Genomic DNA, 57671 nt, shown 5'->3' on the forward strand with positions numbered 1-57671 from the left:
ACGGGCGGGACGCCCATCCCACTTTCAAGAGTGCAAGTTATTTAATTCTCATTCCTAAGCATCGATTATCTAATTGTTTGCCGTCAGCTTTTGAAGCTTTTGAGGAGTTGCGTCAATCGATTTTAGATTTTAGATTTTAGATTTTAGATTTTAGATTGACTTGCGCGAGATAAATGCTCTTTCTTGAGGATTTTAGATTTGAGATTTTGGATTGATTCCACGGATAAATTACGTGGCGAGTACCACCTTTGAAATTCTTGGTCATCACGACAAACCGGACTAATTCTTTTTTAACAAAACTCGCTCTCATAAACTGCGGAGCATATAAATTGTATGTTGTGGCAATGGGGTGAAGGGGAGAAGATTTGATGCTTTTCCCGCGTTTGTGAAAGATGCTTAAAAAATGCGCCAGAAATCATAACTTGGAAGTTTTGTCTAATTTGCAGCTTTGGTGATAGGGATGTGAAAATTGGCAGCGGCTAAGCCAAAAATCGATCCAAAGCCGCTTTCAACTCTTCGATTTCCGTATCGATATTACCTTCTTTAGCGGCTCGGGCAATGCACTCGGTTAAGTGTTCGTCAAGAATGATTCTCGCTACGCGATCGAGCGCGCCTCGAACTGCAGCAACTTGCACGAGAACTTCGGGACAGGGACGGTTTTCTTGCACCATTGTTTTAATGCCGCGGACGTGTCCCTCAATCCGAGACAAGCGATTTACCAGCCGCCGCATGGATTCTTCATCGTGATGGTGAGGGTGGACTGATTCATCGTCGTGATGGTGGTGGGAATTTGAAGGCAAGGATTTGTCAGTAGAAGTATCAGATATAATCATCGGGGTTACGAGGGCCATTTTAAAAGTTAGAAAAAGTTAGAATTCAGAATATGTTGAGTTGGTGCGGTCTCATGACTCATGTATTGTAACTGTCAAAATATATTTAGGATCTTCATAGTGGCAGATTATTGAGTCCGCACGATCGCACACCCTTACCAGACTAACCCAGACTAACAAAGATTGACGCTATGCGACTATTTAAGTTTTTTCGGCCCGCACCTCGAACCGGTGCTCGTTGGTTCGCCCTAATTTTAGCAATGACGATCGCCCTGAGTGCGTTAACAATCACTCCTGCACCCGCTGCCGCTGATGGCACCACTCCGCCCAACTTACAGTTCCAGAGTTTCCCAGCCACCGCCGCGAATCCGCAACTGTTAGCGCTGCGGAGTCCTGAACTCCCAGGGGATACCGGAAGTTTTGTGACAGCGGCTGTCGATCGAGTCGGGCCAGCAGTTGTCCGCATTGATACCGAGCGCACTGTCAGTCGCAACCTCGACCCCTTAATGGAAGACCCATTCTTCCGCAGATTTTTGGGAGAAGATTTACGCAGCATGACCCCCAGACAAGAACGCTTACGCGGTCAAGGTTCCGGCTTCATCATCGACAAAAGCGGGATTGTTTTAACCAATGCTCACGTAGTTGACAAAGCCGATCGAGTGACTGTCACCTTAAACGACGGCAGGACATTTCCAGGAGAAGTGCAAGGTACTGACGAAGTAACAGATTTGGCTGTTGTCAAAATTAATACCAAGGAAGTTAACTTGCCCGTGGCAACGCTAGGAGATTCCGACGCGGTGAAAGTGGGAGATTGGGCGATCGCCGTGGGGAACCCCCTGGGATTTGACAACACCGTCACCTTGGGCATTATCAGCACCCTCAAACGATCCAGTGCAGCCGTCGGCATTCCCGACAAGCGGCTCGATTTCATTCAAACCGACGCCGCCATCAATCCCGGCAATTCCGGTGGCCCGCTGTTAAACAGCAGAGGAGAAGTGATTGGCATCAACACGGCGATTCGAGCTGATGCAATGGGTATTGGGTTTGCGATTCCGATCGACAAAGCCAAGGCCATCTACGCGCAGTTAGCCAAGGGAGAACAAGTCAGCCATCCGTTTTTGGGGATTCAGATGATTGCTGTGACTCCTGAAATGGCCAGAGAGAATAATTCTGACCCCAATGCTCCTTTAATTGTGCCGGAAGTGAAAGGGGTGTTAGTGATGCGAGTTGTGCCAAATACGCCTGCTGAGGAAGCAGGGATTCGCAAGGGAGATGTCATCGTTCAAATTGACGGCGAGGGAGTGACTGAACCCGAACAGTTGCAAAATTTGGTGGAAAACAGCAAAATCGGTCAAATTCTAAAACTGAAGGTGCGCCGCGGTGTCCTGATTAAAGAACTTGCGGTTCAAACTGCTCAATTGAGGGATTTTTAGGGAATAAGGGGAAGGGGGGAAACTGTTAGAAACCCTTTCCTTCTTCCTTCTTCCGACTTCCCTCGGACTGACATCCGTTACATCCGTTACATCCGTTACATCCGTTACAGAATCCGTTGCCGAACTTCCTTCCTCTATATGACACGAGTTCAACTTGCCTATCCCAAAATTCCCGATAGTAAAAATTGCCCTCATGAACAATGTATAGCTTTCGAGAAGTACGATGGTACTAATTTGCATTGGGTTTGGGAAGTTGAACTTGGTTGGTATGCTTTTGGTACGCGCCGCAGTAGATTTGATTTGGATGAGATGGGAATTGCAGAATTTAACGCTGCACATCCAGGTTTAGAAGCAGCACCTGAAATATTTAAGAGAGACTTTGCTAGTCCGTTAGAGTCTATCTTTCGAGAAAATGAACAGTATCACTGTGCGGAAATTACTGTGTTTACAGAGTTTTTTGGTGCTAGCTCGTTTGCGGGAATGCACCAAAAGGACGATCGCAAACAATTGGTGCTTTTTGATGTGGAAACCGATCGCGGTATGGTTGTTCCCGATCGGTTTATTCAGGATTTTGGTAAATTAAATATTGCGCGAGTGATTTATCGCGGCAAACTGACGGGCAAGTTTATGGATGATATTCGCCACGGAAAATACGGTGTGGATGAAGGTGTTGTGTGCAAGGGAGGCCGCAATGCTAATAATCTGTGGATGGTGAAGATTAAGACTGATGCGTATATGCAGAGATTACAGGAAGTTTTTAAGGATGATTGGGAAAATTACTGGGAGTAATATCAAACTGATAGATCAACTGTCACAAGCCAAAGTGGGAGATATCGGCAATCCCCTTGGATTTGACAATATCGTTGCGTAAGTCATCAGGAATTAAAGTATATTGGTCGTAAGCTGTGGAGCATTTAAAGCACTAACGAGGCTTGTATGGTGCGTCAGGAGTGAACACTTACAGGACTTGGGAAACACTTCTGTACTGACGCACCCTACTATCGTCTTTTAAATGCCGAACAGCTTAATCAATAGACAGCCAATAAAAAAATCAGGGAGGATTTAGTGATGACATCTGTGCAGCTTGAAAAAAAAGCCATGACTGAAGAAGAGGTGGTAAAGTTATGGGAAGCTTTTAAAGTATTTGACGCGGACGGGAGCGGTGCTATTTCATCAGAAGAACTGGGTCAAGTGATGCGATCGCTAGGCCAGAGTCCTAACGAAACCGAGTTGCGCGACATGATCAAGGAAGTGGACGTAGACTTGTCGGGCAGTATCGATTTTGAGGAATTCAAAATGCTGATGGTGTCCCAGCAGGGCGATCGCCAGAGTCGTCTCAAAATGGCATTTAGTGTATTTGATGAAAACGGTAGCGGTCAAATCACCAGAGACGAGCTGCACGGCGTGATGAGCCAGTTTGGGCTGACAGAGCAAGAACTCGATGAGATCATTAAAGAGGTAGATCATGACGGCGATGCCTCAATTGACTTTAAGGAATTCTGCAAACTGGTACCCGATGAGTCAGAGATCACAACAGGATATCAAGACTCGCCGGTTCCGATTGTCAGTACACAGACAACGGAGGTTTCAGATAGTACAGCGGCTGCGATCGCAACTACAGCAACTGCTATCAATGAGGCAGCTTCTGCCACTATTGAACCTAATTTACAAGAAGCACCCACCGATAGCAATCCAGAAATAGCGCGGCTAAAAGAACTACTCGCGCAACACCCACAAGCTGAGAGCAAGCGCGGTACCTCCCGCTTGCAGATGCAGATTGGTTTGTTTCGTCTGATCCAGGGAGCAGCCTACCGCAGTTTCCGCGAGAGTTTTTCCGCAAACCACGAGACTCACCTGCGCGTGAGAAACTTGCCATACAGAATCGTTGATTTTGTGCAATTTGTCAGGACTGCGATCGCGCTTTATAAAGGATTGGGTGTAGTAGAGTCGGCGTGCAACCCTTTACTGGATGCAGTAGTGAAGTCGATCGAAGATGAATATGCCCGACTGCAAGATCGCATCAAAAACTGGAAGACTATAGAAAAAACTCCAGAAATGTTGGCTGAACAAAAAGCCATGTTGGAGGCGCGGGGTAAGTCTGCAACTGCCAAGGAAAAGTTTGCCGCGGGAGTCGAGTTTGCCATCACCATCAAGAAGAAAAGTCTCAACTTGCGTGACATCGCGGAGGGTGTGCTTGCCATCAACGAACTCAACCGATTGAGAAAAATGGAACTGAGTGAGGAAATGGCACCGCCACCAGCCAAATCTGAAGGAGATCCCAAAGAGTACCTGAAGAAGTGGAACCGCGTCATCCTCTCGGATGCCTCAGAGGAAATCGATGGTGCGATGATGCCAGTGGCATATTGGTATGAAGACTTTATGCCGAAGCTTTTGGCTGCCTTCAGCGTCAGCACAGCAGCAGACATCCCCTTGAACACGGTGCCTGACGAAGTGGCTTTAAACCAGTGGTACGAAGCTACCAAGGCGTCAGGGGAATTTGGGCGCTATGGGGCGGATGTTGTAGAAAGCTTTCCCAAATGCGCTCCAAAACAAAAGCTAATGCTCAAACAGGCATGGCGCTTGACGCACAACTACCTGAATGGGGTACAGAAACGGCGCGAACGCTTGGAGTTTGGGCGCGAGTCTGGCGAACTCTCGCAATATGTATCGTTCATTGACGTTTATATCGATCGCAGTGAAATAAAGAATTCACAAATGCGCGTCAGCTTCCCTTACTATATTGGCCCTGCGGTGTGGCGTTTCTTCCACACTACGGCTGAAATCGTCTCTACCAAAACCCCCCAACAGCAAAAAACTCTGGTGGCAATCTTCAAGGACTTCTTCAAGCTGTTTGCCACTATGTATCCCTGCCCCTACTGCCGCCACCACCTCAACGCCTACGTCGTGCAGAATAAAGAGGTGGAAATGTACCCTGTAGAGTACCTTGTGCTTGGGCGCGACCCGCGTCTGAATGACTTTGAGGTATCAATGGAGGCGAAGCTGTCCACGGTAGTAGATGGCGCTTCCCTGCGCTTATTCTTCTGGAAGCTGCACAATACTGTCTCTTCGTCAATTGCGCGATCGGAGGAGTGGTATCACAAGGATGAGAAAGCATTTTATACCACTCGTTATTGGCCCAGCATTGACTCTGAGCTAGCACGAGCCAAGGCCCTCAAACACATTAGCATTGCCACCGATCGGATGTACCGCCTCTACGGTATGCTCAAGCCTGCGGCACGACTGACAGGGGTGAGAGCAACTTTGCAAAAGCTGTTGGATAAGAGGGATGAGGAAGGTATCAAGGAGGCTTGCTTAGTTGCCCAAGATTACATCAAGGAGTTGGAGGAGGCGATCGTCACGGGACAATTCCTACAAGAGACATATTACTTTGACCCTGATCTTGTCGATCAAGCTCCCGTCTTTAGTCCTGAAGAAGAGGAGTTTGCTCGCAGCGGTGTGTTTGTAGAGGTTGCTTAGATATTAGTGAGTAAAAAGTTAAGTTTTTAAGCTTAACTTTTTACCGCTCCTACAAAAAATTAAAATATTAACGATCGCTCAATGCCTAAGCCGAATACCCATGCCAAAAAGACTCAAATCATTGAGGTACTAAAGCAGGATTATTTTCAAATGACCGCGCCGCTTCAGAGGAACTGGACACCAGAGCAACATGAAAAAAATCGATTGAGTCGTTCTTTGGCTGCATTTGCGATCGCCAATCTTGCCGATCTTACCCCTGCTCAAGCGGCTAACTCAATTGTCAATGGGGAAAATGATAATGGGATTGATGCCATTTATTTCGATCGGATGAAAAATTTGCTTTTGTTGGTGCAGGCTAAGGCTGGGAATGCTCCAAATATGGGTGATAATAAAAAATTTTGTGATGGGATTAGAGATTTAGTCCATCAACGTTTTCAGAAATTTAATGATGGCTTAGCGCGGTTGCAGCAAGATGTTGAAGATGCTTTAAATACTAACGGCGTAAAAATAGTTGGCTGTAATATATATCTTGATAAAAGCCTTAGCTCTCATGTGATTACGGATCTCGATCAGTTAAAAACTGAACTGAATCAGTTCGATCCACGTTTTGAATGGCAAGATTTAAATATTAGCATAACACATGGTTGGTTGACAGCAAAACAAGCGATCGCCCCTGTTGATGTAGTCTTGACTTTGGAAAACTGGCATTGTTTAGATCGGCCGCGTAGGGCATTTTATGGATTGGTTAAGGCTTCGGAACTGGCATCTTTATATCAACAGCATAATAAGTCGCTTTTTGAGAAAAATATCCGTTATTACCTAGGTGCAGAGGATGTTAACTTAGCGATGGCGGAAACTGTTAAAGAGCAACCATCTGAACTATTTTATCTCAACAATGGTCTGACGATTACTTGTTCGGCAATTAGTCTGCCATCGGGACATAAACAGGAATAAACTCAATTTACTTTAAAAGATTTTTCCGTCGTAAATGGCGCGCAAACGGTAGGAGCGATCGCTTCTGTTTATAATGCTAATGGTTCAATATCTGCTGATGCAAAGTTATTAGTTACAATTATTGAAGTGGGGACGGAGACTGATAATATTGGCGCAAAAATTACTGGGGCAAGAAATACGCAAAATGCTGTGCGCGATGTTTATTTTGCTGCGTTAGATTCCAATCAAGAACGTTTGCGACAGGAATGTATGGTATCGAATATTGTTTATGAATATCGACCATCGGCGGAGCGGAGTCAGGATGCGATTACGATTGAACAGGCGGCAGTTGCCCTTGCTTGTTTTAGCGGTGATACGGAAATTGTGGTTGCAGCAAAAAGAGAAATTAGTCAGCTTTATAAGCGTTATTATGATATATTGTTTAGTGATGGGATTTCAGGAGTTACGCTTTGTCGTTATGTGCGAATCTTTCAATATCTGGATGAAATTTTTTCGGCTTCAGAAAATGCTGCAACAGGTCAACAAAAGAAGTTTTATAAGCACGGTAGATTTTTTATTCTAGATATTCTTGCAAGACGCTATAAACGTTTGCTGAATAAGCATGAAGTTTATTTGTCTGAAGATGATAAAATGCAACTTTCACGAATTGGGTTAGAGCTTGCTGAGGTTGTTTACACTGTTGCTGAATCGAACTTTGCTAGTGACAACAAGGGATATCTTGCTATTTTTAGGAATATCACAGATGTTATGCCTTTAACGAGTGAAGTGATGCAGGAGTTAGATCGCAGGGATGCTCAGGCTTAAAATCCGAATATACCTACAGTTTAACTTGTGAGATAGATATTAATTATGAATAAGAAGCAGAGACTAGAATTAACCTGGATTGGTAAGGATATTCGCCCCAAGCTGGAGCCGCGAATTTTGTTGGAAGATCCAGAAATATCTTATCATGCTGCTCATCAGGTGAGTGAAAATGATATTTTTGATAATCGCTTAATTTTTGGTGATAATTTGTTGGCTCTCAAGGCTTTGGAGTCAGAGTTTACAGGAAAAGTTAAGTGTGTTTTTATTGATCCGCCATATAATACAGGCTCAGCTTTTGAACATTATGATGATGGAATTGAACATTCTCTCTGGCTTGGTTTAATGCGCGACCGTTTAGAGATTTTGCGTAATTTATTATCTAATGATGGTTCTTTATGGATCACAATTGATGATAATGAAGCGCATTATTTAAAAGTGATGTGTGACGAGATTTTTGGGCGAAGAAATTTTATTGCAGATATTGCGTGGCAAAAAAGAATTTCTCCTGATAGTGATGCCAATTTTTTGTCAGCAACCTACGATCATGTACTTGTTATTGCTAAAGATATAGCGAAATGCACTATCAATCGTCTCCCCCGAACTGACGAACAGGATGCACGATATCAGAATCCCGATGATGATCCACGTGGTTTGTGGACTAGCAGCGATTTAACAAGGCGTGAGTATCGTGAGCATGACTACTATCCAATCAAGCTACCTTCTGGACGAGAGGTTTTACCTGCTCGTGGGAGAAGTTGGTCTATTCCTAAAGAGAACTTTAATCAATTAGTGGAGGACAAACGGATTTACTTTGGAGCAAATGGTGATGCAATGCCACGACGCAAGAGATTCTTATCAGAAATTCGTGGCGGACTTGTACCAACTACATGGTGGGCATCTGATGTAGCAAAAAATGAAGACGGGAAAAAAGAGATTAAGGCACTATTTCCAGCAGAAGACAATGTTTTTGCAACACCTAAACCTGAATTTTTAATTAACCGTATTATTACGCTCGCATCTAATTTTGGAGATATTGTTCTTGATTCCTTTGCAGGATCAGGAACAACAGGCGCAGTCGCGCAGAAAATGGGAAGACGCTGGATCATGATTGAACTCGGCGAACATTGTCATACCCATATCATTCCCCGACTCAAAAAAGTAATTGATGGCGAAGATCAAGGGGGAATTACTAAAGCAGTTAACTGGAAAGGTGGCGGTGGATTCCGTTACTATCGTCTCGCACCATCCCTACTAGAAAAAGACAAATGGGATAATTGGGTGATCAACAAAACCTATAACGCCGCGATGCTTGCCGAAGCACTCTGCAAAATCGAAGGTTTTACCTACGCACCATCAGACACCTTCTATTGGCAACATGGCTATTCCACCGAAAGTGACTTTATCTATGTCACCACCCAAAACCTCAGTCACGAGCAACTATCCAAACTTGCAGACGAAGTAGGACAAGAGCGCACGCTACTTGTTTTATGTACCGCCTTTCGAGGCCAAACCGACATATTCCCAAACCTCACCGTTAAAAAAATTCCTAAACAAATCCTTTCACGGTGTGAATGGGGACATGACGATTACAGCCTAAAAATTGAAAACTTGCCAAAAGCACCCCCAAAGTTCGGACAATTAACACTATTTGACATGGATACCTATGATAAATAAACTGGTTAATAATATTTCTAATCGTCTCAGTCTGCGCCATCCCCAGCGCCAATCATTAGAAATTCTCCATCGCATTTGTAAACTCTTATCCCTCCCAGACATCATAGATAGAGAAACAAGTTTAGTTGCCATCAAAAAAGAATTCCCAACGTTTACTGACTTCGAGCGCGACTTTCCATCCCTATGTTTTGCCCTAGCCACAGGTGTTGGTAAAACTCGACTCATGGGCGCTTTTATTAGTTACTTATACCTAGCATATAACATTAAAAACTTCTTTATCCTTGCCCCAAACCTGACCATTTATAACAAACTAATTACCGATTTCACGCCCAACACCTCAAAGTATGTATTTACGGGTATCTCTGAATTTGCGCTCTCTCCACCAGTCATCATCACAGGTGACAACTATGAAATGAATGCGCGAACGATCTTAGATCAACAAATTTCATGCAAAATTAATATTTTCAATATCTCAAAAATTAACTCGGAAGTACGCGGCGGTAAAAGCCCCAAAATCAAACGACTATCCGAATATATTGGCGAAAGCTATTTTGATTACTTGTCTCAATTAAAAGACCTCGTAATTCTAATGGATGAATCGCACCGATATCGCGCATCAGCAGGAGTTCGCGCTATTAATGAATTAAAACCATTAATGGGGCTAGAACTTACCGCCACACCCTTTATCGAAACCAATAAAGGTTCACTAGCCTTCAAAAATGTCATCTATGACTATCCCCTCGGACGTGCCATAACCGATGGATTTATTAAAGATCCAGCAGTCGTCACCCGCAAAGATTTTAACCCTAGGGCAATGTCACCAGACGCGATCGAGCGTCTTAAACTAGAAGACGGCATCTATCTCCATGAAAATATTAAAGCTGAATTAGAAACCTATGCTATTCAAACTGGAAAACAAATTGTTAAACCCTTTTTGTTAGTGATTGCCCGTGACACTACCCACGCCTCAAAACTCATGGAACTCATTCAATCTGATGAATTTTCCGAAGGAAATTATAAACATAAAGTTATTCAAGTTGATTCTAGTAAAACGGGCGCTCAAGAAGATGAAATGGTAGAGCGATTGCTGAAAGTAGAACATACCGATGAACCTACTGAAATAGTTATCCATGTAAATATGCTCAAAGAAGGTTGGGATGTCACCAACCTCTATACAATTGTCCCTCTGAGAGCCGCAAATTCTAAAATCCTGATCGAGCAATCTATTGGAAGGGGCTTGCGTTTGCCCTATGGAATGCGTACAGGTGTAGAAATTGTCGATCGCCTAAATATCGTCGCCCATGACAAGTTTCAAGAAATTGTCGATGAAGCAAAGCGCCCAGAATCCCAAATCCGCCTGAAACAAATTATCCTCACAGATGAAGACTTACAGCAAAAGACACAAACAGTAATTTCGCGATCGCAACTAGCCCAAAATCTAGGACTTCACACCGAACCACCCATTAATTTACCTGATAATTTACCTGCAAGCGAACCCCAAAATATTCAACAATCCCTATTTCAATCACCTATAGAACAAAAGATTGCACAGCTTACATACCAAGAAATCCTAAAGCTTGAAAGCCGCCCCGAAGAAGTCCCAACCACCGCCCATCTTGCATCCCCAAAAGTTCAGGGAAGGGTGCGCGAAGCCGTAGCTAGAGAATATCAACCCGCACAAATGGAACTTGAAGGTATAATAGCCCCTCCAGATATTGAAGCGATCGTGGCGAAAACAACGAAATTAGTGATCCAGCAAACCATCAATATTCCTAAGATTCTTGTTATTCCTAAAGGGCAAGTGCGATCGGGTTTCAGGTCTTTTGCCCTAGATATCACAGGCTTAAATTATCCCGTTCCCTCCCAAGAAGAATTACACATTCAATCGCTAACAACGAATAAAGTTGAATTTATGGGAATTATCAAAGAAAACTTTGAAGAATCACGGCTAGAAAACTATATTGTCAAAAATTTAGTCAACTTCGATGATATTGCCTATGACGAACACGCTGATTTACTCTATGACCTTGCGGGTCAAGTTCTTAGTCATTTTATGACCTACTTATCCGAAGAAGATACACACAAAGTTTTACGCTTTTACCAAAGGGAAATTGCCAATTTTGTCCATAGCGAAATGCAGCCAAATTTCTGGGAAGAAACAACAGGTTATGAAGTCGAAATCAGTAAAGGCTTTACAGCCCTAAAAGAGAGCGCCTACACTAAAAATGCTAAGAATTGCCTTGATTATCAATCTTCGCCACGAGACAAAAGCAATATGTCCAAATATCTGTTTACAGGCTTCTCCAAATGCCTCTATCGAGAACAGAAATTTGAATCGGAAGCAGAAAGAATACTAGCACTGATTTTAGAACGGGATGCAATCAAATGGTTTAAACCCGCAAAAGGACAATTTCAGCTTTATTACAAATGGCATGGAAAATATTCAGAATATCAACCAGATTTTGTGGCTGAAACAGAAGAAGTTATCTATATGCTGGAACCAAAAGCTCGAAATGAAATTGACAATCCTCAAGTGCTTGCTAAGAAAGATGTCGCAGTTCAATGGTGTCAATATGCTTCGGACTATATGCTAAAGCACGGTGGCAAACCTTGGAAATATGTCTTAATTCCCCATGATGAGATCAAAGAAAATATGACACTCCAAAAACTAAGCGATCGCTATACCGCCACTACTAAGGGTTAATTTCAGGGGCGATCGGGCTCTAAAAAGTAATCACTAGCCATGCTACCAACCGATGCCAAATGGCGAAATCTAGGAAAATATTTCAACTATCCAGAAATCCTTGATTACTTGATGCTATATTTTTAACCCTCCAGCTTTGGCCTTCCCCTACTCTTAAAGTTCTAAATATCGAGCTAAAATCAGTTGAATTTCTTGTATTTGTTGCAACTCCAATTGCCCAAGACAGCGCACAAGTCTGCGTTTATCAAACGTCATCGGATCGACGCACACGATAAAACTCTCGGTACTCAGACCATTGAGAGTCGAAGGAATCACAGGCAAAACAACAGCTCGTAAACCCTCGTTGGGAACAGCAGAAGTGATGGGTAGAACAGTTACCTTGCTGCGTTGATTAAAAGCAGTTCCTGAAATAATTACTGCTGGTCGAGTCTTGCGGATTTCTGTACCAACTGAGGGATCGAAATTCACGAGCCAGATGCTTCCCAGTCGGTAATCGCTGCTTGCTGCCATGCTTCATCCTCATCGGTTAATTGATCGCTCAGTTCATCCAGCAATAAACAGGCTTCTACCATTGCCTGCTGTTCTTGTTGTTTGCGCCACGCTTGCAATAAAAGCTCAATTAGCCGACTGCGATTTTCTACACGATCGTCAATGTAACGCACTAGCTCATCTGGCAAAGAGATAGATACTTTCATATTATTTATGCCACTTTTAATACTACCAATGGTAGCAGAAATATCGAGCAGATAGCAAACTTATGAAGTAGAGCAGCAGCAACGCCCATTCCGTCTGATTCCGATCGCCCCCTACACAAAATTAGCCGGATCTTGATCTCGCCGATGCTTCAGCAGAATCGGAGAACCTTGGCCATCACCCACCAAAGCCGCCGTTTCCTCCAAGGCTTCCCTCAGCCGCTTGGCCGCGTAGATCGACATATCCCGGGGCACATTCACCCGATCGCGCAAATACCGCAAAGCCGCATCAGAACCAGCCGGCGGCGTACAAACTTCGCCAGTCATCATCAAAGTTAAAGCACAACGCAAAGCCTCATCAAATAAGTTGTCATCAGCAGGATTGACTCGAACGATGTTGCGGTGGTGCTTAATGACGCGATGAAGTGCTTCAGCGCGGGAGGTTTCCGGTTCTGGATACATCACATCCGGCAGTCCAGCCCAAGGCCCATTATCCACGCGGGCTTTATTGAGTAGCATCTGAGGTTCGCCGTTTTCATAACACCCGCCCATCTGAGGTGGTAAATCGTGGACGTGGGTGTGAAAATCGCTCTGAGTGCCGCGATAGGTAGGGCGGGTTTCCATCGCCGCAAACCAGTCAGCAAAGCGCGGGTTTTCTTCCCGCATCGAGTAGCCTTTGTAGTAGTAAAGACTGGCATTCATCCGTTCGACGTAAGGCGTAAAGATGACATCTGCAGTGCCAAATTCATCGAGGAAATAAGGCCCCGGAGTGCTAGCCAGGGCCTTTTCTACCTGGGCGACGACGCTGATAAATTGGTTGCGGTTGTGCTGTTCTACTTTGGCTGAACTTGCTGGGTAGCACAGCCAAGAGCACCAGGCTCTAAATAGCAGTCGCTCTAACCGCCGCATGGGTATTACTGCCGGGTTTTCCATGCCCAAACCCAAGGGGCCGTAGACTCGTTCGAGGGCGATTAAAATGTCATCGCTTTCGGTGATGATGCGGCCGTCTAGTTCGATCGCCGGTAGCATTCCCGATGGCACTTTGCGCTTGTACCAGCTTTCTTTTTCCCCATAGCAGAACATAGTAACTTTCTCAATGCGGTAGGGGATTTGTTTTTCTTCCAGCCACAACCAGATTTTTTGGCAGTAGGGACACCAAGCATGGTTATCGCGGTACAGGATGACTCGCACATCGGATTCGGTTTTACCAAACAGGCGCAAGCGGGATTGAGCGTTGGTGGGGCCGTTTGTGCGATCGACTTGAAAGTCTGTAAGGGCTTCTAATTCTGTCCAGCTTAGTGGGGTCATGCGATTTTAGATTTTAGATTTTAGATTTTAGATTGGAGAATTGAAGACAGCGACTGCTTCGTGGCAATAATAAAACTTACGCAACAACTGTATCTGTAGGGTGCGCTGTGCGCGCACCTTAACGCTACCCATAAAGTATTCAACTATTTTTTGGTTTTACTCCTGAATAATATAGTTGGTTATCAGTTAAAAAAGGCTTTGAGGACTGAAGTCCTCACTACAAACTTAACTACAATTAAGGCGACAGTTGGGGAGGGGGTGGCGCGTCTTGAATTTTAGTCAGTGCTGCTTTCATTTCAGGAGTGGCTAGCAACTTTTGGGTATCTGCGATTAAACGATCGCCCCAGAGGTTTTCTTTGAGATATTCTACGGTAGCATAGCGTTTGTCAAGTTTCAGAGCTGCTTCTCCCATCGCTAATCCTTTTTCTTTGTCACCTTTGGTGTAGAATGCTACTGCTAGAGCTAGCATTGCTTCTGCTGCTTTGTCGTCGATCGCGATCGCCTGTTCCCAGCGTTTGATAGCGCCATTGGCATCTCCCATTTCGTATTTGACTAATCCGATATTGTTGACAGCAGGCCACAGGTTTTTTTCTAAAGCAAAGGCTTTTTCATATTGGGCGATCGCCTGATCAAACCGCTTCAGCTTATAAAAAGCATTGCCTAAATCAAATAATGCACCTGGAGTGTCTGGTTTGAGTTTTAATCCTGCTTGCAAATATTCAACTGCTTTCTCGTAGTTCGCTTTCCGAAAGTAAGCTTCTCCCAAGACAAATTTAATTGATGGATTTTCTGGTGACAGAGATTGAGCTTGTCCCAAAGCTTCAATGCCTTTGTCAAACTGCTCGACTTGAAGGTACAAGCTACCTAACAAAGTCCAAGTTTGAGCATTTTTGGGGGCTAACTGTGTGGCGAGTTCGGCTCTAGGTACCGCTAGTTGGTACTGCTGCAGTCTGGCTAGCTGGACGGCTTCTTCTGCAAGGCTCAAGGCCGTTTGGTCGAGCTGGGCTGAGTCGATTTGCAGGGTGTAAGGCAGGAGTGCCTGTGCGACAACTGGTTTGGGCATTGTCCACAAACCGAGTGCGAGCACCAGAGATAGTAAAGGAATGCGATTAGGCACTGTACAGCCCCAGAAAAAAATATAAGGGTTTCTCGATCGCCTATAATAACTCATATTTTTGAGTTTTGATATTGCTTCTTGACTCGGCACACTTCGGGGTTTTCATTTAAATATTTCTCAAATTATGTTTACATTCAGGCTTGTCGTTTTTATTCACTGTTTTAGACACGACTGATTACCTCACTACCACTAGGCAAACTTCTGAGTTATTAGCAACTTGAATCAGTTAATAAATAAGGCTTCGCGGTTGTCAGTTAAAGCTCTACAAAATTATGTTTTAGCTCATAATAATAGTTTATTTTTACTGATTTATAAACGAGTTAATTCCGCACTACAAACCTGGTAAATCCTTCATTTTCAAGAACTTGAGTGAGTTAATAAAGCCTGTTGAATTTTGTCTAACAATTGTGCTGCAGATAAGGAAGAAGGCAAAATTTTGGCAGATACTTCTTGCAGGAGAAAGTCGATCGCCTCGGATTCCGAATTTACAGCAGACCGATAATCCCAGACTAAAATTGGCAGTTTTACTGCCATTTGGCGCAAGTTCGATAGCGCCTGCAGCATAGCGGTTGATTCTGAGGGCGCATCTCGCAAACACAGCAAAACTAAGTCAACGCTTTGATATTGCAACTGCTGCAAAACTTCTGTCCAAAAGGGAGCGATCGACCCTCGAAATCCTGCGGTGTGGACGTACTGAATCAAAGCTTGAAAGTTGGGAGTAGAAAACTGGGAATTGGGGAGGGGAATCTCGGCCGCGGTCGATCGAGCGCAATGTTCCAATTCTCCCGTCGGGTTCCCCCCAGAAGAGGAGTGCAAATCCGGTAAAGTCGAAATGTCGGCAAATAAAATGCTGGGCTTCCAACTCATGCCCGCAGCAACTTGAATCACTTGCCACAAAGCACTTGGCATTAACCCGGTTGGTGAAGTTTCACTGTCGTCGGGACTGCTAGTGGCTAAACAGGGAAATACCGACAATCCTTTGACTTGATTTGCCAGTTGGGTAGTTCGAGGGTCTAAAGTCACCAAGGGGAGAGAACCCAAATTGCGAGACCGACTTAACTGTTCGATAAAAGCTAAGGGGTTTTGCAGTTGACTTGTACCATCCAAGACGATCGCATCGGGTCGCCAAATTCTGGCCACGAGTTCTGCTTGGTCGAGGTCGTCTGCTTCTAAAACCCGGCAGTAGTTGGGGTTGAGCAGTAAAGCGGAACCTTGAGAGGAACTGTTTTGCGGGCTGAGCCACAATACGGTTAAAGAACTCCTCACTTTGCTGGTACTGGCATTACTGTGACCGATCAAGTCTGCCAGCAGCCTCCGCAAAGCGGGTTCTTCCACCGGCAAGCTCAAAAAGCCTTCGGCTCTGTTGACACTGGCCCGTTCTTTTTCGCCTCTGGTGGCCGTGACGATCGCCGGAATCGATCGGGTATCTGGGTCGCTCTTGAGCAGCGTCAGCACGTCCCAACCCGACAGCAGTGGCAGCAGCGGGTTGAGGAAAATCGCTTCTGGACTAAACCTGCGGGCTTTTTCCAACGCTTCGGTGCCGGAACGGGCGACTATTACTTGGTAGCCCAAACCTGAGATGACGTTGGTTAAATCTTCGATATATTTGGGAACTGCTTCGACTATTAATACTAAACGAGAGCGAGAATTGGCGGTCAGAATCGGATATTGGGGTTTTAATAATTCTTCCTCAGCGGTTCCCGGTGTCGAGACTTCTTCACTGTTGTTTCCCGGAGGAGTTGGTGGCAGCAGCAGGGTAAATTGAGAGCCTTGGTTTTCGGAGGAAATAAACGAAACGTCTCCGCCGTGGAGCCGAGCTAGGCGTTGAGTTAGTACCAGTCCCAGTCCGGTTCCTTGAAAGCGCCTGGTGAGGGGGCTTTCTAGCTGTTGGAATTTCTGAAAGATTAGGTGCTGTTTGTCGGCGGGGATGCCGATGCCAGTGTCCCAAACTGTGAATGCGATCCAGCCTTCCCAAACATTTACTTTCAATCCGATTTTGCCGCCGAGTTCGGTGAATTTTAGGGCATTGGAAAGGAGGTTAACCAGCATTTGCCGCAGTCGCAGTTCGTCGGCAATTAAGTGGCTCAGTTCCGGTTCTATTTCGAGTGTAAATTCTATTTGGGCTGAGGGTTCTGCGTTTGCTGTACCGTCCGTTTTGCTGGGGGCGGGAGGGTTTTTTTCTTCTTGCTGTTGCAGTTGTTTTGCTTGTTCAAAGGCTCTTTGGCAGGTTGATGCTATTTCGACTGCTTCGGGAATTAGTTCTAGCTGCCCGGTTTCCATCCGGGTCAAGTCTAATATATCGTTAACAATTGTCATCAAATGCCGCCCGCTTTTATGGATTAGTTTGGCGTAGCGTGTTTGGCGATCGTTGAGTTCTCCGATCAATTTATCTTTGAGGAGGCTGGACAAACCGAGGACGGCGGTGAGTGGGGTTTTTAGTTCGTGGCTGATGCAGGATAAAAATTCGTCTTTTAGTCGGTTGAGGTGGATTAAATCTGCGTTTTTCGCTGCTAGTTCTTTGGCGACTAAATGTTCTTCGGTGACATCTTGTCCCATTACTAAAATTAGCTGGTCTGAGAGCGGCTGTTTGACAAATTGCCAGATCCGTTCTTGGCCTTTTTGTACGGGGCACTCGCAAATGTAGGTGTCTGGTTTGCCGGCGGTGGGACACCAAGCTGGAGCGGTTAATGTTGAGGGGGAGGCTGCAGCGTACAAGGGCAGCGGGCAACTGGTGGCTGCTGTTGAATCACGCGCGGCGAAGCTATCCCGCAGGGAATCGCCCGATCGACTTGCTCCTACTAGGCTCCTGCAGTCTTTGGTGATGGCCTCAAACTGCACGCTCTTGTATTCGCTTGTTAAATTGCTTGGTTTGCGGGGCGAGTGTTTACCCAAATTTGCTGCTGGTTCTGGAACTGGTTCTGGGCCTGCTCCCAGCAAAATCCGCCACGCTGCGTTTTGGCTGACTATTTGTGCGGTAGGGGTTTGCAATCTCAGGGGCAGGGGCAGTTTTTCCAACAGTTCCACTAGGGAGTTCAGGTTTTCCGAAGGTTTCAATCCTGCTTCTAGAAAGCGCACTTGAGCGCCTAGGGCCGTGGCGATGGCTTCGGAAATTGGTTTTTTTAATTCGATTTCTTTGACTGCTGTTCCCTGCTCTGTGAGGCTGCAGAGCGAGCTGCTGTTGAGTGCGGCGAATTGCAGCAGGCTCAGGCTGTCTAGCATTCCTAAAAATTGACCACTGGCATCTGTGAGGGCGATCGGGTTGTTTGATGAAATGCCCGCAGTTTGGCTGTTTTGCCGGGCTGGGATGTTCAGTTCGTCTGTTTGCAGGTACTGCCAGAATTCGCTGACGCTCATAGCAGCAGGTAATGCCCTGACTGGTTCGATCGCGATCAAGCTTTCTGACAAAGGTTGCTGCCCGTCGTTTGTGCGATCGGCCGCGCGGGCCCAAAGGCTGCGGAGGTAAACTAATCCCAGCGGCTGTAGCTGTTCGTTGACTACAGCGACTCGATCGCAGTTGCAGGAGCTGAAAATTGACTGCAGCGATTCTAGCGCACCCGTTTGGAGGCACAGCGGCACTGGCTCGATAAAATTTTTGAGACTGGGGGTGGTGAGTGGCATAACAAACCTGAGAGTCTGCTCGGGAGAGCAGTAATATTTTTGATGCTCAATGTAGCTGCGAATTTCTGTATCTTATTTGTTTTATATCAGTTCGCTATCAGGCTCGGTATCCGCACCGAGACGGGGGAGTTCGATGCCTACGCCTGATTTGAGGCGACTAGCAATTATTTTAAGGCTTAAGCTTAATTGCAGAAATCACGCTCAGGGTGCTTGACACCAACACCAAGGAGTACACTTTGATTCTTCCTCTGGTAGAAGCACATCACTTATTTTGCGGTTAAGATTGGTTAAAATAAATGTTGAGATGATTGTTAAAATGTTAAGTTTTTTGTAAAGGAGATATCAACTCTGAGCGATCCAGCACTTTCAGGCAACTTAGGTGGTGCACCTACAGCTTTGCTTCCTCAACTGTCTATCGGTATTTTTGTCCGCTCTGAGGAAATCGCAGCCTCTGCGATCGAGCTTTTGAGAGGCGAACGCTATGCTTTAACGCACATTAAGTCGGCAGTGGAGCTTTTGGGGTTCCTTAAGCACAATTATCACCTTGATTGTTTGGTTTTGGAGGTGGATGGGGATCTGCGATCGCTTCTGGGCAAGCTGCAAGAACGATCTATCTTTTTGCCTGCTGTGATTTTTTCGGCTCACGCGCACGTAGATGGAAGATCCGAAGCACCCTATTCAGATGGTTTTGAGGCCGCAGCCAGTACCGCCAACAAGAGTCAAGACGAAAGCTGTGCTTTTTTTTATCACCCTGCTGAGGTGCAACTGGCAATCGATCGAGCGAGCGAAATAGCTGCCGGTATTGATCGGGCGATCGCACAATTTCTGAAGCTTTCAACTCCGGTTCCTGTCAACTACCAATCCGTAACGGTCGATGCGACAGCCCAATTGACTGCTCAAAGTTTGCTCAGCCGACAGCAGCGGCGGCTGGCGGAAAAATTACGGGAGCGATTAGGATACTTAGGTGTGTATTATAAAAGAAATTCCCAGATTTTTTTGAAAAATCTGTCGGCAACCGAGAAGCAAAAGTTTTTGGAGCAACTCAAGTCAAGTTATCGCGACATCGTTTTGAATTATTTTTCTCAAGATACTGCGGTCAACAATCAAATAGATGAATTTGTGAATTTGGCTTTTTTTGCTGACGTTCCCGTGACTCAAATTGTGGAAATTCACATGGAATTGATGGACGAGTTTGCTAAACAGCTAAAAATAGAAGGGCGCAGCGAGGAAATATTGCTCGATTACCGCTTGACTCTGATTGACGCGATCGCTCATATGTGCGAAATGTATCGGCGATCGATTCCGAAAGAGACATCTCAAGGTAGAATGTAGAAGGGATTCGGCATAATTGAAGAAAGAAAAGGTAGAAGGTAGAATCTAACAAAAAATAAAGGAGCCGACAAACGGCCGCGCGAGCGCTAGGCTGAAATTATTATAAAATAACAAAGAACAGCGGATTTAAGACAAATAACAACTACAACTAACATCTGACAACTAATACTCAACATTTAAAAAAGTTCATGAGTCCTCTGAAGAAAACCTACGTTCTGAAGCTATACGTTGCGGGGAATACTCCCAACTCAGTCCGAGCTTTGAAAACCCTAAAGGACATCCTAGAACAAGAATTTCAAGGTGTCTACGCGCTGAAAGTCATAGATGTTCTCAAAAACCCTCAGCTAGCAGAAGAGGACAAAATATTGGCAACCCCGACGCTGGCCAAAATCCTGCCGCCGCCGGTGCGAAAAATTATTGGCGATTTGTCCGATCGTGAGAAAGTTCTGATAGGATTAGATTTGCTCTATGAAGAACTTCGCGAAGAAGACCTGAATTCATAAGATAATCAGGTAAGAGTCAGTCGATTTTAGATTTGAGACTTCGGTTGGGCGTGAAACGTTCGGCTCGCGCGAGCGTCGAAGCGTCGAGTCGCGCGAGCGTCGAACGATTTTAGATTTGAGATTTACTCAACAGATGAATCTGGGATGTGGAACAAAACTCTAAAATTTCTATCTTTCCACGACAGGAGTACGTGGCACGGTATCGGTTTTTGGGCGGGGTCATTAGTCAGCATTCAGCAGTCATTAGTTATTGAGCAAGAGCCAAAACTAAAAGCTGGGTACAAAGACTCATGATCGGCGGTTAATGAGTGACAACTAAAGAATACTGAGAGTTGACAAAAATCGACATGAATGAAATTAGTCAAACGGTTAAACGAGAAGGATTGGTAACGGCAGGAGTTGAAAAAATTCGCACGATGATTGAGGGTTTCGATGACATCAGTCACGGCGGAATGCCCATCGGCAGAACCACCCTAGTCAGCGGCACATCAGGAACGGGAAAAACTTTATTTGCCGTACAATTTCTCTATAATGGAATTACCCATTTTGACGAAGCTGGAGTGTTCGTAACTTTTGAAGAATCTCCGACAGATATTATTAAAAATGCTTGCAGTTTCGGTTGGGATCTGGCACAATTAATCGAGGAAGGCAAGCTATTTATTTTGGACGCTTCCCCCGATCCAGAAGGTCAAGATATCGTAGGAAATTTTGATTTATCAGCCTTAATCGAGCGAATTCAGTACGCCATTCGCAAGTACAAAGCCAAGCGGGTTTCAATAGATTCTGTTACCGCCGTATTTCAGCAGTACGATGCTGCATCGGTGGTGCGCCGAGAAATTTTTCGCTTAGTTGCGCGCCTCAAACAAGTCGGAGCAACTACAGTTATGACGACGGAACGGGTGGAAGAATACGGCCCGGTGGCTCGGTTTGGAGTGGAAGAGTTTGTGTCGGATAATGTGGTGATTGTTCGTAACGTATTGGAAGGAGAACGCCGCCGCCGCACCATCGAAATTTTGAAGTTGCGCGGTACAACTCATATGAAGGGCGAATATCCTTTTACTATGACTAATGACGGAATTAATATTTTCCCATTAGGGGCGATGCGATTAACTCAAAAGTCTTCCAACGTGCGGGTTTCTTCGGGCGATAAAACTCTCGACGAGATGTGCGGTGGCGGCTTCTTCAAAGACTCGATTATTTTGGCTACGGGTGCAACGGGAACCGGCAAAACGCTGTTGGTGAGCAAGTTCTTGCAGAATGCTTGTATGAACGGCAATCGGGCGCTGCTGTTTGCCTATGAAGAGTCCCGGGCTCAGTTGTTCCGCAATGCTTATTCTTGGGGCATTGATTTTGAGGAAATGGAACAGAAAGGAATGCTGAAGCTGCTGTGTACTTACCCGGAATCTGCTGGTTTGGAAGACCACTTGCAGACTATTAAATCAGAAATTGCGGAGTTCAAACCTTCTAGAATTGCTATAGACTCGCTGTCGGCTTTAGCTAGGGGTGTCAGCAATAATGCTTTCAGGCAATTTGTGATCGGAGTGACAGGTTTTGCGAAGCAGGAAGAAATTACTGGCTTTTTTACGAATACAAGCGACCAGTTTATGGGTTCTAATTCGATTACGGACTCCCATATTTCTACGATTACTGACACGATTATTATGCTGCAGTATGTAGAGATTCGAGGAGAAATGTCGCGGGCAATTAATGTGTTTAAGATGCGCGGTTCCTGGCACGATAAAGGAATTCGGGAATACACAATTACTGAAAGAGGCCCACAAATTAAAGATTCGTTCCGTGGTTACGAACGGATTATCAGCGGTTCTCCGACTCGGATTACGATTAATGAGAAGAGTGAGCTATCGCGGATTCTCCAGGGTGTTCAAGGTCAAGACGATGAGGATATTTGAGAGTTAGCAGTAATTCATCGTTGCTAAAAGTAGGTTGGGTTGAGCTAGGAAACCCAACTTTTTTAATTTGAGGAGTTTGTGAACATTTATAGCAACCGCGACAATGTTTGGCAGGTTCTTAATTGCTGAAATATGAGCTTTTATTGCCTATCGATCCCAATACCTAGAGTTGTTACACAGCAACAATACCTTGGGTCAAATCCAATACCTTGGCGATCGCAAATCTCTTGAATTGTGCTTGGAAAGCCAATAGCTGTACGATCGACCTCAGCTCGATTGGCAAACAGGTAGCCTTGCTGGTGTTAAAGTTATAGTAGGAGTGTATTCTCCTGAACTAGGTTGGATTCATCGCCATCGATGTATTCCCCTCGCCGAAAAAACTGGATTGATGTGGCCCGAAGAGCAAATGGATTTTAGAGCAAGCTTGCTGGCAATATCAGCAGTGGCTAGCAGCAGGACTAATTCTTCCTAATATCGCGGTGAATCTGTCGGCACGTCAAATCAGCAAACAGACTTTAATCGCTAAGAGCGATCGCATCCTCGATCGCACCGAGATGAAGCCGAAATATCTATAGCTACAGATTACGGAAACTGTAATGATGCTTAATGTTGACATTACATACCATGTTTTGAGCAAATTATCAAAGCATGGTATTGGGATTTTTGTCGATGATTTTGGGACTGGCTATGCTGCTTTTAATAACCTGAAAAATTTTCCGGTGAAGTCGCTCAAAATTGCTCGCTCATTTGTCCGCGATTTAGCCAGCGCTCCGAGCGATCGCGGACTTCACAAACCCATAGTTGTAATCACACATGGCTTAAATCTGAGCACAATTGCTGAAGGAATGGAAGCCCCAGCGAAATGGGAATCGTTACAAGCGATCGCCTAGGAAATCGGGCAGCGTTATATGTTGAGGAAGCCTGCCATTGCTGAGGTTGCCATTCCATAAATCCCACATCCTGAATTGTTGTCTACCACTATGTGGGATCAGCAATCCTCCCTCATGAAAGCGCGCAAAAGTCTTATAATCAATTTAATGCTCGTGTCGCTCAAATGACTAAAAAAATTTTCTTACGGAATAATATAAAAGTGTTTGGACAAGGCACCCAGACGATGATGTTTGCTCATGGATTTGGGTGCGATCAAAATATGTGGCGTTTCGTAACACCGGCCTTCGATAAGGACTACAAAATCATCCTATTTGATTATGTAGGTTCGGGAAAGTCTGATATTAGTGCCTACAGTCCTGAACGGTACAGCCACATCAATGGCTATGTTCAGGATGTCCTCGATATCTGTGAAGAATTGGCGTTGACTGATGTGATTTTTGTAGGCCATTCTGTCAGCAGTATGATCGGCCTTCTGTCCTCAATTCAAGCTCCTAATTACTTTAATCGCCTGATTTTCGTAGGGCCTTCACCCTGCTACATCAATGATTTACCAAATTATTACGGAGGGTTTGAGCGCAAAGATATTGAGGATCTCCTCGATATCATGGAGAAAAATTACATTGGTTGGGCAAGCTTTCTGGCGCCAATGGTGATGCAGAATCAGGATCGTCCTGAGCTAAGTGAGGAACTTGAGACAAGTTTTTGCTCTACCGATCCGGTGATTGCAAGTCGCTTTGCCGAGGTAACTTTTTACTCTGACAATCGCAGTGATTTACCCAAGGCATCAGTACCTACACTGATATTGCAATGCGCTGATGATGTGATTGCTCCCACCGAGGTAGGGCATTACCTTCAGCGCCACCTACCTAAAAGTACGCTACGGCTGATGAAAGCTACGGGACATTGCCCGCACCTGAGTCATCCACAAGAGACGATCGAGATGATTAAGGAGTATTTGAGTGTACCTCATACTACCTGATTTGTATGGCAAACATGACCTACCAGATAGACGAGCTACTGAACACGTCACCCTGTGGATTCCTCTCGTTTGCTGACGATGGTACGATCGTAATGGTCAACGCCACATTACTGCAATTACTCGGATACGAAACCGATGAACTGCGGGGACAGAAGATGGAGTCCATTCTGCCAATGGCCAGCCGGATTTTCTATCAAACCCATTTCTTCCCCCTGTTGAAGCTCCACGGTAAAGTAGAGGAAATTTACTTCTCATTAAGGTCGAAGGAGGGTAGTGATATACCGATGCTGATCAACGCTGTGCGTCGGGAGAAAGGAGGAAGCTTCGTCAACAATTGCATCTTGATCTGTATCCGCCAGCGTATCCTATACGAAGGTGAAATTATTAAAGCAAAAAAAGCAGCAGAGGCAGCTATTCTCGCCCAAAAGCAAGCGGAAATCGCCCTGCGGAAACAGTATGACAAGGCGATATTACTTCAAGAAATTACTCAACACATCCGTCAATCTCTTGATTTGTCTACAATTTTTGAGATTGCTTCGCAGGAGATTCGCTTGTTTCTTGATGCCGAGCGCGTCGGCATATTTAAGTTCGATCCTGACAGTAAGTTTGGATATGGTGAGTTTGTTTCAGAATCCGTAGGCGAAGGATGTAAATTGGTAAGCAGAAATCTATTTAACGACTCGTGTGGTGGTGAACAATATCCTGATTCATATCAAGAAGGGAGAATGCAGGTAGTTGAAAATATCAATAAGATTGACCTTCAACACTGTTACCGCGCTCTTTGGAAACAATTTCCGGTTCGGGCTAATTTAGTTGCGCCGTTGCTCAATGGACAAGATTTGTGGGGGTTGTTATGTATTCATCAATGTTCTGCGCCTCGGCAATGGGAAGAATTTGAAGTTGACCTTGTTAAACAGATTGCTAATCAGTTAGCGATCGCCATTAAACAAGCGGATATTTTTCATAAGTTGCAGAAGGAATTGGCAGAAAGGCAGCAGGCTCAAGCGCGGATGAGAGAAATTAATCAACAACTGGCACTCTCTAACGAAGAACTAGCCCGCGCTACTCATCTCTTAGAACAAGTGGTAAATATTGATGGGTTGACTCAAATTGCTAATCGTCGCTGTTTTAATGACCGCTTAGAGCATGAATGGCAGCGGCTATACCGGGAAAAAAAACCTATTTCTCTTTTGTTATTTGATGTGGATTATTTCAAACGTTATAATGATTCCTACGGTCATCAAATGGGGGATAGTTGTCTGTTCAAACTTGCTCAGACGGTGCAAGAGGTGGTGTACCGTCCGGCGGATTTAGTGGCGCGTTACGGCGGAGAAGAATTTGCCATCATTTTGCCTAATACAGATCTTGATGGAGCGAGTTCGGTGGCCCAACGGATTCACGCTGCTATTCAAGCTTTACATATTCCTCACAAAACCTCTGATGTGAGCGATGTAGTTACTATTAGTATGGGTATCGCCAACTTGATTCCGATTTCGGAACTATCATCGGCTGACTTGATTGCGATCGCCGATCGTTCACTCTACCGTGCCAAGCAACAGGGGCGCAATCAGTCCGCGACCTGCGAGTACAGTGGCGATTCAATTTTTGACACTGACGCTTAAATCACAATAATTGAGGCCGAGGACAAAAATTTGTCCCCGGTCTCTCAAAATCAGTCATTCTATAAATCTACATGAGCACGGAGCTATTGGAAAACTCGGCTCCGACCGTCGCAGAATTTCCAGAGCCAGCCGACCTGCTCAAGCAGTTAAAAGCCAGACGCAAAAAGTCCGGGGCAAACTTGCCAGACATGGAGGTGGTTTTGGAGATACTTGGAACAGATGGGAGCGAAATTTGAGCGGAAAATAGGACTATCGGTAATAAAATTAACCTGAAACCCTTACTCCACAAAAGACATATAAAATGAGCACGGAGGGATTTGAACCCCCGACCCTCAGGACCGGAACCTGATGCTCTATCCACTGAGCTACGTGCCCTCGACTTTCTGAAGTATAACACGTCTTGCGGAAAATGGCGAGTGCCGATCGCAAATTTCCTAGCCGGCCTCCAAATCGCTTGGCCTACCGGGGTTGAACTCGGCCCCGCGATCGCGTTTATTAGGTAGTTCTCGAAGCCAGGGACTAAAAATTCTACCTAAATTATCAAAATAATACGACAATGGGGTAAAATAACAGCCTTTAATATAGCAAAAATTAGGTTCACATTCGATCGGGGTCGAGCATCTACCACAGCTAAAATAGCCCGCATCAATTCCCCCCAGCTAAGCGGCAGTAAATAAATGGTGCGACAGTTAAGACAGGTTGTGCAAATACGGTTCTAGGCTAAGTTCACCAAACCTCTGAATCTTATGGTTTCTAAAATTTTAGACAAATTACCGCTGCGAACTGTTCTCATAGTTCCATTTATACTGCAAATCCTGGGAGCCGTGGGACTCGTAGGATATCTGTCTTTTAGAAACGGACAAAAAGCAGTTAATAACCTTGCCAGTCAGTTAATGACCGAGGTGAGTTTGCGTGTCGAGCAAAACCTGCAAATTTACCTGACAACTCCCCATCAAATCAATCAAACCAAGCTGGATGCTGTCAAGCTCGGCTTGTTAAAGATGGAAAACTTATCAGCTTGGGAGAAATATCTTTGGCGGCAAGTACAATTATATCCCTATATCAATTTTACCTCGGTTGGCAACAAGAAGGGAAATTATAGAGGCGGTCAACAACTTTCTAACGGCTCCCGAATGATTAATGTGATAGACCCCTCTACTGGGTTAAATTTTAATTCTTACAATACGAACGAGCGAGGTGATCGCACTACAGTTACCACCCTTGCCAAAAACTATGATCATCGGCAACATCCTGCGTACCAAAAAGCCGTAAAAGTCGGCAAACCTACTTGGAGTTCGGTTTTTGTTTCATTACTAGAACCGACATTACTTATCAGCGCTATCCAAGCCGTATACAGCGACAAAAATCAGCTAGAAGGAGTCTTATTTACTGCCTTGCGTCTCGACCATCTTGGGAGATTTCTCAATAGTCTCAAAGTTGGAAAATCCGGTCAAACATTTATTATCGATCGCCAGGGTACCTTGTTAGCAACTTCCACTACAGAAAAACCGTTTCGCACTAAAGGTAATGAAAGACAATTGTTTAAAGTAGAAGAAAGCAGCAACCCTGTTACTCAAGCGACAGCTAAATATTTGACTGCAAAGTTTAAAAAATTAGACAAAATTAAAAAATCCGAGTTATTGAGCTTTGAAATAGATGACAAGCGACAATTTTTAAAAGTCTTGCCGTTCCAAGACGGCAAAGGTTTAGACTGGCTGATTGTCGTAGTTGTTCCCGAAGCTGATTTCACCAAAGAAATCGATGCCAATACCCGCACAGCGGTTTTGCTTTGTTTCGCAGCTTTAGGAGTAGCGGTGGGGATCGGCATTCTGACTTCTCAGTGGGTGACAAATCCTATCTTGAGCTTAAATACAGCCGCCAAAAATATTGCTAAAGGTGAATGGGACAAAACAGTAGAAAGCGAACGATCAGACGAATTGGGGGAATTAGCCAAGTCATTTAACAGCATGGCTCAACAACTGCAACAATCTTTTGAAACTTTAGAACAGCGAGTGCAAGAGCGGACGGCAGAATTGGCTATAGCTAAAGACAAAGCGGAAGTAGCGAATCAAGCTAAAAGCACTTTTCTTGCTAATATGAGCCACGAATTGCGATCGCCTCTCAATGCAATTCTCGGCTTTTCCCAACTGATGACTCGCAGCCAAACTCTATCTCCAGAAAATCAAGAAAATATTAGCATAATTAGGAGCAGCGGAGAACACCTCCTTACCCTGATTAATAACGTGCTGGATTTATCTAAAATTGAATCGGGGCGCACCACCCTCAATCCCCATAAAATAGACCTCTATCGCCTGCTCAATGAATTAGAAGATATGTTTCAACTCAAAGCAGATGACAAGCACTTGCAGTTGGTTTTTGACCGCAGTCCCGATGTGCCACAATACATAGAAGCTGACGAGTTAAAGTTGCGGCAAATCTTAATTAATCTGCTCAATAACTCTCTTAAGTTTACCCATGAGGGCGGTGTAGCGGTCAGAGTTAGCAAGGAGTCATTAGGCAGAAATCAGCAGGCAGAAGGGGGAAATATTGAGCACTCCGAAGTATCACCAAATACAGAACTTTCCGCCATTAATGGTCTTAAAATATCTCAATTCAGTCAGTCGAACAACCAGATCATTGCCACCCCAAATGACGATTCAGCTTCAACCTCTTCCTTCTTCCTTCATTTTGAAGTGGAGGATACTGGCCCCGGTATTGCTACCAAGGAATTAGACGATATTTTTGAACCTTTCGTGCAAACCAAGACAGGCAAAGATTCGCAAGAAGGTACCGGCTTGGGATTGCCAATCAGCCGCAAATTTGTGGAATTAATGGGCGGCAAAATGAGCGTCTGTTCTACTGTTGGTAAGGGAAGTAATTTTAAGTTCGACATTCAAGTTATTGCGGTCAATGCGGCTGATATTGAAAGCCCAAAACCGAGCCGGAATGTTATTGCGCTGGAACCCAACCAACCCACCTATCGAATTTTGATAGTAGACGATAAACCGCTCAACCGCCAACTGTTAATTAAAATCCTCTCTCCTCTGGGTTTTGAACTAAAAGAAGCTACTAACGGTCAAGAAGCTATTGAGATTTGGGAGAGTTGGGAACCGCATCTCATTTGGATGGACATGAGAATGCCTGTGATGGATGGCTACGAAGCTACGCAATACATTAAAAGCACTATTAAAGGTCAAGCTACTGCGATTATTGCGCTGACAGCGAGCGTTTTGGAGGAAGAACGGGCAGTTATTTTATCGGCGGGCTGTGATGCTTTTATGAGGAAGCCTTTCCGGGAAGCCGATATTTTTGATGCTATGCACAAACATATCGGAGTGCGCTATATTTATGAAGATCCGGCTCAAAGTGATTTATCGGCAATCAAAGAGGGCGATCGCGCTATGAGTGCGGCTGATTTCGTAAAATTGCCTGATTCACTGGTAGCTGATTTAAAGCTAGCGATACTGAATGCAGATATGGATTTAATTGATACCTTGAGCGAGCAAATTAGATTAAAGGATGCAGTAACGGCAGGTGCGATCGCAAATTGTATAGAAAATTTTGAGTACGACAAAGTTTTAAATTTAATCTCTGAAGCAATATCACATGAATAACGACCTTCTTAGCACCGATCGCGGTAATATTTTAGTAGTTGACGATACCCCAGCTAATTTGCGGCTGCTAGCCGGAATTTTGAACAGCAAGGGCTATAAAGTTCGCCCGGTACCTAGCGGTGAGTTAGCGCTTTCGGCGGCAAAAGGTATGCCTCCAGATTTGATTTTGCTGGATATTATGATGCCCGAAATGAATGGGTATGAAGTTTGCGAAAAGATCAAAGCTGATGAACGAACTTGCGAAATCCCGGTAATTTTTATTAGCGCGATTAATGACGTACTTGATAAGGTCAAAGCCTTTGCTGTGGGCGGGGTAGATTATATTACCAAGCCCTTTCAGGTGGAAGAGGTTCTAGTGAGGGTAGAAACCCATTTAGCAATGTGCCAGTTGCGAAAAAAACTCCAACAGAAAAACCATGAACTTACAGTTACTTTAGACCAACTGCAAGCTACTCAGAATCAATTAGTGCAATCGGAAAAAATGGCGGCATTAGGGCAACTGATTGCGGGCATTGCTCACGAAATTAATACGCCCTTGGGGGCAATTCGGTCGTCGATTGGAAATATTACCAGCTTTTTGGATAACAATCTCGAAAGTTTGCCAGTTTTTTTTAAAGAACTGTCAGCAGAACGCCAGCAGGATTTCTTGCGTTTGATGTACAGTTCTAGCCAACAAAATTACTCTTTATCTACTCGAGAAAAACGGGTATTGAAAAAAGGCGTGAAGCAACAACTACAGTCGGAAGGCATTGACAATTCTGACAGCCTTGCTAGCATTTTAGTCAATATCGGATTGCAGGAAAATCTGCAAGAATTCTTGCCGTTGCTCAAAGCTCCTGACAGCGAAAATATTATAAAAACAGCCTACGACTTTGCTAGCATTCACAGAAGCGCCCGAACCATTGCTACCGCTACTGAACGCGCTGCAAAAGTCGTCTTTGCTCTGAAAAATTATGCGCGTTACGATGTCAATGGGGAAAAAATACAGGTGAATATTACGGAGGGAATTGAAACTGTATTAACTCTTTATCAAAACCAAATTAAGCAGGGTGTGGAAGTCGTCAGAAAGTATCAAGCTCACTTGCCGGCGGTTTTGTGTTATCCCGACGAACTCAATCAAGTTTGGACAAATTTAATTCACAATGCCTTACAAGCGATGGACAATCAAGGGACTTTAACAATTGACGCGGTACAACAAGATACCAGCCTGTTGGTAAAAATTATTGACAGCGGTAAGGGGATTCAACCCGATATTATTCCTAAAATTTTTGAGCCTTTTTTTACTACCAAACCTGCCGGAGAAGGCAGCGGGTTGGGACTGGATATTGTCAAAAAAATAATTGAAAAACATCAGGGTAAAATTGATGTGGAGTCGAGGCCCGGTAAAACAGCATTTACCGTGTCTTTGCCGATTAATTTAACTGAGTAGGTACAGCGCCGGAGACTGAAGTCTGGGGCGAAAATTTGCAGTCTACCCGCGCAGAATGTAGAATTTGGAAAACGGTGTGCTGCCCAGGAGGGTGCACCCTGCCACACTAAAGAAGGAAACTAGCGATGTCTAAATCAGCAATTTTGTGTGTGGACGATGAAGTAGGAGTGTTGGAAAGTCTGGAAATTGAACTGCAACAGGCATTTAACGGTAAATATCTTTGCGAATTTGCTGAAAGTGCTGCCGAAGCCCTGGAAATTATTGAAGAGCTATGTGAAGCTGAGGTTAACATTTTAGTAATTGTCTCTGATTGGTTGATGCCCGGAATGAAAGGAGATGAGTTGCTGATTAAAATTCATCAAAAATATCCACAAATTGTGACAGTGATGCTGACAGGACAAGCAGACCAAGAAGCAATCGAACGCACAAAAAATCAAGCTAATCTTCATGCTTTCATAGAAAAACCTTGGCAAAATCAAGAATTAATTGAAGCGATTAAGTCTGGTCTAGCAAATTTATGAAAAAACCAGTCATTATTTGTGTCGATGATGAGCAGACTATACTCGATAGTCTGGAAATAGACCTGCTAAAAGCCTTTGAAGATAAATATTTAATTGAAACGGCCCAAAGTGGCGAAGAAGCTTTAGAGCTACTGTCAGAACTTTTAGCAGACCAGTATGAAGTTCCTTTGGTTATTTCGGATCATATCATGCCTAGTATGAAAGGAGACGAACTATTAAGGAGCGTTCATGCTATCTCGCCGAACTGTCTCAAGATCATGCTGACGGGGCAGGCAGATTTGGATGCGGTAGCCAATGCTATTAACTATGCTAAATTGTACCGATATATACCTAAACCTTGGCAATGTGATGACTTAAAATTAACTGTCACTGAGGCAATATATAGATATTTTCGAGATAAACAATTAGCGGAAAAACAAAAAGAACTTCACGAAATGAATCAGGAGTTGGTAAAATTAAACCGCAAGCAGGCGATGCTGATTGCCAAACTCCATGAAAACGAAAGTCGCTTGACGCAATATCTAGAAGCTATGCCATTGGGCGTGTGTGTGCTTGATGCAAACGGCCAATCTTTCTACGCTAACCAGAAAGCGCGGGATGTATTTGGCAAAGGCACTGTGCCGCATATTAATTCCGAGCAAAAAGCAGCACTTTATCAATTCTATAAAGCCGGGACTAATCAAAGATGCCCAGTTGAAGAATTGCCAATTATGCGGGCGCTTAGGGGCGAAAATGTGCGGACTGAGGGTGTAGAAATTCGTACAGCTAATAAGATTATTCCTGTAGAGAGTTGGGCAACTCCAATTTATGATTCTACAGGCGACATTTCCTATGCGATTATTGCTTTTAGTGACATAAGTGAACGCAAGGAAGCTGAAGCGGCGCTAATTCAAGCTGAAGAGAAGTATCGCGGGATATTTGAAAATGCTCTAGAAGGTATTTTTCAGACGACACCGGACGGACATTTTATCAGTGCGAATCCTGCTCTGGCGGAAATTTACGGCTACGATTCTGCGTCAGAATTGATAGAAAGTATTAATGATATTCAGCAGCAATTGTACGTGGAACCGAACCGCCGTCAAGAGTTTCTGGCGCTGATGAAACAGCACGGTACTCTGTGTGAGTTTGAGTCTCAGGTTTACTGTCGAGATGGCAGCATTATCTGGATTTCTGAGTATGCGCGCACCGTTTATGATGCTAACGGTGAAGTGCTTTACTATCAGGGTTTTGCTAAGGATATTACTTTGCAAAGACAGGTGGAAGTAGAACGAATCAGGTTTACTAATGATTTAGAAAAAGCTTTGGCAGCCGAAGAAAAGTTAAATGAGGCACTGTCAGAAAACGAAAGCCGATTGACTCAATTCCTAGAAGCGATGCCAGTGGGAATATTTGTTGTCGATGGTAAGGGTAAACCTTTTTACATGAATTCTTGGGGCGAAAGGATACTAGCCCAAGGTTTAATTTTTGATGGGGGTACTGACCAATTTCCTGAAGCTTATCATTTTTACGACGCTGGAACTAATCAATTGTATCCGAGGGATAGCCAACCGATTGTTCGGGCGTTGCGGGGAGAATTTGTGCGTATGGACGATCTAGAAATTCATGGGTCGGATCGGATTGTGCCGATCGAGGTTTGGGCGACTCCAATCTACGACGAACGAAAAAACATAGTTTACGCCATAGCTGCTTTTCAAGACATCACGGAACGTCTAGAGGTAGAAACCGAGCGCCGCCAATTCACAGACGAGTTGCAAAAAGCTTTAGCAGCGGAAGAAAAATTAACAGATGCTTACGGGCGGTTTGTACCGCACGAATTTCTCCACTTTCTGGGATATGAAAGTATTCTGGAAGTCAAATTAGGCGATCAGGTACAGAAAGAAATGTCGGTGCTGTTTTCAGATATCCGCGATTTCACTTCTCTTTCGGAAAGGATGAATCCCGAAGAGAATTTTCAATTTCTTAATGCTTATTTGTCGCGGATGGAACCGGCAATTACTAACAATTTTGGTTTTATTGATAAATACATTGGCGATGCGATTATGGCGCTGTTTGATGGCAGTGCGGACGATGCTGTGAAAGCGGGAATTGCAATGCTAGAAGAGCTTAACGACTATAATATTAGTCGTACTCAGGCCGATTGCCCGCCGCTGCAAATTGGCATTGGCATCAATACGGGTTCTTTGATGTTAGGCACGGTGGGTGGCCAAAGCCGGATGGACAGCACGGTGATTAGCGATGCGGTAAACTTAGCGTCCCGCGTGGAAAGTTTGACGAAAGAGTATGGAGTTTCGATGTTAATTACTCACAATACTTTTATACAGTTGAACGATATTTATGATTTGAGGTTGATCGATCGCGTAACAGTTAAAGGCAAATCGCGAAGGGTAACACTTTATGAAGTATTTGCGGCCGATCCGCCAGAGTTACGACAGAAAAAGTTAGAGACAAAGACAATCTTTGAGCAAGCTTTGGTACTCTACTATAGTGACAAGTGTGGCGAAGCTAAAAGATGGTTTTCGGCCTGCTTGGAAATCAACCCTAATGATAAGGTAGCTCAAATTTATATGCAGCGGTGTGCGAAAGGAGCGATCGCTCCTGCATAATACCATTTGAGAGTTTATATTTGATAATTGGGAATGATTTATGCCATAAGGGTTGGGAGTTTGCCTACACTTGTATTCTTTTTTGAAACTGGTATAATCATTGTTTAGACAGGCAGGGAAACGCAAACTATGGTTTCTTGTTGCGGCAAACTTTCTATTTTAAATTCTCCTCCGTGCAATTCTGCAAGGCGTTGAACAATAGCCAGCCCCAATCCCAAACCTGCTTGTTGGTAAAGTTTGCGATCGAACTGCCTGTAAGCTTCTAGCTGTGCAATCTGATCGGTAGTCATGCCGCGGCCTTGGTCTTTGACAGACAGAATAAAAGTCTGATTTTCGACGAAAGTGCTTAATAAAACCGGCGTTCCTTCTAAAGAAAATTTGAAGGCATTGTCCAAGAGTTCTTCAACAATTTTTGCGAGTCTGACAGAATCCATAGCTACCGACGAATCTTGCAAGTTTAATTGTAAATCGTCGGTTCTATTCGCGTGTTTTGCTTGCTGCCGAGCTTTTTGACTCAGCAAAGATTTTACACAGCTAAATTCGCTGTTTCGCATCTCCTTTAGCAGTTCGGGATTTGTGGCTGCTATCTCCAGTTCTGCATACAGCAAGAAGTTCTGAATCAGCCGATACAAGCGATGGCCGGAAGTTTGAATTTGACCGATCATCTCTAAGATATCTGATTCCTCTAAGACCTTGTATTCTGACAGAATCAGCTCAGAAAAACCCAGAATTGCATTCAAAGGAGTCCGCAATTCGTGGGGTAGCGACATACTAATATTAGTGCGTAATTCGTCTAGCGTCTTTTGAGATTGTCGGCTAATTGTTTTTTGTTTTTCAAGTCTAATAGCAATGGCTTTTAGCAGTTCTTGCGGCGTACACGGCTTAGTAATGTAATCGTCAGCTCCCAGTTCCATGCCCGTGCGAATGTCAACTTTATCGGCTTTGGCTGTGAGGAAAATAAACGGAATTGTGGCAGTCAAGGGTTCGGAGCGCAAAGCTTTGATGACGCCGTGACCGTCTATTTCCGGCATCATCATGTCGCACAAAATTAAATCAGGGATTTGTTCGATCGCCAATTTGATGCCGACTTTGCCGTTAATCGCTCCTATTCCTTCAAAATTCTCGGCTTCCAGCAACTCTAAAATATTCTCTCTAATCGCTTCTTCGTCTTCTATTACCAAAATCTTAGCCACGGTGATAGCTCCTTTTAGTTAGTAGTTGGTTGGAAAATTCTGGGTTCAGACACTTGATAACTTTGTTTGTTAGGCGCTTAATTAATCGTTAAATACCGGATATGTATAGTTGATAATTCAGTTGTTATTGACAGGGAGGGCAAATTAGAGGCAAGGTAATAGTGAAAGTTGTGCCTTTTCCTTCTTGACTGTCGATCGCAAGTTGGCCGCCGTGAAGTTCCACAGCCCTCTTCACAATTGCTAAGCCGAGACCTGTTCCCGAAATAGTGCCGACATTTGGAGCTCGGTAAAAAGTTTCTAATATCCGCTCTCGATCGGCTTGGGGAATGCCGATGCCCTGGTCTTGAACTTGGAAAACAGCTTCTTTGTTTTGACAGTTGAGGTGCAAGGAAACTGTACTGCCGATGGGGGAATATTTGATGGCATTTGAGAGGACATTTCCCAAGATTTGCTGCAGCAGTTTTTCATCCATTTGAGCCTCGCAGTTGTCGCCTTCGTATTGAAAGGCGATCGGGTGTTGGTTGCTGTCGTTGAGCTGCTGCTCTTCTACCAGTTGACGGCAAAATTTTTCAAGGTTTAAGGAAACCGGTTGAAACTGCAAGGTATTGGCTTCGATTTTGCCAATTACGAGGATATCTTCTAATAACTCTGTCATGCGTTTAATTGCTAATTGAATCCGCACAAAATGAGTAGATTTTTTATCTTGGGCCCACTGAGAACTGTAATCTTGCAGCAATCCAGCGGAAAATTGGATTGTTGTCAAAGGGGTGCGGAACTCGTGGGAAACCATTGTGACAAATTTAGCTCGCAGTTGTGAAAGTTCCTTTTCTCGTGCGAGGGCTTTGAGAATTTCCGCTTCTGCTCGTTTACGATCGCTAATGTCACGGGCTTCGGCAATCAGCAGCAAAACTTGTCCTGTTTCATTTTTAACAGGTTTCAGTGAGAAATCAACTGTCATAATTTGGCCACTTTTGCCTAACAAGTCGATTTCGCTGCGGAAAAACTCGCCGCGACTTGCTTTGCCGATCGCGCATTGCAATTGTTCGGAAACCTGTGGCGACTGGGCCCACATCGCCATATCCCAAATCGGGCGGCCCACAATACCCTCCGATCGCAATCCGGCAAAATCGAGGGCTGTCTCGTTCACTTCCAGCACAATTCCTTCGGGAGTCAGCAGCTTGGTTAGCTGAAATGATGAGTCAAAAATCGCCCGAAAGCGGCGCTCGCTTTCCCGCAGCATTTTAAATGTTTGAGATCGTTCGATCGCGTAGCGGATCGTCCGCACTAATAATTGAGTAGTAATTTGACCTTTAACAATATAGTCTTGAGCTCCCAAGCGAACTGCTTCTAGGGCGATCGCTTCATCATCCAAGCCTGTCATTACCACCATGGGCACATCAGGAGCAACTTCTCGCAGGCGAGTTAGGGTTTCCAAACCGCGGCTGTCGGGCAAAGAAAGGTCGAGCAAAACTACATCAAAGGGTTGTTTACACAGTTGTGCGATCGCCTCATGGAGGAACTCAACAGACACCAGTTCCCACTCGACGCCCACAGATACTTCTAACAGTTCTGCAAGTAAATCAGCATCAGCAGGATTGTCTTCTACTAACAGAATCTTAATCCACATAGCTTAGACGTTTTTGACTGTAAAATTTTTACTCTACCAATCTTAGGTTAAACTTTTTTGCTTTCCCTTACCATTTTCAACTTGAAAATTATTATTTGGGAACTGTCACCACCACCAGCCACCAATCCTCAATCCATCTCACCAGCTTAGCGACTTGACTAAAATCGATAGGCTTAGTGATGTAGCACCGGGCTGACAGGGCATAAGACTTGAGCATATCTTCATCGGCTGCTGAGGTTCTCATAATTACCACCGGAATCATTTTCAACTTGAGTGCTGAATTAATTTATATCAATATTTACCCAGCGTTTTGAGACAAAATTAATTTAAACAGAATTAAATCGGGACGACAAGACGAACATAAAAGCCTGCTTTATTCAATAAATTAATTGCTGATACATTATCTTCTGCTCTTGGAATAATTGTTAAAAATTGGCTTGTTGCCAGCTTTTATAAAGTCCATTCAGCCTCGCTGAGCAAATCATCCACCAGCAGAATTTTTATAGGTTAAAAAATTTTATAGCGTTCATAAGCAAAGCATCTGTTCGTTTAATTTAGAGGAAGTTTGACGACTGCCAGCCAGAATTCCTCAATTAACCTGACTACTTTAGTAAATTCTACGAAGTCTACTGGTTTTGTTATGTAACAGTTGGCGTGGAGGGAGTATGACTTAAAAATATCTTCGGGAGCTGCTGAAGTGCTGAGAATCACTACAGGAATTAATTTTAACTTTGGGTCAGTTTTAATTTCTTCTAGCACTTCAATACCGCTTTTTTTCGGCAGATGCAAATCGAGCAAAATCAAATCAGGACGAGGTACCCTGAGATAGGGTTCTTTTTGGCGCAAAAACTTGATTGCTTCGACTCCATCCTCCACAAAATGTAAGTTATTCAATATTTTACCCTGACTGAGGACTTCTATTGCCAAATCGGCATCGCTGGGAGAATCCTCAATCAGCAGAATCTCTATAGGTCTAACAGTGCTTCGATCACTCATAACCGGCGTATCCCTTTGAGTATAAAAACAAAATTGAATTTTGAGGCTTCAGGTACTAATTATAGGAATAGTGAAGTAAAAAGTCGCTCCTTTTCCCTCCTGAGATTCCACCCAGATCCGACCGCCGTGGCGTTCAACAATGCGCTTGCACATCGCCAAACCTATGCCAGTACCGGAATATTGGCGGCGGGAGTGCAGGCGCGCAAAAATGATAAAAATGCGATCGGCATACTGCGGATCGATGCCAATGCCGTTATCGCGGACACTGAACACCCATTCGCTCTCTTGCCTGCGGGCAGCGATATGAATCAACGGGATATCTTGGCGACAAAATTTGATGCTGTTGGCGACCAAATTTTGGAATAATTGCACCAGTTGAAATTCATCCGCCATCACGGTTGGCATCGCGTCGCAGGTGATTACAGCTTTTGTTTCGGCGATCGCAATTTGCAAATTGCACATAGTTTGCTTAACCACAGCGTTGCAGTCCGCCTGCTCAAACTCCTGACCCCTCGTTCCCAGGCGCGAATACGCCAACAAATCGTTAATTAACTGCTGCATTCTCGTGGCGCCATCGACAATATAATGAATATACTTATCTGCGCGATCGTCCAAATTTCCTTGATAGCGCTGGGCCAGCAATTGAGTGTAACTGGTAACGGCTCGGAGCGGTTCTTGCAAATCGTGGGAAGCCACATAAGCAAATTGTTCTAATTCCTCGTTGGAACGCTTCAAATCTTCTGTCAGTTGCAGCAGTTGCTGCTCTGCTTCTTTGCGGCTTGTAATGTTGTAAACCAAGGCGCAACAAGACAGCAAATTACCCTGGGAGTCCATGACTGGACTGGTAGACATATCAGTCCAAATATCTTTGCCATCCTTGCTTTTGAATTTAAATTCGTGTTGTTCACCAATACCTTGCTTGCGCCGCTCGACATTTTCAATAGCTTGTGGTTTTTCCCGTTCGTCCATGAAATCAAAAAGCGGCCGGCCGAACATTTCTAATTCACTATAGCCGAGCATTCGCGCCATTGCGTGGTTTACGTAAGTCGTGAGGCCATTTCTGTCAATTACCCAAATACCTTCTTCTGCTAATTCAACTATTTGCCTGTACTTAAATTCGCTTTCCTGCAAAGCTGTTTCAGTTAGTTTGCGCTCGGTGATATCTTTCATAAAACAGTGGTGGCCGTTAAATATCCCTTGTGCATCGCAAGCTTTTACCATCGTTAATTGCTTGTAAAAAAACGAGCCATTTTTCCGAACGCCTCTAGCTTCAACTTCTACTTTGCCAGAAATTAGCATTTCCTGATAAGCTGAGAGCATCATCTCAACATCGCCCGGATGTACGGTAAGCTGCCATTTCATGCCAAGCATTTGTTCCGGTTCGTAACCGCATTTATGAGCGTAAGCTCGGTTAACCTTCACGTAGCGCCCCTCAATATCGAGCCGTGAAATGCCTTCCACCGCATTTTGCATGGCACTGGTTAGGTCACGCAGCTCTTTTTCAGCTTGTTTGCGATCGCTAATATCCTGACCGATACCCAAAAAACCGTTAATATTTCCATTACTATCAAATAAGGCAGTCACCGACAGCATTACCGGAAACCGCGAACCATCTTTGCGAATGTAAGTCCATTCATTTTCGTCCGCGATTTCCCGGCACGGCAAGGCAACAAAAGCTTCAATTCCCGGCTCTATTTTCACTCCCAATTCTTGAGAAAGAACTTCAGCTCTTTGAGCGACCTCCAGAGGATCGTGAATTATTTCTACCGTGACTTTCCCCACCACTTCTTCTAGCGAATAACCTAAGAGTTGTTCAGCCGCCCGATTAAATGTTTTAATTGTACCGTCGGTATCTGTAGAAATAATGGTGTAGTTAGCGCTATTAAGAATTGCATTTTGCAGTTGCGTCAATTCCAACAAAGTGAGAGCAATTTTTTCCCGGTAGGCTATTTCTTTTTGCAATTTGTGGTTAGAAATTTCGATTTGAGCCGTGCGCTCAGCAACTCGATGCTCCAGAGTTTCATTGAGCAGTCGATTTTCCTCTTCTACCTGCTTGCGTTCTGTAATATCAGTAATAGTACCAACATAACTTTTTGTCTCCCCATTTTCTCCGATTTGACCGACAAGTTGACCGACTATCCAACTGATTTTAGTGTTATTAATGTCTAGAAAGCGGTACTCAGATTTAAACGGCAATTTCTCCTGCGCGGCGCTATACCATTCACTAAAAACCCGATCGCGGTCGTCTGGATGAATGCCTTGCAACCACCCTTTGCCCAAAGCTTCATCACAAGTTATTCCCGAAATTTGACACCAGCGCTCGTTGACATACAAGCAGTCTCCTCCAGCATCTGCATAAAAGATTCCTACCGGCGAAGCTTCAGTTAAAGTTTGATAGCGAGCTTCCGTTTCTCGGCGTTCAATTATTTCTTTTTGCAGTATTAGATCGATCATCCCTAATTGAGTTGGACTCATCAGAGTTAATGCTTGGGGAACGAAAGGAATTAATGCAAAAGCAGTGTAACCAGAAATCGCGGCGGTAATAATTTTCAGACTGCCAGAAACCCAATAAACAGGATGCCAAAGCGTCCAAACTTCCATCACATGAGTAGTGCCGCAGGAGATAATAAAGGCTGCAAACAGCCAAAAGATATTGCGAAAGGGCAAGTCTTTTCGCTGAAATAGAAAATAATAAATTAACGAGAGGGGTATTGAATAGTAAGCCAGGGCAATGATAGAGTCTGACACTATGTGGAGTGCTACTAGCTCTCGCTGCCAAAGGTAACAGTGACCGTGAGGAATATAATTTCCCGTGAATAACAGGTGATTTAAAAACTTCCAAATCATAAACGGAATGACAAATGGGGAAGGAGTAATTTAACGCAATAACTTATAACTTATCTTAACTCTCTGAAATATACTGTTCTGGAGGCACGGGGGGCTAAAAACCCGGTTTCTTCATAAAGGCCTCATTGCCAAACCGAATATTGTGGTAGAAACTGGTTTTTCTTCCGTAAGTCTTAATATAGCAATTCTCAATGATTCGCAAGCTGTAGCGAGCTCTAGGTTGGGTATAACTTATATGTTGCACCATTCTCAATCCTTTTATGGACAGGCAAGATGCCTGTTCCACAAGAAAATTCATCTCTTGTGGAACAGGCATCTTGCCTGTTGCTGACAATGGTGCAAGATGTGAGCTATGACGAAGTGAAACCCTATATGCCGATTGGAGATTTTAGGATTTTAGCTTTTTCTTCCTTCTTCCTTATCTTCTAAATAACTAAAGCCTTCTTCCATCCATCCGTTACATCTGTTACATCGGAAGAAAGAGAATCCGTTGCCGAACTTCCTTCTGCTATAAAAAATGGGGCGAGCTCGAAGCCCGCCCCACCCAAAATTATGCTGCTGCTATTAGCCCAACAGCGCCTGAGCCTTAGCTACCACATTATCAACTGTGTAGCCAAACTTTTCTAAAGCAACGGGGCCCGGTGCAGAAGCGCCGAATCTGTCAATACTGAGGCTATCGCCTTCAGAACCCAAATAACGTCCCCAGCCGAAGCTACAACCTGCTTCAACTGCCAACCGTTTAGTAACAGCTTTCGGCAGTACAGATTCGCGGTAAGCGGCATCTTGTAAGTCAAACAATTCCCAGCAAGGCATCGAAACTACGCGCACTTTATTGCCTGCAGCGCGCAATTTTTCAGCGGCATCAACGCAGAGGTAGGTTTCGCCACCGGTGCCGATTAAAATGATGTCGGGAGTGCCGCCGTCGTCGGACAAAATGTAAGCGCCTTTGGCTGTTCCTTCGATCGAACTTCCAGCCAAGTTAGGCAAGTTTTGGCGCGACAAAGCCATTAAAGTTGGGCGAGTGCGGCTTTCAACTGCCACTTTGTAAGCGCCGGATGTTTCATTACCATCCGCAGGGCGCATTACCAACAAATCGGGAATTACGCGCAGAGAAGCGATGGTTTCCACGGGTTGGTGAGTCGGGCCGTCTTCGCCCAAGGCTACGGAGTCGTGAGTCATTACGTAAATAACGCCAGCTTCCGAGAGTGCAGAGAGGCGAATTGCTCCCCGCATATAGTCAGCAAATACCAAGAAAGTGGCGCAGTAAGGAATTAAACCGCCGTGCAGAAGCATACCGTTGGCGATCGCACCCATGCCGTGTTCCCGCACACCAAACCGCAGGTTACGTCCTTCGTACTGACCTTTTTGGAAGTCTTTTTCACCCTTGAGCAAAGTCATGTTAGAAGATGCCAAGTCAGCGGAACCGCCGATCAGTTCTGGTAACACACTTGCCAAAGCATTCAAACATTTTCCAGAATGATTCCGAGTCGAATCGGCCTTATCTTCTGCCTTGTATGTCGGCAAAACTTTATCCCAACCTTCGGGAAGTTTGCCGGCCACCGTGCGCTCGTATTCTGCTGCTTCTGCAGGATATGCTGCTTTATAAGCATCAAAAGCTTTCTGCCATTCTTGCTCAGATTGAGCGCCACGTTCGACTGCTTTGCGGAAGTGCGACAAAGCATCATCAGGAATCTCAAACGGTGCGTGTTCCCACTTCAAGAAATCGCGAGTTGCTTGCACTTCATCGCTACCCAAAGCAGCACCGTGAGCGCTGTAGGAATTGCGCTTGTTTGGAGAACCGTAACCAATGATGGTACGGACTTTAATCATGGACGGTTTGTCCGTGACTTTTTTGGCTTCTTCAATAGCTTTGTGAACTGCTTCTAGGTTAGTATCTTGGTCTAGAGCGGTATTGTCTACTGTAATAACGTGCCAGTTGTAAGCTTCAAAACGCTTGCCGACATCTTCAGTAAAGGCCAAGCTTGTGTCGCCTTCAATAGAAATGTGATTGTCATCGTACAAGGCAATTAATTTGCCGAGTCCGAGGTGTCCGGCCAAAGAACAAGCTTCGCCAGAAACGCCTTCCATGTGGCAGCCGTCACCCATGATGACATAGGTGTAGTGGTCAACAATGGTGTGGTCGGGCTTGTTAAACTTAGCAGCGAGGTGAGCTTCTGCCATTGCCAAACCGACGGCATTAGCAATTCCTTGTCCCAGGGGGCCGGTGGTAACTTCTACGCCTTCGGTGACGAAGTTTTCGGGGTGTCCGGGGGTTTTGGATTCCCACTGACGAAATTGCTTGATGTCGTCGAGGGTGACGCTATCGTAGCCTGCCAAGTACATGAGGGCGTACTGTAGCATACAGCCGTGGCCGGCGGAGAGGACGAAGCGATCGCGATTAAACCACTTGGGGTTTTTGGGGTTGAACCGCATGAACCGATCCCACAGCACGAAGGCCATAGGGGCAGCGCCCATCGGCAGTCCCGGGTGTCCTGATTTTGCTTTTTCTACCGCATCGATGGCCAGAAAGCGGATAGAGTTGATGCAGAGTTCTTCGAGTGATTGGGTTGCAACAGCCATAATTATGGTTTTTATATGTTAAGAGAGAGTGTGTGTGGTCGATTCTGACAGAGGAGCGATGAGTCGAGTTCGATCGCTCGCGTTTCTGCTGTTCAGTTTCGATGGAACTGCCGTGAGGCTGCACTACATATCATCTCACCTGTTGCGATCGACAGACAACTTAATTTTTTAATGTTTCGGTCGCTTTGTGCAGTCGATCGTAAATTTTTATCGGAAATATTTCTGGGGCGAGTGCGGATCTGTGCGATCGGGGTACGAGAGGGTGTAACTTATTTATTTGGCAAATTGGCTCTCAAAACCACCCTGTTATGATAGAGTTTGGTGTTTCTGACATTTTGCAGCTCGATCGCGAACAGGCAAGATGCCTGTTCCACAAAGAGGAATTTTCGTGTGGGGCGTTGATTTGAGCAACGCTCGATCGCACGATCGCCAGAATAGTGCAAGATGTCAGATATTTGTAATTTTAATCAGGCAATAACTAATGACTCTCAGTGAAGCCGAAGTCCGCAGTCAAAAAGTAGAGGAACTGCGATCGCAAGGCATAGAACCGTATCCCAGTGAATCCTACGCGCGATCGCACACAGCCAAGCAAGTTCGCGAAATATTTAGTCAGCCGGGAAAAGAACTCGAAAACGGACAAAGTGACCCCGAAGAAATTTCCCTGCGATTAGGAGGCCGCATCACTTCCAAGCGAGACAGCGGCAAAATTGGTTTCATCGATTTAAAAGACGCCACAGACAAAATTCAACTCAAAATCGAGAAAGCAATCGTCACCGGCGAAGTCGGTTTGAGCTTTGAACAAATTAAAAAATTGCTCGATGTCGGCGATTTTGTCGGCGTCGAAGGTATCGGCTGCCGCACCCCCAGGGGAGAACTTTCTATTTTAGTGAGGGAATTAAAGCTTTTATCAAAAGCTACCATTCAATTTCCCGATTCTTATTACGGAATTAACGACCCCGAAGTTTGCCGCCGTCACCGCGAAATGGATTTGGCAAGCAACCAAGATGCGCTCAACCGTTTTATGCTTCGCAGCCGCATCGTTCAAAGCATCCGTTCCTATCTCTGGCAAGCAAATTTTTACGAAATAGAAACGCCAACACTGCAAGCTATTTACGGCGGTGCTGCTGCTAAGCCATTCATCACCCACCACAATGCTTTGGAGGTGGATTTGTATTTGCGAGTGGCTCCCGAATTATTTTTAAAACGGGCAATTTGCGGCGGTTTCGAGCGAGTATTTGAACTAGGGAAAGCATTTAGAAATGAGGGGATTGACAGCACCCACAATCCAGAGTTTACCTCTTTAGAAGTTTACCAAGCTTATGCTGATGTTTTCGACATTTTAGGAGTTGTCGAAGACGTGATATGTTTCGCAGCGGCAGCGGTATTTGGGGATGTCAAAGAAATTGAAAATCAGGGGGAAACGATTAGTTTAGAACGCAAGTTCGACTACAGCGAAAAATATCCCGGTTTCAGCGGCAAACACTGGCAAGTGAAAACGATGGTAGAAGCTGTCAGAGACGAGTTTGAGCTGGATTTTGACAGTTTGGATTTGGAAAGTGCGAGATCCTCTGCAACCAAACTAGAATTGCACCTGTCTAAGTTAGAACAACAGAGTTTAGGCTACGTGCTGTATGCAGTTTTTGACAAATTAGTTGTTCCCAAACTAATTCAACCTACATTCATCATCGACTATCCTGTCGAAGTCAGTCCTTTAGCAAAAGGACATCGCAACAAGCCGGGATTTGTAGAACGTTTCGAGCTATTTATCAACGGTACAGAATACTCGAACGGATTCTCAGAATTAAACGATCCGAAAGAGCAAAGAAAGCGGTTTGAGGAACAGTTAGCGCAGAAAAATGCCGGCGATGACGAAGCGCATCCAATGGATGAAGACTTTATTCAAGCGCTATCTTTGGGAATGCCTAACTGTGCGGGAATGGGTATCGGCGTAGACAGATTGGTGATGCTTTTAACTAATACTCAAAGCATCCGAGATGCCGTCATGTTCCCGACAATGCGGCCTGTTAAAGATTGATTCGGAATTTTTTGTAGGGGCGGGTTTTACAAACAATATCTAACTCAAACAAACAGTCTCTATAAACCCGCCCCCACCCGACAAATAACCTACATCAACCTTGACTTCGATCGAATACGAAAAATGTGCATTGCGATTTACCCTTGGGCGGGGGCGGGTTTATTTATATCGTCAATTATTGGCAATATTGTTGGTGAACCCGCCCCTACAATTATGCAGAAAATGTGCATTCCGATTTACCGTTGGGCGGGGGCGGGTTTATTTATATCGTCAATTATTGGCTAATATTGTTGGTGAACCCGCCCCTACAATTATGCAGAAAATGTGCATTCCGATTTACCTTTGGAGGGGGGCGGGTTTATTTAAATTGTCAATTATTGGCTAATATTGTTGGTGAACCCGCCCCTACAATTATGCAGAAAATGTGCATTCCGATTTACCGTTGGGCGGGGGCGGGTTTATTTATATCGTCAATTATTGGCTAATATTGTTGGTGAACCCGCCCCTACAATTATGCAGAAAATGTGCATTCCGATTTACCTTTGGAGGGGGGCGGGTTTATTTATATCGTCAATTATTGGCTAATATTGTTGGTGAACCCGCCCCTACAATTATGCAGAAAATGTGCATTCCGATTTACCTTTGGAGGGGGGCGGGTTTATTTATATCGTCAATTATTGGCTAATATTGTTGGTGAACCCGCCCCTACAATTATGCAGAAAATGTGCATTCCGATTTACCTTTGGAGGGGGGCGGGTTTATTTATATCGTCAATTATTGGCTAATATTGTTGGTGAACCCGCCCCTACAAGCCTGAATTTAACAGATTTGATATCACCGCATAAACGAACCGACAACACCGTTCATATCTTCAGCCAAAGGATTTCCCAAAGCCTTAAACTTCCACTCGCCGCCTTCTCGATAAACTTCTCCCATCAACATATTTAATTTTCCTTCATAAGATGGGTCATTTGACAAGCGATAGCGAGCTATTTCTTTGCCGGCGGCATCTACAGCTCTCACGAAAGCATTTTCTACCAGGCCGAAATGCTGTTTTCTCTCTTTGCCATCGTAAATATTTACGCCCAAAATAATTTTGTGATATTCTGCTGGCAAAGAACTCAGTTTCACCACTATTTGTTCGTCGTCTCCCTCTCCAGCCCCCGTGAGATTGTCGCCTGAGTGAACAACTGTTTTGTCCTTTGACTCCAAATGAGAGTAATAAATTACATCTTCTTTGTAGTTCTTTATTTTGCCATTTTCTCCCAGCAGCATAGCGTAGGAATCTAAGTCAAAATTTGCACCGCTGCTTCGCCCGAAAAGACCTTTTTTAGCTTGTGCAACATCCCAGCCCAAACCCATTGTGAGTTTGGACAAGTCGTATTCGCTTTTGCTGAGAACGATTGATTGTCCTTTTGTTAAGTTGATAGCCATAGTTTTGTGATTTTGTATGGTTTATAGTGGAGATGTTTTAGAAAGATTAAATCTTTCGCCCTTCTTTAATTGAATTCCCATGTGGTTTATTACCTCATGAGTCTGGCTTAAAATCGAGGGAAACATTCCTGCTTCCGAATTTCCCCTCGATTTATTTAGCTAGGAGCGATCGACCTTTTATCCGGCATACTTATCTACAAAGCTCTGCAAGCCGGAATTGTAGCCTTGTCCCACTGCTTGGAACCTCCACTCGCCATCTTTCTTGTAAAGTCGGCCAAATTCGATGGCAGTTTCCCGAGAAAAATCCTCATCCAAATCGTACTTCATGACTTCTGTGTTAGTAGTGGTATCGTAAATCCTGATAAAAGCATTCCGCACTTGACCGAAGTTTTGCCTTCTCGATTCTGCTTGGTCGATTGTTACCACAAACACAATTTCTTGCACCGCCGGATCGACTTTGGTTAAATCGACTGTAACGGTTTCATCATCACCAAATCCTTCTCCGGTTCTGCTATCTCCCAGATGTATTACAGAACCGTCCGGCGACTCTTTGCTGTTGTAAAAAACAAAGTATTTTTCGCTGGGAATTTTTGCATTAGCCCCCAACATAAACACGGAAGCATCTAAGTCAAATGCTGCGCCTGTGTCTGTAGCATTGGTATCCCATCCCAGACCAATCCCGGCATTTTTTAGCCCAGGTGCTTCTTTAGAGAGATTGATTCTCCCGCCTTTTTCCAAATTGATAGACATTCGCCCTCCTATTCACAACATCACTGGCGTTACTACTAGCAATTATATCAAGTGTTATAGTAAGTTGACAATTTGCTTTTGGTACTCGTCCTCTGTGATTAGTTCTTGGGTGCTTTCCACTCTGTCTAAAAACACGATTCCATCTAAATGGTCGTGTTCGTGTTGAAAAATTCGAGCCACAAAGTCTGTCAATTCTTGTCGGTGGAGTTTGCCGTCTCTACTGGTGTATTCTATCTCGATCGCCCTACTTCTCGGCACCAATCCCCGAATCCCCGGAATGCTCAAACAGCCTTCCCAGTCTTTGACTGTCTCTGTTGATGCAGCCACAATCCGGGGATTAATCATCGCTGTGGGTTCCATGTGGGGTGCTTGGGGATAGCGCAGGTTGGGGCGGGATGCGACGATGAACAGGCGATCGGACTGAGCCGCTTGAGGGGCGGCAATCCCCACTCCGTTTGCCTGCTGTACTGTAAATATTAAGCTGTCAATCAACTGTTGAATGCGATCGTCCTTAATATTCTCGACAACTTGCGATCGGCGGCGCAACACAGGATTTCCTAATTGTGAGATTTGTAATATTTCTGCCATAGTTATTGGTTAGTCGTTATTGGTTATTTGTTGTTACAGTTTTGTCGGTTGGGTGGAGGAACAAAATATAACTTACTCACTCAATAATTAATCCGTGTATCCGTGTCCAAATCCGTGTCGTGCTTTCCTTCTTATCCAACTTTTTGAACCGGCAAACTCCCCGGTTTAACAGTCAAATTAACTATTTGCCCGTTGCGGTTAATTTCCATTTGCAACAGCCCGCCCACCTTAGCATTTTGCACGAACTCCTGAACAGCTTCCGACTGAATAATCGGCTGATTATTAATTTTTTGAATCACATCTCCAGCCCGCAAACCTGCTGCTGCTGCGGGAGAATTAGGAACAACGCTAACAATAGCCACACCCCGATCGACTGCAACTCGCAGGCTGCTGGTAGCATTGCTGTTAATTTGCTGCTTAACCTCCGGAGTCAGCGTCGCCATTTCAATGCCTAAATAAGCGTGTTCGACTTTCCCCGTCGTAATCAGTTCCTTCGCCACCTGTTGCGCCGCCTGAATGGGAATAGCAAACCCCAATCCTTGAGCACCTTGAATAATCGCCGTATTCATGCCAATAACTTGGCCCGAAGCATTCAGCAGCGGGCCGCCGGAATTCCCCGGATTAATTGCAGCGTCTGTTTGAATAAAACCGATCCGCTTGTCAGGTACGCCCACATCAGTGCTCGATCGCCCCGTAGCGCTAATAATCCCCGCAGTTACCGAATTGTCCAAACCCAAAGGATTACCGATCGCGATCGCCCATTCCCCAGACAACAGCTTATCCGAATTGCCGATCGCCACCACAGGGACATTATTCGCCTCAATCTTCACCACAGCCACATCCGTCACCTTATCCGCCCCCAACACCCGCCCCTGAAAGCTGCGGCCGTCCTTGAGAGTTACATTTACCGTATCGGCTCCCTCTACAACGTGAGCGTTAGTGAGAATCACGCCGTCGGCACCGATGACAAAACCCGAACCAGTGCCCCGTTCGAGTCCGCCCCGGCCGCCCGAATTCGGTTCTCTGCCAAAAAAATCTTCCGGCGACAGCCCTCTATTTCCCGGTTTCACCCGGCGCGAAGCATCGATCCGAACCACTGCCGGGCCAACTTTTGCCACGGCAGCCACAATAAAATTCACATTAGTCCCGTCGCCCGACAAGGAAGCCGGCGGCAAGACTTTGCTAGCTTGATCCTTTGTATTAGGAGGCAGTTGCAATTTCGGTTCCAGCGCCCTTTGTCGCGAATCGCCAGAATTTGCACGAAATTGAGAAACCGTCAGGCGATCGCCCAACATGGCGGCCCCGGCTCCCGTTACCAGCAGCAATATGTAAATTGCCGGTTGCTTCCAAAATTTGCCAGTAGAACTCTTCATGGCCATGTTTTAAGGCTTTCCTGCCAAATCTAAATATTTGCTGATCTGCTCCCCGATACCTGGCGCAGGACTGCAGAGCCGCCAAATTTTTGGGCGATGGCGTCCCGCCCTCGCCCGTGCTACGGCAGACTCCCTTAAACTTTAGCATCTGAGGAGTGACATACTCCCACATCAATCACAAGCTGTCACCATTGATGTGGGCTTCTCAGCGACTCCAGCTATTGCTTCGGACGTTAACTGAGCTTTAAGAACGGAATGCCCTACCGCTCTGTTTTTTATATTGATAGCTGCATTTTGATCGCGATCTAGACTACACCCGCAATGAGGGCAATCGTGCCATCTTTTATGCACCTTTTTAGGTACTTTCTCGCCGCAATTAGAGCAATCTTGTGAAGTGTTATGGGCACTTACTGGGACTACCAACAAACCAGCATTTACGGCTTTATTTGTTAGTATCGACAGAAAGCTTGACCACCCAGCATCCAGCACTGATTTAGCTAATTTTGTACGAGCAAGTCCTTTAACATTCAAGTCTTCAACTGCAATAACATCATATTTATTCAATAAATTCTTAGCAGTTTTGAAATGAAAATCTTTACGTTTATCTGCAACTTTCTTGTGTTGACACCCCAGTTGTTTAATTGCTTTCTGTCTACGGTTACTTCCCTTTTTACGTCGTGCAACTCGCTTTTGAATAACCCGTAGGCGTTTTTGGGCTTTGCGATAAGGTTGAGGAATAGTAACCGTTTCACCCTCTGATGTCGTCATAAATTCCTTCAAACCAACATCAATGCCAGTAATTTTGTTTGGATCAAAATCGAGTTGGATTGTAGGAACTGTTATATCTTCCAAGCTGAGAGTTACGTAGTATCCATCAGATTTTTTGGTGATCGAAACAGTTTTGAGCTTAAAGCCCTCAGGTATGGAGCGATGCAAAATAACCTTAACCTTCCCGAACATCGGTAAGTTAATAAGGTTGTCTTGCAAGCACTCGCCTTTGATCTGAGGATAAGTAAACGTGCGGTAACGACTGCGTGATTTAAATCGAGGTCTACCGCTACGTTTTCCATTGCTATCACCTTTCAGAAAACTATCAAAAGTTACCTTGACTCTTTTCACTACATCTTGGAGAACTTGAGAATAAATCTTGGCATACCAGGGATGAGATTTTTTGAGCTGAGGTAACTTTTTCTTCTGTGAATAGTAATCGGGATTATCTCTCAGTTCAGGCAGGTAACACATCAGAGGACAAGCATTAACAGGAGAACGGTTTTGCTCATACCAGTTAAATCGATCGGCCAACAAATAGTTATACTGAGCGCATAGCATCGACAACCATCTGTCGATCTCAATGGCTTGTAACTTTGTAGGGCGTAGTTTATACTGATATGCCGTTCTCATCTATCTGACTGTACACTAAGTGCTATATATAAGTTAACCTGTATACTGGGGGCGGTCAATGCCTTTTCAAAAAAATCACAAACTAGGGGCAAGGAAACGGTTGAACCGTCCTTTAGACAAGGAAACAATCGGATTCAAAGGCTATGAAGGACAAAAAGAAAAACTTAAGGCTGTTCCTGAGTGGCAAGAACGTTTGAGAGAGTTTGTTGATAAATTAATTAGTGATTACGAGAATTAATTGGTCAACTCCGTACCTAGGTTGACCCGCCGGAGCGAACCCAACACCAATCTGATTACAGGTATCGCGCGTGGGATTCCGGCGGTTTCATAGCTAAACTCTCTAGACTGTAGAATTAAATATCTTGAATGCCGATCGGCAGAGGTAAGCAGTGGACATTCCCCTCGAAAGTCTGTGGAATCAGATACTTGAACGTCTCCAGGTACAACTGAGCAGACCTAGCTTTGAGACGTGGATCAAAACTGCCAGGGCCGAACAACTCGAAAATAACTGTTTGATTGTCAGCGCCCCCAACCCCTTTGCTCGCAATTGGTTGCAAAAATATTACAGAGAAATCCTTGCCGATGCAGTCGCAGAAATTCTCGGCTATCCCGTAGACATTTACTTGACAATTGCCGGGGGAAACGAAACAGGCGACAGCAGCGACTCGGCCATAATTTGGCCCTCCCCCATCGCCGATGTCCCGGAAAGCCACTCGCTTCACCCCCCCAAACCTGCCAATTTAAACCCCAAATACCTATTTTCCCGCTTTGTCGTCGGTTCCAACAACCGCATGGCTCACGCGGCTTCCCTCGCGGTAGCCGAGTCTCCGGGCCGAGAATTCAATCCCCTATTTTTGTGCGGCGGCGTTGGTTTGGGCAAAACTCATTTGATGCAGGCGATCGGTCATTATCGCTTGGAAATTGACCCCAACGCCAAGATTTTTTACGTTTCTACTGAGAAATTCACTAACGATTTAATCGCCGCCATTCGCAAAGACAGTATGCAAACTTTCCGCGACCATTATCGGGCCGCAGATGTTTTATTAATAGATGACATCCAATTTATTGAAGGCAAAGAATACACTCAAGAAGAATTTTTTCACACTTTTAATACTTTGCACGAAGCCGGGAACCAAGTAGTTTTAGCTTCCGATCGTCCGCCACAGCAAATCCCCCGCCTGCAAGAGCGTTTGTGTTCCAGATTTTCGATGGGATTAATTGCCGACATTCAATTGCCAGACTTGGAAACTCGGATGGCAATTTTGCAGAAAAAAGCTGAGTATGAAAATATGAGGCTACCGCGAGATGTGATTGAATACATTGCTTCTAGTTACACTTCCAACGTTCGGGAATTAGAAGGAGCTTTGATTCGGGCAGTAGCATATCTTTCAATTACTGGTTTGCCGATGACCGTGGAAAATATCGCCCCGGTTTTGAATCCGCAAACTGAAAGCGTAGAGGCAACGCCAGATGCAGTAATTGCAGTTGTGGCTGAGGAGTTTGATGTTTCTGTGGAAGATTTGAAAGGAATTTCCCGCAGGCGAGAAATTAGTCTTGCCCGTCAAATAGGGATGTATTTAATTCGGCAGCATACTGGTTTGAGTTTGCCGAAAGTTGGCGAAGTGTTCGGTGGCAAAGACCACACGACTGTGCTTTACAGTTGCGACAAAATTGCTCAGTTGCGGAACACTGACCCGAATTTGGCTCAAACTTTGCGTCAGTTGAGCGATCGAATTAACGTTGTCAGCCGCAAAAGTTGAGAAGAAGAAAGAAGGAAGCCATGACAGGGGTTCGGACGGGTGCATCTCAATGATTGCCAATATATTCGTAGGGGCGAAGCATTTCGGTAGTCAATCTCTTCTGGTTCTCACTAATAAACTGTCTGCCGAAATGCTTCGCCCTTGCAAAGTAGAGATGCACCATATATGTGGTACACACAATCTAAGCTCCCGTGTAAGGTGCGTCGCCCCCCGTACTTCAGCAAGTTATATCCAATATTTCGCAGCGACGCACCCTACAGACTACTGGACAATAACAGCCGTTTGCTGTTCTATTATTACAATTTTACAGCCTGCGGTAAAGACGCTAACCAATCTTCCCATAACTTCGCTGATTGAGCTGATAAATGTCCAGCATAACGAATGGTATCCTCTCGAAGTTTAGCGACTGTGATATCAGGCGTTGCTCCAATTTCACACGCATGACCAATGAACCACCGTTCTAATCCTTGAGCTGTGACTTCTGGATGAAACTGCAACGCCAATCCTCCTTTTTTCCATGAAAAAGCTTGGTTTTGATAGATCGCGCTAGCCGCTAAATGAGTGCTATCAGTAGGCAGATCGAAGGTATCTCCATGCCAGTGGAGAACGGCTGTTTTATCTCCTGCTAAGTGAGCAAGTGGTGTTTGCTGACCTTCTGGACTCATCTTTAGAGGATACCATCCAATCTCTTTTTGCGATCCAGGATAAACTTTCGCTCCCAAAGCACGAGCCATCAACTGTGCTCCCAAGCAAATTCCTAGGGTAGGCAAATCGTTACCGAGACGATGTTCCAATAGACGTAACTCATCAATTAGAAACGGATAATCCTGCTCATCATAGGCTCCAATTGGGCCCCCAAGAATCACCAGCAGACTTGTGTTGCGATCGATGCTAGTCAAATCATCCGATCCAGCTTCTACATATCTGACTGTGTAGTTTTGCTGATTCAATGCTTCAGCTAAACTTCCCAGATCCTCAAAGGCAATATGTCTAATGACAGTGGCGTGTTTCATAGTAGTCACCCTCACATCAATTCGTAATCTGTGAAAACTCGCTCAATTGCATGATCCTCGAACACTCCAGCGGCTGCAAACATTTTCAAAGTTGGATTGGCAGCTTGTCGAACAAATTGAGCAATTTGGTTGGGTACGTAAACCTCTTCTAAAATTCCTTCCGAATCCTTTGCATTAAAGCCTAAGCGCCTCAGAATACTGTATTCGAGTTGGCGATCGGGACCCAGAAATGCCCAGACCAGTTGTGGCAGTAATTGTCCCATTTCCTCTTGCTCATAGGATGCAAGGCTTTGCCAAAGGATGGGGAACAAGTCACGAAAATAAACGCTGTGCAACGCTTCGTCAGCCGCATGATCGCCGATAACCGCACGGACAATAGGAGAGACTTGAGGATCGTGGGGAACATTGTTAAGAACCTTTGTCACCAGAGTTTCTGAGATCGTGACAAAAAACAGTTGAATGAGATGGGGCGACAGCCGAGTTTGATGTTCAGCAATCATTTTCTCGATGATGCGATCGAAGTTTGGACGACCAATCACCGATCAGTTGAGTCCAAATGCCTCCTCCACCTGAGTTGAAAATAATTCAACAAAGAAAGCATGTCCTCCTTCATCGCAATAAATTCGTAGAGCGTCATTGCGCTGAAGCGTGTTTAAAAAAATGGGTGCACGTCCTTGAGCCAGACTGCTGCAAACAGGATTAACATGGCTCAATTCCAACAAGGTTGTGAATTGCAAATGGGCAAGGAGTCGATAAGCTAGAACCGTTACCCAATGAGTTGAATCTGACGCAATGGCAGGATGAGCAGCTAACGGGACGAGATCTGGAGAAAAAGGTAAGCCTTCAATGTTGCCTTCACGAAGGGGTTTACTCCGTATCCAACTTGATTCATTCCATCGGCCAAAAGGGCTTTGGTAGTTTTTCTGAAAGATAGGTGCAGCTAGCTTGTTCACTGTCATGATGAGAAAGCTCCTTGACATTAAGGGAAACAACGTTGCAGGCAATAAATATTTACAATTTTCAACCAGATCGGTTTCATTTGTTACAAACGTTTACTACTATAGATGATACCTGCTCATTGGACTTAGGTAATGATCCAATTTGATATATTTTGAGTGTACCAATTCTGGAATATTTCCTCAGATGCTTGGTATTAGTCCTAAAAGTTTCGTTAAAAGTTCGAGATTTATTAAGTAGTCCGAACTGTACTTTTGCCCTTTGCGGCAAATTGGTACACAAAAAATATCCAAGATTGGCTCATTACATAAGTCCATTACTTAGATATGATGGCATCCATTGCACAAATTTTTCTTATGAGTTTGATAGATAGGCCCTATTTAGTTTCAATTCAAGTGGGTTTGCCTAGAAATCTAGGGACAGAAAGTGCTCTTAATCCAATGGATCGTCCTTGGTTTACTGGATTTTTTAAAGAGCCGATCGATCGCTCTGTATGGCTAGGGAAAACAAATTTAGATGGTGATGGACAAGCCGATTTACGCCATCATGGCGGATCTGAAAAAGCCGTACTTGCTTACGCGACTGAACATTATCGTGAATGGCAACGGCAATTAATGCTTCCAGAATTAGGGTATGGAGCATTTGGAGAAAATTTCACGATAGTTGGACAAACAGAGTCGTCAGTCTGCATTGGTGATACCTATGAAATTGGTGATGCTTTAGTTCAAGTTTCCCAACCCCGTCAGCCATGCTGGAAATTGTCGCGACGATGGCACATTAAAGACCTCGCGTTGCAGGTGCAACAAAACGGTCGGACTGGCTGGTATTTTCGGGTTTTACAAGAAGGATATGTAGCGCCAAACCAAGTTGTCACTTTAGTCGATCGCCTCTATCCACAATGGACGAGCGCCCGTGCTAATGAAATCATGCATCAACAGCTCAAAGATCGTGAACTTGCCGCCTCCCTGGCTATATGTCCACTGCTGGCTTCCAACTGGCAACACACCTTAGCAAATCGAGCTAATCGAGGCATTAATCCCGATTCTAAACCTCGGTTGATTGGTGAAAATGAATAGTTGAATTTTGAGAATTAAACAATCTTACATTCCATCATGCCTAAATCTAACTTTGATTTTTTGACTGAAACCGATCCCGTAGTTGCTGAGCTGATTGAGTGTGAACTTCAACGACAACAGAATCATCTAGAACTCATTGCTAGTGAAAATTTTACATCCCCTAGTGTACTAGCTGCTCAGGGATCTGTATTGACTAATAAATATGCTGAAGGACTTCCTGGTAAACGCTACTACGGAGGATGTGAGTTTATCGATCGAATTGAGGAATTGGCAATTAATCGGGCTAAACAACTCTTTGATGCAGCATATGCAAATGTTCAACCGCATTCCGGTTCACAAGCCAATTTTGCAGTTTTCTCAGCTTTGTTAAAACCTGGAGATACTATTCTCAGTCTCGATTTATCTCACGGTGGACATCTGACTCACGGTTCACCCGTCAATCTTTCAGGGCAATTGTTTCGCACAGTTCATTATGGCGTTAATCCTGAAACAGAAATCCTGGATTATCAACAGATTCGTGAACTTGCTCATCAGCATAAACCGCAACTGATTATTTGTGGATATACGGCTTATCCCCGCCAAATTGACTTTAAGCAGTTTCGATCGATCGCCAATGAAGTCAATGCTTACTTACTAGCGGATATGTCTCATATTGCTGGATTGGTTGCCACTGGCTATCATCCCAGTCCAGTTGCCTATTGCGACGTTGTGACTACAACCACCCATAAAACCCTGCGCGGCCCTAGAGGAGGTCTGATTCTCAGTCGCAATCCAGAGTTAGGTAAACAACTCGATCGAGCGGTATTTCCGGGTACTCAGGGAGGTCCATTAGAGCATATCATTGCTGCAAAGGCGATCGCCTTCGCTGAAGCTCTCCAGCCCGCCTTTAAGGACTATATTCGACAGGTGATTGCGAATGCTCAAGTTCTAGCCGATCGACTCCAAGCACAAGGAATCAGAATAGTGAGTGGTGGCACTGACAATCATCTTTTGCTTATTGACCTGCGTCCACTGAAACTGACAGGAAAACAAGCCGATCGACTGCTTAGTGACATTAACATTACCGTGAACAAAAACACCATTCCCTTTGACATCCAGCTACCGTGGGTTACAAGTGGCATCCGATTAGGATCTCCAGCGCTCACAACTCGTGGTATGAGCAGCATCGAATTTGCAGAGATTGGAGAAATTATTAGTGTATGTCTTTTGAATCCCAGCGATCTGGTGATCGCCCAACAGTGTCGTCAGCGCGTCGCGCAACTGTGTGAAGCTTTCCCACTTTATCCTCATCTCAATCAGAAGCCATTGTTCCTTCTGTCTGATGCTTGCTAAGCAACTTTTACTCTTATCTATGAACACTCTCCTCATCCTTGATTTAGTTGGAACATTTGCCTTTGCAGCGTTAGGAGTTATTGCTGGATTACATAAAGGGATTGATATTTTAGGTGCATTTATCTTGGGCTGTGTTACAGGACTTGGAGGAGGAATTATTCGAGATCTGATTTTGGATATTCCGGTTGCAGCATTCTATAATTTTTGGTATTTACCTATAGTTTTTCTAGCAGCCATGATGACGTTCTTATTTCCCAGATTTTTTATTTTTAATTATCAGTTTCTGCTCATTTTGGATGCTTTAGGATTGGGAATGTTCGCTGCAATTGGAACAGAAAAAGCAATTCAAAGCGAGACAACTTTGGCAGGAACTTTGCTTTTAGGGATGGTTAGCGCAGCAGGGGGTGGAATGTTAAAGGATATGTTGCTGGGAGAGATACCGTCAGTATTATGCAAAGAAATTTACATGACAAGTGCTTTAGCTGGTTCATTTATATTTTGTTTGCTCCATTCGTTACTTCCACTAGATATCAATTTTCTATTTAGTGTTTTGATAACGATAGTTTTACGTCTTTTTTCTTTAAAAATGGGAGTGAATTTACCATTTAGATTTTTGCGAATTAAGTGATGTTGATCGAATAATTGAGTAATTAACTTTAATTAGCATCTGAACATTTAGTTGATTGATTAGAAA

General features: G+C 44.6%; 45 protein-coding genes, 1 tRNA gene and 2 pseudogenes (1 of these 48 running past the window's edge). 27 read left to right on the forward strand and 21 right to left on the reverse strand.

Annotated elements, in window-relative coordinates:
• Positions 1 to 479: 479 nt before the first annotated feature.
• Positions 480 to 833 (reverse strand): metal-sensitive transcriptional regulator, encoded by a 354-nt coding sequence (locus QUB10_RS20680; RefSeq protein WP_333205205.1) that lies wholly within the window; start codon positions 831 to 833, stop codon positions 480 to 482.
• Positions 834 to 1021: 188 nt separating this feature from the next.
• Between QUB10_RS20680 and QUB10_RS20685 the strand changes: the two genes are divergently transcribed.
• The 6 genes and pseudogenes from QUB10_RS20685 (at position 1022) to QUB10_RS20710 (ending at position 11876) form a co-directional block, all read left to right on the forward strand.
• Positions 1022 to 2263, forward strand: a complete 1242-nt coding sequence (locus tag QUB10_RS20685; protein WP_333205126.1) for an HhoA/HhoB/HtrA family serine endopeptidase — start codon at positions 1022 to 1024, stop codon at positions 2261 to 2263.
• A gap of 138 nt (positions 2264 to 2401) precedes the next feature.
• Positions 2402 to 3052 carry an RNA ligase family protein gene (locus QUB10_RS20690; protein WP_333205128.1) on the forward strand — a complete coding sequence of 217 codons (651 nt, stop codon included), beginning with the start codon at positions 2402 to 2404 and terminating at the stop codon, positions 3050 to 3052.
• A 279-nt stretch (positions 3053 to 3331) separates the two neighbouring features.
• On the forward strand, positions 3332 to 5740 hold the full coding sequence (locus tag QUB10_RS20695; RefSeq protein ID WP_445300830.1) for an EF-hand domain-containing protein: 2409 nt from the start codon (positions 3332 to 3334) through the stop codon (positions 5738 to 5740).
• Positions 5741 to 6118: 378 nt separating this feature from the next.
• A pseudogene (locus QUB10_RS20700) lies at positions 6119 to 7498 on the forward strand (AIPR family protein).
• A gap of 45 nt (positions 7499 to 7543) precedes the next feature.
• The gene (locus tag QUB10_RS20705) at positions 7544 to 9172 is read left to right on the forward strand and encodes a site-specific DNA-methyltransferase (protein WP_333205132.1); all 1629 of its coding nucleotides are present in this window, start codon (positions 7544 to 7546) and stop codon (positions 9170 to 9172) included.
• Complete coding sequence (locus tag QUB10_RS20710) at positions 9162 to 11876, forward strand: DEAD/DEAH box helicase family protein (RefSeq protein WP_333205134.1); 2715 nt, start codon at positions 9162 to 9164, stop codon at positions 11874 to 11876. Before QUB10_RS20705 ends, QUB10_RS20710 begins: the two co-directional genes overlap by 11 nt.
• 153 nt (positions 11877 to 12029) lie before the next feature.
• Here the strand turns inward: QUB10_RS20710 and QUB10_RS20715 are convergent, their stop codons facing one another.
• From QUB10_RS20715 to QUB10_RS20735, 5 genes are all read right to left on the reverse strand, one after another.
• The gene (locus QUB10_RS20715) at positions 12030 to 12386 is read right to left on the reverse strand and encodes a type II toxin-antitoxin system PemK/MazF family toxin (protein WP_333205136.1); all 357 of its coding nucleotides are present in this window, start codon (positions 12384 to 12386) and stop codon (positions 12030 to 12032) included.
• Positions 12341 to 12571, reverse strand: a complete 231-nt coding sequence (locus QUB10_RS20720; RefSeq protein ID WP_333205138.1) for a ribbon-helix-helix domain-containing protein — start codon at positions 12569 to 12571, stop codon at positions 12341 to 12343. The genes QUB10_RS20715 and QUB10_RS20720 overlap by 46 nt, the downstream gene beginning before the upstream one ends.
• A gap of 111 nt (positions 12572 to 12682) precedes the next feature.
• Positions 12683 to 13876 carry a glutathione S-transferase family protein gene (locus QUB10_RS20725; protein WP_333205140.1) on the reverse strand — a complete coding sequence of 398 codons (1194 nt, stop codon included), beginning with the start codon at positions 13874 to 13876 and terminating at the stop codon, positions 12683 to 12685.
• A gap of 235 nt (positions 13877 to 14111) precedes the next feature.
• Positions 14112 to 14993 (reverse strand): tetratricopeptide repeat protein, encoded by an 882-nt coding sequence (locus QUB10_RS20730; protein ID WP_445300783.1) that lies wholly within the window; start codon positions 14991 to 14993, stop codon positions 14112 to 14114.
• 357 nt (positions 14994 to 15350) lie between these two features.
• The gene (locus tag QUB10_RS20735) at positions 15351 to 18611 is read right to left on the reverse strand and encodes an ATP-binding protein (protein WP_333205144.1); all 3261 of its coding nucleotides are present in this window, start codon (positions 18609 to 18611) and stop codon (positions 15351 to 15353) included.
• A 396-nt stretch (positions 18612 to 19007) separates the two neighbouring features.
• Between QUB10_RS20735 and QUB10_RS20740 the strand changes: the two genes are divergently transcribed.
• The 8 genes from QUB10_RS20740 (at position 19008) to QUB10_RS20775 (ending at position 26084) form a co-directional block, all read left to right on the forward strand.
• Positions 19008 to 19943, forward strand: a complete 936-nt coding sequence (locus QUB10_RS20740; protein WP_333205146.1) for a circadian clock protein KaiA — start codon at positions 19008 to 19010, stop codon at positions 19941 to 19943.
• Between the two features lie 188 nt (positions 19944 to 20131).
• A complete protein-coding gene (gene kaiB, locus QUB10_RS20745; RefSeq protein ID WP_006632119.1) occupies positions 20132 to 20446 on the forward strand; it encodes a circadian clock protein KaiB in 315 nt (104 codons plus the stop codon).
• Between the two features lie 144 nt (positions 20447 to 20590).
• Positions 20591 to 20740: a hypothetical protein gene (locus QUB10_RS20750; protein WP_333205148.1), complete on the forward strand. Its 150-nt coding sequence runs from the start codon at positions 20591 to 20593 to the stop codon at positions 20738 to 20740.
• A gap of 53 nt (positions 20741 to 20793) precedes the next feature.
• On the forward strand, positions 20794 to 22356 hold the full coding sequence (gene kaiC / locus QUB10_RS20755) for a circadian clock protein KaiC (protein WP_333056794.1): 1563 nt from the start codon (positions 20794 to 20796) through the stop codon (positions 22354 to 22356).
• 581 nt (positions 22357 to 22937) lie between these two features.
• Positions 22938 to 23246 (forward strand): EAL domain-containing protein, encoded by a 309-nt coding sequence (locus QUB10_RS20760; protein ID WP_333205207.1) that lies wholly within the window; start codon positions 22938 to 22940, stop codon positions 23244 to 23246.
• Between the two features lie 92 nt (positions 23247 to 23338).
• Positions 23339 to 24226: an alpha/beta hydrolase gene (locus tag QUB10_RS20765; protein WP_333205150.1), complete on the forward strand. Its 888-nt coding sequence runs from the start codon at positions 23339 to 23341 to the stop codon at positions 24224 to 24226.
• Positions 24227 to 24240: 14 nt separating this feature from the next.
• Positions 24241 to 25848: a diguanylate cyclase domain-containing protein gene (locus QUB10_RS20770; RefSeq protein ID WP_333205152.1), complete on the forward strand. Its 1608-nt coding sequence runs from the start codon at positions 24241 to 24243 to the stop codon at positions 25846 to 25848.
• A 71-nt stretch (positions 25849 to 25919) separates the two neighbouring features.
• Positions 25920 to 26084 carry a hypothetical protein gene (locus QUB10_RS20775; protein ID WP_333205154.1) on the forward strand — a complete coding sequence of 55 codons (165 nt, stop codon included), beginning with the start codon at positions 25920 to 25922 and terminating at the stop codon, positions 26082 to 26084.
• A gap of 66 nt (positions 26085 to 26150) precedes the next feature.
• Here QUB10_RS20775 and QUB10_RS20780 read toward each other — a convergent pair.
• Positions 26151 to 26223: transfer RNA gene (locus tag QUB10_RS20780), tRNA-Arg, on the reverse strand.
• Positions 26224 to 26594: 371 nt separating this feature from the next.
• Between QUB10_RS20780 and QUB10_RS20785 the strand changes: the two genes are divergently transcribed.
• The 4 genes from QUB10_RS20785 (at position 26595) to QUB10_RS20800 (ending at position 34015) form a co-directional block, all read left to right on the forward strand.
• A complete protein-coding gene (locus tag QUB10_RS20785) occupies positions 26595 to 29462 on the forward strand; it encodes an ATP-binding protein (protein ID WP_333205156.1) in 2868 nt (955 codons plus the stop codon).
• Complete coding sequence (locus QUB10_RS20790) at positions 29455 to 30891, forward strand: response regulator (RefSeq protein ID WP_333205158.1); 1437 nt, start codon at positions 29455 to 29457, stop codon at positions 30889 to 30891. The genes QUB10_RS20785 and QUB10_RS20790 overlap by 8 nt, the downstream gene beginning before the upstream one ends.
• 125 nt (positions 30892 to 31016) lie before the next feature.
• Complete coding sequence (locus tag QUB10_RS20795; RefSeq protein ID WP_333205160.1) at positions 31017 to 31412, forward strand: response regulator; 396 nt, start codon at positions 31017 to 31019, stop codon at positions 31410 to 31412.
• Entirely contained in the window at positions 31409 to 34015 is a 2607-nt protein-coding gene (locus tag QUB10_RS20800) for a PAS domain S-box protein (protein ID WP_333205162.1), read from the forward strand. Before QUB10_RS20795 ends, QUB10_RS20800 begins: the two co-directional genes overlap by 4 nt.
• 104 nt (positions 34016 to 34119) lie before the next feature.
• On the opposite strand, the gene QUB10_RS20805 is transcribed toward QUB10_RS20800, so the two are convergent.
• From QUB10_RS20805 to QUB10_RS20825, 5 genes are all read right to left on the reverse strand, one after another.
• The gene (locus tag QUB10_RS20805; RefSeq protein WP_333205164.1) at positions 34120 to 35208 is read right to left on the reverse strand and encodes a response regulator; all 1089 of its coding nucleotides are present in this window, start codon (positions 35206 to 35208) and stop codon (positions 34120 to 34122) included.
• A 124-nt stretch (positions 35209 to 35332) separates the two neighbouring features.
• Entirely contained in the window at positions 35333 to 36835 is a 1503-nt protein-coding gene (locus QUB10_RS20810) for an ATP-binding protein (RefSeq protein ID WP_333205166.1), read from the reverse strand.
• Between the two features lie 91 nt (positions 36836 to 36926).
• Entirely contained in the window at positions 36927 to 37079 is a 153-nt protein-coding gene (locus QUB10_RS20815) for a hypothetical protein (RefSeq protein ID WP_333205169.1), read from the reverse strand.
• Positions 37080 to 37384: 305 nt separating this feature from the next.
• The gene (locus QUB10_RS20820; protein ID WP_333034689.1) at positions 37385 to 37831 is read right to left on the reverse strand and encodes a response regulator; all 447 of its coding nucleotides are present in this window, start codon (positions 37829 to 37831) and stop codon (positions 37385 to 37387) included.
• Between the two features lie 48 nt (positions 37832 to 37879).
• A complete protein-coding gene (locus tag QUB10_RS20825) occupies positions 37880 to 40678 on the reverse strand; it encodes a PAS domain S-box protein (RefSeq protein WP_333205171.1) in 2799 nt (932 codons plus the stop codon).
• Between the two features lie 273 nt (positions 40679 to 40951).
• On the opposite strand from QUB10_RS20825, the gene QUB10_RS20830 reads away from it, so the two are divergent.
• Entirely contained in the window at positions 40952 to 41107 is a 156-nt protein-coding gene (locus QUB10_RS20830) for a hypothetical protein (protein WP_333205173.1), read from the forward strand.
• A gap of 135 nt (positions 41108 to 41242) precedes the next feature.
• Here the strand turns inward: QUB10_RS20830 and tkt are convergent, their stop codons facing one another.
• Complete coding sequence (gene tkt, locus QUB10_RS20835; RefSeq protein WP_333205175.1) at positions 41243 to 43258, reverse strand: transketolase; 2016 nt, start codon at positions 43256 to 43258, stop codon at positions 41243 to 41245.
• A 34-nt stretch (positions 43259 to 43292) separates the two neighbouring features.
• Between tkt and QUB10_RS20840 the strand changes: the two genes are divergently transcribed.
• Together QUB10_RS20840 and lysS are read left to right on the forward strand one after the other, a co-directional pair.
• On the forward strand, positions 43293 to 43430 hold the full coding sequence (locus tag QUB10_RS20840; protein WP_333205177.1) for a hypothetical protein: 138 nt from the start codon (positions 43293 to 43295) through the stop codon (positions 43428 to 43430).
• 309 nt (positions 43431 to 43739) lie between these two features.
• Positions 43740 to 45293, forward strand: a complete 1554-nt coding sequence (gene lysS / locus QUB10_RS20845; protein WP_333205179.1) for a lysine--tRNA ligase — start codon at positions 43740 to 43742, stop codon at positions 45291 to 45293.
• A gap of 834 nt (positions 45294 to 46127) precedes the next feature.
• Here the strand turns inward: lysS and QUB10_RS20850 are convergent.
• The 5 genes from QUB10_RS20850 to QUB10_RS20870 form a co-directional block, all read right to left on the reverse strand.
• Positions 46128 to 46727: a TerD family protein gene (locus QUB10_RS20850; RefSeq protein WP_333205181.1), complete on the reverse strand. Its 600-nt coding sequence runs from the start codon at positions 46725 to 46727 to the stop codon at positions 46128 to 46130.
• A gap of 177 nt (positions 46728 to 46904) precedes the next feature.
• Positions 46905 to 47477 carry a TerD family protein gene (locus QUB10_RS20855; RefSeq protein WP_333205183.1) on the reverse strand — a complete coding sequence of 191 codons (573 nt, stop codon included), beginning with the start codon at positions 47475 to 47477 and terminating at the stop codon, positions 46905 to 46907.
• Between the two features lie 54 nt (positions 47478 to 47531).
• Positions 47532 to 48065 carry a peptide deformylase gene (gene def, locus QUB10_RS20860; protein WP_333205185.1) on the reverse strand — a complete coding sequence of 178 codons (534 nt, stop codon included), beginning with the start codon at positions 48063 to 48065 and terminating at the stop codon, positions 47532 to 47534.
• A gap of 131 nt (positions 48066 to 48196) precedes the next feature.
• Positions 48197 to 49438 (reverse strand): HhoA/HhoB/HtrA family serine endopeptidase, encoded by a 1242-nt coding sequence (locus tag QUB10_RS20865; RefSeq protein WP_333205187.1) that lies wholly within the window; start codon positions 49436 to 49438, stop codon positions 48197 to 48199.
• A 171-nt stretch (positions 49439 to 49609) separates the two neighbouring features.
• Positions 49610 to 50839 (reverse strand): transposase, encoded by a 1230-nt coding sequence (locus tag QUB10_RS20870; RefSeq protein ID WP_333205189.1) that lies wholly within the window; start codon positions 50837 to 50839, stop codon positions 49610 to 49612.
• 58 nt (positions 50840 to 50897) lie between these two features.
• Between QUB10_RS20870 and QUB10_RS20875 the strand changes: the two genes are divergently transcribed.
• Together QUB10_RS20875 and dnaA are read left to right on the forward strand one after the other, a co-directional pair.
• Positions 50898 to 51077 carry a hypothetical protein gene (locus QUB10_RS20875; RefSeq protein WP_333163080.1) on the forward strand — a complete coding sequence of 60 codons (180 nt, stop codon included), beginning with the start codon at positions 50898 to 50900 and terminating at the stop codon, positions 51075 to 51077.
• Positions 51078 to 51228: 151 nt separating this feature from the next.
• Positions 51229 to 52599 carry a chromosomal replication initiator protein DnaA gene (gene dnaA / locus QUB10_RS20880; protein ID WP_333205191.1) on the forward strand — a complete coding sequence of 457 codons (1371 nt, stop codon included), beginning with the start codon at positions 51229 to 51231 and terminating at the stop codon, positions 52597 to 52599.
• A gap of 296 nt (positions 52600 to 52895) precedes the next feature.
• On the opposite strand, the gene QUB10_RS20885 is transcribed toward dnaA, so the two are convergent.
• Genes QUB10_RS20885 through QUB10_RS20895 form a run of 3 tightly spaced genes read right to left on the reverse strand, consistent with a single transcriptional unit; the run spans position 52896 to position 54571 of the window.
• Positions 52896 to 53612, reverse strand: a complete 717-nt coding sequence (locus tag QUB10_RS20885) for a glutamine amidotransferase (protein ID WP_333205193.1) — start codon at positions 53610 to 53612, stop codon at positions 52896 to 52898.
• A gap of 11 nt (positions 53613 to 53623) precedes the next feature.
• Complete coding sequence (locus tag QUB10_RS20890; protein ID WP_333205195.1) at positions 53624 to 54151, reverse strand: diiron oxygenase; 528 nt, start codon at positions 54149 to 54151, stop codon at positions 53624 to 53626.
• Positions 54152 to 54154: 3 nt separating this feature from the next.
• Positions 54155 to 54571, reverse strand: a complete 417-nt coding sequence (locus QUB10_RS20895) for a hypothetical protein (protein ID WP_333205197.1) — start codon at positions 54569 to 54571, stop codon at positions 54155 to 54157.
• A 438-nt stretch (positions 54572 to 55009) separates the two neighbouring features.
• Between QUB10_RS20895 and QUB10_RS20900 the strand changes: the two genes are divergently transcribed.
• The 4 genes and pseudogenes from QUB10_RS20900 to QUB10_RS20915 form a co-directional block, all read left to right on the forward strand.
• On the forward strand, positions 55010 to 55645 hold the full coding sequence (locus tag QUB10_RS20900; RefSeq protein ID WP_333205199.1) for an MOSC domain-containing protein: 636 nt from the start codon (positions 55010 to 55012) through the stop codon (positions 55643 to 55645).
• A 36-nt stretch (positions 55646 to 55681) separates the two neighbouring features.
• Positions 55682 to 56977, forward strand: coding sequence for a serine hydroxymethyltransferase (glyA, locus tag QUB10_RS20905; RefSeq protein WP_333205201.1), 1296 nt, complete (start codon positions 55682 to 55684; stop codon positions 56975 to 56977).
• On the forward strand, positions 56967 to 57605 hold the full coding sequence (locus tag QUB10_RS20910) for a TRIC cation channel family protein (RefSeq protein ID WP_333205203.1): 639 nt from the start codon (positions 56967 to 56969) through the stop codon (positions 57603 to 57605). Before glyA ends, QUB10_RS20910 begins: the two co-directional genes overlap by 11 nt.
• 65 nt (positions 57606 to 57670) lie before the next feature.
• Position 57671, forward strand: a pseudogene (locus QUB10_RS20915) (aminotransferase class III-fold pyridoxal phosphate-dependent enzyme) (its annotated part continues 539 nt past the right edge of the window); the annotation flags it as partial.

This window comes from Microcoleus sp. B5-D4, from assembly GCF_036705145.1.
Lineage (GTDB): Bacteria > Cyanobacteriota > Cyanobacteriia > Cyanobacteriales > Microcoleaceae > Microcoleus.

Coding starts and splice junctions, on each gene's coding strand:
- QUB10_RS20680 (WP_333205205.1), bottom strand. CDS start 833: ATGATTATATCTGATACTTCTACTGACAAATCCTTGCCTTCAAATTCC.
- QUB10_RS20685 (WP_333205126.1), top strand. CDS start 1,022: ATGCGACTATTTAAGTTTTTTCGGCCCGCACCTCGAACCGGTGCTCGT.
- QUB10_RS20690 (WP_333205128.1), top strand. CDS start 2,402: ATGACACGAGTTCAACTTGCCTATCCCAAAATTCCCGATAGTAAAAAT.
- QUB10_RS20695 (WP_445300830.1), top strand. CDS start 3,332: ATGACATCTGTGCAGCTTGAAAAAAAAGCCATGACTGAAGAAGAGGTG.
- QUB10_RS20705 (WP_333205132.1), top strand. CDS start 7,544: ATGAATAAGAAGCAGAGACTAGAATTAACCTGGATTGGTAAGGATATT.
- QUB10_RS20710 (WP_333205134.1), top strand. CDS start 9,162: ATGATAAATAAACTGGTTAATAATATTTCTAATCGTCTCAGTCTGCGC.
- QUB10_RS20715 (WP_333205136.1), bottom strand. CDS start 12,386: ATGGCAGCAAGCAGCGATTACCGACTGGGAAGCATCTGGCTCGTGAAT.
- QUB10_RS20720 (WP_333205138.1), bottom strand. CDS start 12,571: ATGAAAGTATCTATCTCTTTGCCAGATGAGCTAGTGCGTTACATTGAC.
- QUB10_RS20725 (WP_333205140.1), bottom strand. CDS start 13,876: ATGACCCCACTAAGCTGGACAGAATTAGAAGCCCTTACAGACTTTCAA.
- QUB10_RS20735 (WP_333205144.1), bottom strand. CDS start 18,611: ATGCCACTCACCACCCCCAGTCTCAAAAATTTTATCGAGCCAGTGCCG.
- kaiB (WP_006632119.1), top strand. CDS start 20,132: ATGAGTCCTCTGAAGAAAACCTACGTTCTGAAGCTATACGTTGCGGGG.
- QUB10_RS20750 (WP_333205148.1), top strand. CDS start 20,591: ATGTGGAACAAAACTCTAAAATTTCTATCTTTCCACGACAGGAGTACG.
- kaiC (WP_333056794.1), top strand. CDS start 20,794: ATGAATGAAATTAGTCAAACGGTTAAACGAGAAGGATTGGTAACGGCA.
- QUB10_RS20770 (WP_333205152.1), top strand. CDS start 24,241: ATGACCTACCAGATAGACGAGCTACTGAACACGTCACCCTGTGGATTC.
- QUB10_RS20775 (WP_333205154.1), top strand. CDS start 25,920: ATGAGCACGGAGCTATTGGAAAACTCGGCTCCGACCGTCGCAGAATTT.
- QUB10_RS20785 (WP_333205156.1), top strand. CDS start 26,595: ATGGTTTCTAAAATTTTAGACAAATTACCGCTGCGAACTGTTCTCATA.
- QUB10_RS20790 (WP_333205158.1), top strand. CDS start 29,455: ATGAATAACGACCTTCTTAGCACCGATCGCGGTAATATTTTAGTAGTT.
- QUB10_RS20795 (WP_333205160.1), top strand. CDS start 31,017: ATGTCTAAATCAGCAATTTTGTGTGTGGACGATGAAGTAGGAGTGTTG.
- QUB10_RS20800 (WP_333205162.1), top strand. CDS start 31,409: ATGAAAAAACCAGTCATTATTTGTGTCGATGATGAGCAGACTATACTC.
- QUB10_RS20810 (WP_333205166.1), bottom strand. CDS start 36,835: ATGTGGATTAAGATTCTGTTAGTAGAAGACAATCCTGCTGATGCTGAT.
- QUB10_RS20815 (WP_333205169.1), bottom strand. CDS start 37,079: ATGAGAACCTCAGCAGCCGATGAAGATATGCTCAAGTCTTATGCCCTG.
- QUB10_RS20820 (WP_333034689.1), bottom strand. CDS start 37,831: ATGAGTGATCGAAGCACTGTTAGACCTATAGAGATTCTGCTGATTGAG.
- QUB10_RS20825 (WP_333205171.1), bottom strand. CDS start 40,678: ATGATTTGGAAGTTTTTAAATCACCTGTTATTCACGGGAAATTATATT.
- QUB10_RS20830 (WP_333205173.1), top strand. CDS start 40,952: ATGCCTGTTCCACAAGAAAATTCATCTCTTGTGGAACAGGCATCTTGC.
- tkt (WP_333205175.1), bottom strand. CDS start 43,258: ATGGCTGTTGCAACCCAATCACTCGAAGAACTCTGCATCAACTCTATC.
- lysS (WP_333205179.1), top strand. CDS start 43,740: ATGACTCTCAGTGAAGCCGAAGTCCGCAGTCAAAAAGTAGAGGAACTG.
- QUB10_RS20850 (WP_333205181.1), bottom strand. CDS start 46,727: ATGGCTATCAACTTAACAAAAGGACAATCAATCGTTCTCAGCAAAAGC.
- QUB10_RS20855 (WP_333205183.1), bottom strand. CDS start 47,477: ATGTCTATCAATTTGGAAAAAGGCGGGAGAATCAATCTCTCTAAAGAA.
- def (WP_333205185.1), bottom strand. CDS start 48,065: ATGGCAGAAATATTACAAATCTCACAATTAGGAAATCCTGTGTTGCGC.
- QUB10_RS20865 (WP_333205187.1), bottom strand. CDS start 49,438: ATGAAGAGTTCTACTGGCAAATTTTGGAAGCAACCGGCAATTTACATA.
- QUB10_RS20870 (WP_333205189.1), bottom strand. CDS start 50,839: ATGAGAACGGCATATCAGTATAAACTACGCCCTACAAAGTTACAAGCC.
- QUB10_RS20875 (WP_333163080.1), top strand. CDS start 50,898: ATGCCTTTTCAAAAAAATCACAAACTAGGGGCAAGGAAACGGTTGAAC.
- QUB10_RS20885 (WP_333205193.1), bottom strand. CDS start 53,612: ATGAAACACGCCACTGTCATTAGACATATTGCCTTTGAGGATCTGGGA.
- QUB10_RS20895 (WP_333205197.1), bottom strand. CDS start 54,571: ATGACAGTGAACAAGCTAGCTGCACCTATCTTTCAGAAAAACTACCAA.
- QUB10_RS20900 (WP_333205199.1), top strand. CDS start 55,010: ATGGATCGTCCTTGGTTTACTGGATTTTTTAAAGAGCCGATCGATCGC.
- glyA (WP_333205201.1), top strand. CDS start 55,682: ATGCCTAAATCTAACTTTGATTTTTTGACTGAAACCGATCCCGTAGTT.
- QUB10_RS20910 (WP_333205203.1), top strand. CDS start 56,967: ATGCTTGCTAAGCAACTTTTACTCTTATCTATGAACACTCTCCTCATC.